The organism is Streptomyces sp. NPDC060049 (assembly GCF_042736715.1).
GTDB lineage: Bacteria > Actinomycetota > Actinomycetes > Streptomycetales > Streptomycetaceae > Streptomyces.
This window is the reverse complement of the sequence record NZ_JBHWVV010000020.1, coordinates 1-55,711: the sequence shown is the minus strand read 5'-3', so window position 1 is coordinate 55,711 and position 55,711 is coordinate 1. Positions and strand designations below refer to the sequence as shown.

General features: G+C 73.4%; 53 protein-coding genes, 1 tRNA gene and 2 pseudogenes (1 of these 56 cut by a window edge). 31 read left to right on the top strand and 25 right to left on the bottom strand.

What is annotated here, in order from left to right; translation table 11 throughout:
• Positions 1-135 carry the 5' end (the start) of a type ISP restriction/modification enzyme gene (locus ACFWBY_RS30395; protein WP_385335480.1) on the bottom strand. Its footprint begins 1,035 nt before the window's first position, so 135 of the gene's 1,170 nt are visible here — the first part of the coding sequence; it begins with the start codon at positions 133-135; the stop codon falls past the left edge of the window.
• A gap of 140 nt (positions 136-275) precedes the next feature.
• Between ACFWBY_RS30395 and ACFWBY_RS30390 the strand changes: the two genes are divergently transcribed.
• Positions 276-458, top strand: coding sequence for a hypothetical protein (locus ACFWBY_RS30390; RefSeq protein WP_385335376.1), 183 nt, complete (start codon positions 276-278; stop codon positions 456-458).
• Between the two features lie 119 nt (positions 459-577).
• Here ACFWBY_RS30390 and ACFWBY_RS30385 read toward each other — a convergent pair whose 3' ends face one another.
• Both ACFWBY_RS30385 and hmgA read right to left on the bottom strand, forming a co-directional pair.
• Positions 578-1,327, bottom strand: coding sequence for a GntR family transcriptional regulator (locus ACFWBY_RS30385; protein ID WP_385335378.1), 750 nt, complete (start codon positions 1,325-1,327; stop codon positions 578-580).
• A 44-nt stretch (positions 1,328-1,371) separates the two neighbouring features.
• Positions 1,372-2,694 carry a homogentisate 1,2-dioxygenase gene (gene hmgA, locus ACFWBY_RS30380; RefSeq protein WP_385335380.1) on the bottom strand — a complete coding sequence of 441 codons (1,323 nt, stop codon included), beginning with the start codon at positions 2,692-2,694 and terminating at the stop codon, positions 1,372-1,374.
• Between the two features lie 1,206 nt (positions 2,695-3,900).
• Between hmgA and ACFWBY_RS30375 the strand changes: the two genes are divergently transcribed.
• From ACFWBY_RS30375 to ACFWBY_RS30340, 8 genes are all read left to right on the top strand, one after another.
• A complete protein-coding gene (locus ACFWBY_RS30375; RefSeq protein WP_385335382.1) occupies positions 3,901-6,072 on the top strand; it encodes a right-handed parallel beta-helix repeat-containing protein in 2,172 nt (723 codons plus the stop codon).
• Entirely contained in the window at positions 6,069-6,968 is a 900-nt protein-coding gene (locus tag ACFWBY_RS30370; protein WP_385335384.1) for a cupredoxin domain-containing protein, read from the top strand. Before ACFWBY_RS30375 ends, ACFWBY_RS30370 begins: the two co-directional genes overlap by 4 nt.
• A gap of 20 nt (positions 6,969-6,988) precedes the next feature.
• A complete protein-coding gene (locus tag ACFWBY_RS30365; protein WP_385335386.1) occupies positions 6,989-8,260 on the top strand; it encodes a hypothetical protein in 1,272 nt (423 codons plus the stop codon).
• 49 nt (positions 8,261-8,309) lie between these two features.
• A complete protein-coding gene (locus tag ACFWBY_RS30360) occupies positions 8,310-8,930 on the top strand; it encodes a TetR family transcriptional regulator (RefSeq protein ID WP_385335482.1) in 621 nt (206 codons plus the stop codon).
• Positions 8,931-9,045: 115 nt separating this feature from the next.
• On the top strand, positions 9,046-11,376 hold the full coding sequence (locus tag ACFWBY_RS30355) for a molybdopterin oxidoreductase family protein (protein ID WP_385335388.1): 2,331 nt from the start codon (positions 9,046-9,048) through the stop codon (positions 11,374-11,376).
• Positions 11,377-11,449: 73 nt separating this feature from the next.
• The gene (locus tag ACFWBY_RS30350) at positions 11,450-12,958 is read left to right on the top strand and encodes a citrate:proton symporter (protein WP_385335390.1); all 1,509 of its coding nucleotides are present in this window, start codon (positions 11,450-11,452) and stop codon (positions 12,956-12,958) included.
• Positions 12,959-13,056: 98 nt separating this feature from the next.
• Complete coding sequence (locus tag ACFWBY_RS30345; protein ID WP_385335392.1) at positions 13,057-14,469, top strand: aldehyde dehydrogenase family protein; 1,413 nt, start codon at positions 13,057-13,059, stop codon at positions 14,467-14,469.
• Between the two features lie 200 nt (positions 14,470-14,669).
• Positions 14,670-15,749: a Zn-dependent alcohol dehydrogenase gene (locus ACFWBY_RS30340; protein WP_385335394.1), complete on the top strand. Its 1,080-nt coding sequence runs from the start codon at positions 14,670-14,672 to the stop codon at positions 15,747-15,749.
• A 769-nt stretch (positions 15,750-16,518) separates the two neighbouring features.
• Here the strand turns inward: ACFWBY_RS30340 and ACFWBY_RS30335 are convergent.
• Positions 16,519-17,289, bottom strand: a pseudogene (locus ACFWBY_RS30335) (TetR/AcrR family transcriptional regulator); the annotation flags it as partial.
• 108 nt (positions 17,290-17,397) lie between these two features.
• Between ACFWBY_RS30335 and ACFWBY_RS30330 the strand changes: the two are divergent.
• The 3 genes from ACFWBY_RS30330 to ACFWBY_RS30320 all read left to right on the top strand — a co-directional run bounded on the left by ACFWBY_RS30330 (position 17,398) and on the right by ACFWBY_RS30320 (position 19,756).
• On the top strand, positions 17,398-18,549 hold the full coding sequence (locus ACFWBY_RS30330; protein ID WP_385335396.1) for an acyl-CoA dehydrogenase family protein: 1,152 nt from the start codon (positions 17,398-17,400) through the stop codon (positions 18,547-18,549).
• Positions 18,550-18,640: 91 nt separating this feature from the next.
• Positions 18,641-18,946 carry a YiaA/YiaB family inner membrane protein gene (locus ACFWBY_RS30325; protein WP_385335398.1) on the top strand — a complete coding sequence of 102 codons (306 nt, stop codon included), beginning with the start codon at positions 18,641-18,643 and terminating at the stop codon, positions 18,944-18,946.
• Positions 18,947-19,093: 147 nt separating this feature from the next.
• Positions 19,094-19,756 (top strand): TetR/AcrR family transcriptional regulator, encoded by a 663-nt coding sequence (locus tag ACFWBY_RS30320; protein WP_385335400.1) that lies wholly within the window; start codon positions 19,094-19,096, stop codon positions 19,754-19,756.
• On the opposite strand, the gene ACFWBY_RS30315 is transcribed toward ACFWBY_RS30320, so the two are convergent.
• Positions 19,747-20,208 (bottom strand): MaoC family dehydratase, encoded by a 462-nt coding sequence (locus ACFWBY_RS30315; RefSeq protein WP_385335402.1) that lies wholly within the window; start codon positions 20,206-20,208, stop codon positions 19,747-19,749. The genes ACFWBY_RS30320 and ACFWBY_RS30315 overlap by 10 nt on opposite strands.
• 145 nt (positions 20,209-20,353) lie before the next feature.
• Here ACFWBY_RS30315 and soxR point away from each other — a divergent pair, with 145 nt between their 5' ends.
• A complete protein-coding gene (gene soxR / locus ACFWBY_RS30310) occupies positions 20,354-20,797 on the top strand; it encodes a redox-sensitive transcriptional activator SoxR (protein WP_385335404.1) in 444 nt (147 codons plus the stop codon).
• On the opposite strand, the gene ACFWBY_RS30305 is transcribed toward soxR, so the two are convergent.
• From ACFWBY_RS30305 to ACFWBY_RS30290, 4 genes are all read right to left on the bottom strand, one after another.
• The gene (locus ACFWBY_RS30305; protein WP_385335406.1) at positions 20,778-21,659 is read right to left on the bottom strand and encodes a 3-keto-5-aminohexanoate cleavage protein; all 882 of its coding nucleotides are present in this window, start codon (positions 21,657-21,659) and stop codon (positions 20,778-20,780) included. The two genes, soxR and ACFWBY_RS30305, sit on opposite strands and share 20 nt — an antisense overlap.
• Complete coding sequence (locus ACFWBY_RS30300; protein ID WP_385335484.1) at positions 21,656-22,243, bottom strand: hypothetical protein; 588 nt, start codon at positions 22,241-22,243, stop codon at positions 21,656-21,658. The genes ACFWBY_RS30305 and ACFWBY_RS30300 overlap by 4 nt, the downstream gene beginning before the upstream one ends.
• Positions 22,244-22,379: 136 nt before the next feature.
• On the bottom strand, positions 22,380-23,789 hold the full coding sequence (locus ACFWBY_RS30295) for a serine-threonine protein kinase (protein ID WP_385335408.1): 1,410 nt from the start codon (positions 23,787-23,789) through the stop codon (positions 22,380-22,382).
• A 252-nt stretch (positions 23,790-24,041) separates the two neighbouring features.
• A complete protein-coding gene (locus ACFWBY_RS30290; protein ID WP_385335410.1) occupies positions 24,042-25,370 on the bottom strand; it encodes an exo-beta-N-acetylmuramidase NamZ domain-containing protein in 1,329 nt (442 codons plus the stop codon).
• A gap of 108 nt (positions 25,371-25,478) precedes the next feature.
• Here ACFWBY_RS30290 and ACFWBY_RS30285 point away from each other — a divergent pair, with 108 nt between their 5' ends.
• From ACFWBY_RS30285 to ACFWBY_RS30275, 3 genes are all read left to right on the top strand, one after another.
• Positions 25,479-26,243 carry an SDR family oxidoreductase gene (locus ACFWBY_RS30285; protein WP_385335412.1) on the top strand — a complete coding sequence of 255 codons (765 nt, stop codon included), beginning with the start codon at positions 25,479-25,481 and terminating at the stop codon, positions 26,241-26,243.
• Positions 26,240-27,916, top strand: coding sequence for a class I adenylate-forming enzyme family protein (locus tag ACFWBY_RS30280; RefSeq protein WP_385335414.1), 1,677 nt, complete (start codon positions 26,240-26,242; stop codon positions 27,914-27,916). The genes ACFWBY_RS30285 and ACFWBY_RS30280 overlap by 4 nt, the downstream gene beginning before the upstream one ends.
• Before the next feature lie 103 nt (positions 27,917-28,019).
• Positions 28,020-28,628: a TetR/AcrR family transcriptional regulator gene (locus ACFWBY_RS30275; protein WP_385335416.1), complete on the top strand. Its 609-nt coding sequence runs from the start codon at positions 28,020-28,022 to the stop codon at positions 28,626-28,628.
• Here the strand turns inward: ACFWBY_RS30275 and ACFWBY_RS30270 are convergent.
• Positions 28,567-29,727 (bottom strand): alkene reductase, encoded by a 1,161-nt coding sequence (locus ACFWBY_RS30270; RefSeq protein WP_385335418.1) that lies wholly within the window; start codon positions 29,725-29,727, stop codon positions 28,567-28,569. The genes ACFWBY_RS30275 and ACFWBY_RS30270 overlap by 62 nt on opposite strands.
• 51 nt (positions 29,728-29,778) lie before the next feature.
• Here ACFWBY_RS30270 and ACFWBY_RS30265 point away from each other — a divergent pair, with 51 nt between their 5' ends.
• Positions 29,779-30,174, top strand: a complete 396-nt coding sequence (locus tag ACFWBY_RS30265; RefSeq protein WP_385335420.1) for a MerR family transcriptional regulator — start codon at positions 29,779-29,781, stop codon at positions 30,172-30,174.
• Here the strand turns inward: ACFWBY_RS30265 and ACFWBY_RS30260 are convergent.
• From ACFWBY_RS30260 to ACFWBY_RS30225, 8 genes are all read right to left on the bottom strand, one after another.
• Complete coding sequence (locus tag ACFWBY_RS30260; protein ID WP_385335422.1) at positions 30,171-30,797, bottom strand: acetate uptake transporter; 627 nt, start codon at positions 30,795-30,797, stop codon at positions 30,171-30,173. The genes ACFWBY_RS30265 and ACFWBY_RS30260 overlap by 4 nt on opposite strands.
• Before the next feature lie 140 nt (positions 30,798-30,937).
• Positions 30,938-32,188, bottom strand: coding sequence for an acyl-CoA dehydrogenase family protein (locus ACFWBY_RS30255; RefSeq protein ID WP_385335424.1), 1,251 nt, complete (start codon positions 32,186-32,188; stop codon positions 30,938-30,940).
• Between the two features lie 9 nt (positions 32,189-32,197).
• Complete coding sequence (locus tag ACFWBY_RS30250; protein WP_385335426.1) at positions 32,198-33,247, bottom strand: phosphotransferase family protein; 1,050 nt, start codon at positions 33,245-33,247, stop codon at positions 32,198-32,200.
• A 188-nt stretch (positions 33,248-33,435) separates the two neighbouring features.
• Positions 33,436-34,347 carry an MBL fold metallo-hydrolase gene (locus ACFWBY_RS30245; protein ID WP_385335428.1) on the bottom strand — a complete coding sequence of 304 codons (912 nt, stop codon included), beginning with the start codon at positions 34,345-34,347 and terminating at the stop codon, positions 33,436-33,438.
• Positions 34,348-34,438: 91 nt separating this feature from the next.
• The gene (locus ACFWBY_RS30240) at positions 34,439-34,741 is read right to left on the bottom strand and encodes a hypothetical protein (protein WP_385335430.1); all 303 of its coding nucleotides are present in this window, start codon (positions 34,739-34,741) and stop codon (positions 34,439-34,441) included.
• Positions 34,742-34,835: 94 nt separating this feature from the next.
• The gene (locus tag ACFWBY_RS30235; RefSeq protein WP_385335432.1) at positions 34,836-35,186 is read right to left on the bottom strand and encodes a DUF202 domain-containing protein; all 351 of its coding nucleotides are present in this window, start codon (positions 35,184-35,186) and stop codon (positions 34,836-34,838) included.
• Positions 35,183-35,581 (bottom strand): YidH family protein, encoded by a 399-nt coding sequence (locus tag ACFWBY_RS30230; protein ID WP_385335434.1) that lies wholly within the window; start codon positions 35,579-35,581, stop codon positions 35,183-35,185. The genes ACFWBY_RS30235 and ACFWBY_RS30230 overlap by 4 nt, the downstream gene beginning before the upstream one ends.
• A 25-nt stretch (positions 35,582-35,606) precedes the next feature.
• Complete coding sequence (locus ACFWBY_RS30225) at positions 35,607-36,128, bottom strand: NUDIX domain-containing protein (protein WP_385335436.1); 522 nt, start codon at positions 36,126-36,128, stop codon at positions 35,607-35,609.
• An 82-nt stretch (positions 36,129-36,210) separates the two neighbouring features.
• Between ACFWBY_RS30225 and ACFWBY_RS30220 the strand changes: the two genes are divergently transcribed.
• From ACFWBY_RS30220 to ACFWBY_RS30210, 3 genes are all read left to right on the top strand, one after another.
• Positions 36,211-37,866 carry an FAD-binding dehydrogenase gene (locus ACFWBY_RS30220; RefSeq protein ID WP_385335438.1) on the top strand — a complete coding sequence of 552 codons (1,656 nt, stop codon included), beginning with the start codon at positions 36,211-36,213 and terminating at the stop codon, positions 37,864-37,866.
• 493 nt (positions 37,867-38,359) lie between these two features.
• Positions 38,360-39,307: a hypothetical protein gene (locus tag ACFWBY_RS30215; RefSeq protein WP_385335440.1), complete on the top strand. Its 948-nt coding sequence runs from the start codon at positions 38,360-38,362 to the stop codon at positions 39,305-39,307.
• A 78-nt stretch (positions 39,308-39,385) separates the two neighbouring features.
• The gene (locus ACFWBY_RS30210) at positions 39,386-40,939 is read left to right on the top strand and encodes an APC family permease (protein WP_385335442.1); all 1,554 of its coding nucleotides are present in this window, start codon (positions 39,386-39,388) and stop codon (positions 40,937-40,939) included.
• A gap of 73 nt (positions 40,940-41,012) precedes the next feature.
• Here ACFWBY_RS30210 and ACFWBY_RS30205 read toward each other — a convergent pair whose 3' ends face one another.
• Positions 41,013-41,372 (bottom strand): zinc ribbon domain-containing protein YjdM, encoded by a 360-nt coding sequence (locus ACFWBY_RS30205; RefSeq protein ID WP_385335444.1) that lies wholly within the window; start codon positions 41,370-41,372, stop codon positions 41,013-41,015.
• An 89-nt stretch (positions 41,373-41,461) separates the two neighbouring features.
• Positions 41,462-41,549: transfer RNA gene (locus ACFWBY_RS30200), tRNA-Leu, on the bottom strand.
• A 168-nt stretch (positions 41,550-41,717) separates the two neighbouring features.
• Here ACFWBY_RS30200 and ACFWBY_RS30195 point away from each other — a divergent pair.
• From ACFWBY_RS30195 to ACFWBY_RS30185, 3 genes and pseudogenes are all read left to right on the top strand, one after another.
• On the top strand, positions 41,718-43,043 hold the full coding sequence (locus tag ACFWBY_RS30195; RefSeq protein ID WP_385335446.1) for a M20/M25/M40 family metallo-hydrolase: 1,326 nt from the start codon (positions 41,718-41,720) through the stop codon (positions 43,041-43,043).
• Positions 43,044-43,212: 169 nt separating this feature from the next.
• On the top strand, positions 43,213-43,446 hold the full coding sequence (chpH, locus tag ACFWBY_RS30190) for a chaplin ChpH (RefSeq protein ID WP_365917942.1): 234 nt from the start codon (positions 43,213-43,215) through the stop codon (positions 43,444-43,446).
• A 168-nt stretch (positions 43,447-43,614) separates the two neighbouring features.
• Positions 43,615-43,803: pseudogene (locus ACFWBY_RS30185) on the top strand (chaplin); the annotation flags it as partial.
• Here ACFWBY_RS30185 and ACFWBY_RS30180 read toward each other — a convergent pair.
• A complete protein-coding gene (locus ACFWBY_RS30180) occupies positions 43,741-44,097 on the bottom strand; it encodes a hypothetical protein (protein WP_385409729.1) in 357 nt (118 codons plus the stop codon). The pseudogene ACFWBY_RS30185 and the gene ACFWBY_RS30180 overlap by 63 nt on opposite strands.
• A 177-nt stretch (positions 44,098-44,274) precedes the next feature.
• Between ACFWBY_RS30180 and ACFWBY_RS30175 the strand changes: the two genes are divergently transcribed.
• Complete coding sequence (locus ACFWBY_RS30175) at positions 44,275-44,445, top strand: hypothetical protein (protein ID WP_385409728.1); 171 nt, start codon at positions 44,275-44,277, stop codon at positions 44,443-44,445.
• A gap of 52 nt (positions 44,446-44,497) precedes the next feature.
• Here the strand turns inward: ACFWBY_RS30175 and ACFWBY_RS30170 are convergent, their stop codons facing one another.
• The gene (locus tag ACFWBY_RS30170) at positions 44,498-44,686 is read right to left on the bottom strand and encodes a DUF5703 family protein (protein WP_190185296.1); all 189 of its coding nucleotides are present in this window, start codon (positions 44,684-44,686) and stop codon (positions 44,498-44,500) included.
• Positions 44,687-44,733: 47 nt separating this feature from the next.
• Here ACFWBY_RS30170 and ACFWBY_RS30165 point away from each other — a divergent pair, with 47 nt between their 5' ends.
• Positions 44,734-45,387 carry a hypothetical protein gene (locus ACFWBY_RS30165; RefSeq protein ID WP_385335452.1) on the top strand — a complete coding sequence of 218 codons (654 nt, stop codon included), beginning with the start codon at positions 44,734-44,736 and terminating at the stop codon, positions 45,385-45,387.
• A 96-nt stretch (positions 45,388-45,483) separates the two neighbouring features.
• On the opposite strand, the gene ACFWBY_RS30160 is transcribed toward ACFWBY_RS30165, so the two are convergent.
• Positions 45,484-47,886, bottom strand: coding sequence for a helix-hairpin-helix domain-containing protein (locus tag ACFWBY_RS30160; RefSeq protein WP_385335454.1), 2,403 nt, complete (start codon positions 47,884-47,886; stop codon positions 45,484-45,486).
• On the bottom strand, positions 47,883-48,875 hold the full coding sequence (locus ACFWBY_RS30155) for an aldo/keto reductase (RefSeq protein ID WP_385335456.1): 993 nt from the start codon (positions 48,873-48,875) through the stop codon (positions 47,883-47,885). The genes ACFWBY_RS30160 and ACFWBY_RS30155 overlap by 4 nt, the downstream gene beginning before the upstream one ends.
• A gap of 100 nt (positions 48,876-48,975) precedes the next feature.
• Between ACFWBY_RS30155 and ACFWBY_RS30150 the strand changes: the two genes are divergently transcribed.
• Entirely contained in the window at positions 48,976-50,025 is a 1,050-nt protein-coding gene (locus tag ACFWBY_RS30150; RefSeq protein WP_385335458.1) for an LLM class F420-dependent oxidoreductase, read from the top strand.
• Between the two features lie 219 nt (positions 50,026-50,244).
• On the top strand, positions 50,245-51,033 hold the full coding sequence (locus tag ACFWBY_RS30145) for a ferritin-like domain-containing protein (RefSeq protein ID WP_385335460.1): 789 nt from the start codon (positions 50,245-50,247) through the stop codon (positions 51,031-51,033).
• Positions 51,034-51,057: 24 nt separating this feature from the next.
• On the opposite strand, the gene corA is transcribed toward ACFWBY_RS30145, so the two are convergent.
• Positions 51,058-52,041, bottom strand: coding sequence for a magnesium/cobalt transporter CorA (gene corA, locus ACFWBY_RS30140; RefSeq protein ID WP_385335462.1), 984 nt, complete (start codon positions 52,039-52,041; stop codon positions 51,058-51,060).
• 62 nt (positions 52,042-52,103) lie between these two features.
• Between corA and ACFWBY_RS30135 the strand changes: the two genes are divergently transcribed.
• The 4 genes from ACFWBY_RS30135 (at position 52,104) to mshC (ending at position 55,619) form a co-directional block, all read left to right on the top strand.
• On the top strand, positions 52,104-52,811 hold the full coding sequence (locus tag ACFWBY_RS30135) for a histidine phosphatase family protein (RefSeq protein WP_385335464.1): 708 nt from the start codon (positions 52,104-52,106) through the stop codon (positions 52,809-52,811).
• Positions 52,812-52,888: 77 nt separating this feature from the next.
• A complete protein-coding gene (locus tag ACFWBY_RS30130) occupies positions 52,889-53,479 on the top strand; it encodes a DUF3090 domain-containing protein (protein ID WP_385335466.1) in 591 nt (196 codons plus the stop codon).
• The gene (locus ACFWBY_RS30125) at positions 53,443-54,279 is read left to right on the top strand and encodes an SCO1664 family protein (RefSeq protein ID WP_385335486.1); all 837 of its coding nucleotides are present in this window, start codon (positions 53,443-53,445) and stop codon (positions 54,277-54,279) included. Before ACFWBY_RS30130 ends, ACFWBY_RS30125 begins: the two co-directional genes overlap by 37 nt.
• Positions 54,280-54,389: 110 nt before the next feature.
• Positions 54,390-55,619 (top strand): cysteine--1-D-myo-inosityl 2-amino-2-deoxy-alpha-D-glucopyranoside ligase, encoded by a 1,230-nt coding sequence (gene mshC / locus ACFWBY_RS30120; RefSeq protein WP_385335468.1) that lies wholly within the window; start codon positions 54,390-54,392, stop codon positions 55,617-55,619.
• The last annotated feature ends 92 nt before the right edge of the window (positions 55,620-55,711 follow it).

Sequence of the window (55,711 nt, the reverse complement as noted above, 5' to 3'; positions counted from 1 at the left end):
GGTCGGGCGGAACAGACGCTCCTGCTCGGGGCCCCCGGCGGCCGTCAGGGCCGCCCAGCGGGCCCGCAGGGTCCCCGGATCGGGGGCCGCCACCCAGGCCCGGCCAAGCCGCAGGGGGCCCACGGACCAGGGCATCAGCTCGTCCAGCAGCGGTACGTCAGCGCTCACCCGGCCGATGGTAGCGACGCCGCCGGGTAGCCGGGCCCCGTCCAGGCCGGAGGGTTAGGCTCCTTGTATAGGGATCCGCACCGACCCAGGTCATCCGGGAGGCGGTCATGAGCCAGTACGACGAGTACTCGACCCCGTCGCAAGCCGAGGGGGAGCGGCTCGACGAGGACATGGACGAGGCGCAGAAGAAGCAGCGCCACGCCCAGACGATGCGGACCACTCCGTCCCAGGCGGAGGGCGAGCGCGGGACGGAGGACGCGGAGAAGAAGGCGGCGGGCGAGGAGAAGTAGCCCCTCGTCGTTCGGTCCCGCCGGTGGCGGCTGGTGAGTGGTTTCCGGTGGCCGGTGGCCCCTGCCCTCCTGCCCCTGCCTCCTTGGCCCCGGAACCTGTGGCCCGACCGGGCGGGTGGTCAGTGGGCGTCGACCGTCACCGTGAAGGAGAAGCGGTCCCCGCGGTAGCGGATCCGCGCCACGTCGACCACCCGGCCGCTCTTGTCGTACGTCACGCCCGTGTAGTGCAAGATCGGGCTCAGCAGCGGCACTTGGAGCAACTCCGCCGTGGCCGGGTCCGCGAGACGGGCCTCCACGGTGTCGGTGATCCGACTGATGTCGACCTTCACGATGTCGCGCAGCACCTTCGTCATCGGCCAACGCTCCAGATCGGCGAGGTCGATCGCCTCCGCCAGCTCCGGACGCACCGCGTTCTCCGCCCAGTTGGTCGGCTCGCCGCTCTCCCTGTCGTGGCGCAGCCGGCGGTACGTGACCACCTCGGGCGTGTCCGGGAAGTGCTCCACCAGCTCCCCGGGCACGGCCGTCCGCTCCTGACCGAGGACCGTCGTACGGTCACCCGACTGCTGCGCCACGATCGCGTCGACCGACCCCAGCAGCTGCACCGGGGCCCCGCGCATCGCCGCCGGTTCGATGAAGGTCCCGCGCCGCCGGTGGCGGCTGATGAGGCCCTCGGTCTCCAGCTCCTTGAGCGCCTGCCGCATGGTCAGCACGCTCACCCCGTAGTGCTCCGCCAGCCGCTCCTCGGTGGGCAGGCGCAGCGAGGCGTCCGCCGTGCGCCCCAGTATCGAGGCGCGCAGCGACTGGGAGACCTGGTACCAGAGCGGGAGCTTCCGGTTCAGTACCAGCGAGTCGGGGGCGAAGGCGGTCACGGGTGGTTCTCCGTAGGACGGGCGGCACGCGCCGCTTGGTGATACTAGGCGCGGAAGTGGCGCTGGAGGCCCTGCCAGACGTCGTCGTATCCGCTCTGGAGGTGCTCCGCACCGGCCGCCTGGGCCGTGGCGGTGATCGGCCAGCGGGTCTCGAACATGAAGGCAAGACCGTCGTCGATCTTCTGCGGCTTCAGCTCGGCGGCGCTCGCCCTGTCGAACGTCTCCCGGTCGGGGCCGTGCGCGGACATCATGTTGTGGAGCGAGCCGCCACCGGGCACGAAGCCCTCGGCCTTCGCGTCGTAGGCGCCCTCGATGAGGCCCATGTACTCGCTCATCACGTTCCGGTGGAAGTACGGCGGGCGGAAGGTGTCCTCGCCGACCAGCCAGCGCGGGGCGAAGACCACGAAGTCCACACCCGCGAGGCCCGGGGTGTCGGAGGGCGAGGTCAGCACGGTGAAGATCGACGGGTCGGGGTGGTCGTAGCTGATGGAGCCGAGGACGTTGAACCGGCGCATGTCGTAGACGTACGGGACGTGCGTGCCGTGCCAGGCGACGACGTCGAGCGGCGAGTGGTCGTAGGTCGCGGTCCAGAGGTTGCCGCAGAACTTGTTGACCACCTCCGTCGGGCGCTCGCTGTCCTCGTACGAGGCCAGGGGCGCCTGGAAATCGCGCGCGGCGGCCAGGCCGTTGGCGCCGATCGGGCCCAGGTCGGGCAGCTCGAAGGGGCGGCCGTAGTTCTCGCAGACGTAACCACGGGCGGTCTCGTCCTGCAGCTCGACGCGGAAGCGGACCCCGCGCGGGATCAGGGCCATCTCCCCGGGGCGGGCGCTGAGCAGGCCGAACTCCGTGCGCAGCAGCAGGCCGCCGCGCTCGGGGACGATCAGGAGCTCGCCGTCGGAGTCGCTGAACACCCGGTCGGTCATCGGGGAGTTGGCGGAGTACAGATGGATGGCCATGCCGGCGCGCTGCGCGGCGTCGCCGTTGCCGCCGAGGGTCCACAGGCCGGCCAGGAAGTCGGTTCCGGGAGCCGGGTCGGGCAGCGGGTTCCAGCGGAGCCGGTTGGGGTCCGCGGGAACCTCGGTGAAGGGCGCGGTGCGCAGGGCGCCGTTGTCCGTCCGGGTGAAGGGCGGGTGCGCGGCCGAGGGGCGGATCCGGTAGAGCCAGGAGCGGCGGTTGTGGGAGCGCGGCTCGGTGAACGCGCTGCCGCTGAGCTGCTCCGCGTAGAGCCCGAGGGGGGAGCGCTGGGGGGAGTTGCGGCCGATCGGGAGCGCACCGGGCACCGCCTCCGAGCTGTGCTCGTTGCCGAAGCCGGTGAGGTAGTCCAGCGCCTCCGCCGTCTTCCTGGCCTGCTCGCTGCCGCCGCTCATTGCACGCTCCCGCTCTGCCGATGGAATCCTATGCCTGACAGTAGGATTCCATCCCCTCCACGTCAACGCCACCTTTCCGGCCACGCCCCCCGACCACCCGCGCCGCCCGGCCGGGGCGGGAGGTGCGGGCCGGGGTGGCTGGGGGGCGTGCCCGTGGGGCGCGGGGACGGCGGGCTGACCGGCCTGCCCGTCGGCCGTGGGCGGCCCACCGACCCGGGTCGGTCGCGGTGCGGTGAGTCGGCCTGCGGGCCCTGCCCCCAGTCCCGGCGCGTCGCGGGCGGTCAGCCCGGCACCGGATGCCCGCCGGGGGCGCGCCACCCGCCGTCGCCCCGGGTTTGAGCCGGTGGACAGCCGGCACCGTATGTCCGCCGGGCGCGGGTCCCGCTCCCCGCCGCCGGGGCGGTGCGCCTGAAGCCGGTCCGGCGGCCCGGTCCCCGCCACCTGCCACCCCCAGGCTCGCCTCCCGGGGCGGCCAACCGGCCCGCCTATCCGCCGGGCGCGGCCGGATGCGGGTAGGCCGCTCGCGGGGCCGGCCCCGGCTCGTTGCGACCGCGCGGCGTGGGTCGGCTTGCCTGTGTCGGGCCGGGTCACCGAGAGGCCGGTACGACCAGGTTGGTCCGTCCTGCGGACCGCTCGTGCGGCGCGGTCGGCGCCGCGCGACCGGGGTACCCGGCGGTCGCCCCCGGACCGGCCCGTGCGACGGCGGCCGCCGAGCACAGCGGTCGCGGTCAGGGCCGGCTGCCGACCAGCCGCGTACCGCCCAACCGCGCACCACCCGGCGCGGAGGCGGAGTCCCGGCCGGCCGAGGACTGCCGGCAGCGACCCACGCAGTCCATGGGCCCAGGCGGGCAGGTCCGCCATCCGCCGCGCGTGGCGGTGGTGTGGCCTGCACCAGGTTCGTCCGCGGTCCGCCAACCGCCGTCCGCCGTCCGCCCGGCGCCGCGTAGCGGCCCGTGCCAGGCCTGCCATCCCCGCGAGGCGACGGCGGAGTGGCCGCGCCCGTCCCCACCCGCCGCAGCGCGACGGCGTGCGAACTCGCGCCCCGCGGGACGGCCCGACGGGCGTGGCCCGCGACCCGCGCGGCCGCTCGCGCCACTGGGGCGGAGGCGGTCGGAGGGTGGGTTCCAGGTCACGACTCGGGGTGCCGGAGGGCTATTCGCGCAAGGGGGGATCCCAAAAGGTGAACATTGCTCTACTCTCACGCGCATGTCGTGGACCCGCAGGTTCCCTGCCGTACCGGCGGCGCTCCTCGCCGCCCTCCTAGCCGTCCTGTCCCTCTTCGTCGCCGCGTCCCCGGCGAGCGCGCACGAGGAGCGCCCCGTCGAACTCCCCGACGGCACCGGCTCCGTACCCCGGTACCGCGCCGGTGAGCCGGACCTGATCGTCTGCAAGACCGATCGGCCGGCCTTCGAACGCCGGATATCCGCCTTCCCCGATGACCTCAAGCAGCGCAACCTCGCCCTCTACGAGCGCTGCGAGAAGAACGGCTACCGCCACCTCCAGGAAGCCGTGGACGCCGTGGACCGCCCGGGCGTGAACATCGCGATCCTTCCGGGCCTCTACGAGGAGGAGCCCTCGCTCCCCACGCCGGCGGGGGAGTGCGCCGCGCTCACGGCGCCCAACTCCTCACTCGGCTACCAGATCCTGACCTACGAGCAGCAGGTGGCCTGCCGCCACAACCAGAACCTCGTCGCCATCCTCGGCAAGAAGGACCTCCAGATCGAGGGCACCGGAGCGTCCCGGCAGGACGTCGTCATCGACGCCAAGTACCACAAGCTGAACGCGATCCGCGCCGACAAGTCCGACGGCGTCTACTTCCGCAACTTCACCGCACAGCGCACCACCTTCAACTCGCTGTACGTGCTGGCTGCCGACGGCTTCGTCATCGACGACGTCCTGACCCGCTGGAACGACGAATACGGCTTCCTGACCTTCGCCAGCGACCACGGCCTGTACAAGAACTGCGAGTCGTACGGCAACGGCGACTCCGGCGTCTACCCGGGCAGTGCCTCCAACATCAACGACGGCCGCGGCTACGACGTCCCCCGCTACTCCATCGAGATCACCGGCTGCCGCAGCCACCACAACATGGTCGGCTACTCCGGCACGGCGGGCGACTCCGTGTGGGTGCACGACAACGAGTTCGACCAGAACATGGGCGGCGCCTCGATGGACAGCGCCTTCCCCGGCCACCCCGGACTGCCGCAGAACCACGCCCGCTTCGAGCGCAACCTGATCCACGACAACAACGCCGACTACTACCACTACGTCGCCGACGGCACCTGTGCCAAGCCCCCGGCCGAGCGCGGCTACGAGCAGGGCGTGGTCTGCCCGCAGATCTCCATGCCCCCGGGCACCGGCATCATCACCGCGGGCGGCAACTGGAACCTGTACGAGAACAACTGGGTGTACGGCCACCAGCGCGCGGGCTTCTTCCTCTCGGCCGTGCCCGCCTTCATCCGGGGCGAGGAGAAGCTGTCCAAGCAGGCGGACACCTCGCACCACAACCGCTACGCCGCCAACATCCTCGGCAAGGACAAGTCCGGCGCCTCCCGCCCCAACGGCATGGACGTGTGGTGGGACGGCCAGGGACGGGGCAACTGCTGGCAGTCCGGACCGGACGGCTCCACCCCGGGCACGCTCCCGGAGTGCGGTGAGCGCCGTGGCGCGGTCTCCGGAGGCTCGGCCCGCCTGGCAGGCGAGCCCGTGAAGCTGGCCCAACTCCTCGTCTGCGCCGATTACAGCGTCCAGGCGCGCAAGCTCCCGGCCGGCTGCGACTGGTACGGAGCGCGCGGCCTCCAGCGGGTCGAGACCCAGATCGCCCTGGCCGTCGCGGCGGTCCTGCTCCTGGTCGGCGGCCTCCTGTGGTGGCGCCGGCTGCGCTCCTCCCGGCTGGGCACGGCGGCCACCCTCCTCGGCCTCGTGGGCCTGGTCCTGGACGTGGCGGGCTCCACCATGGGGCTGGTCGCGGGCTTCGTCCCCGCCCTGGCGCTGCTCTGCCTCGGTCTGTGGTGGACGGGCATCGGCGTCGCCCTGCGCCCCGCCCGCCCGTGGCTGGCCCGCCTGACCCTGCTCCTGGCCGCGCTCACCCTCCTCGACGCCTTCGACAAGGCCGTCCTGATGATTCCGTGGATCCCGCTCAGCCCCGCCTGGATACGGACCCTCGTCGCGGTGGTGTGGACCCTGTGGGCCGTCATCGCCGCAGCCCGACCCGGCGGGAACCCGGCCACCCCGGCGGGCCCGGACGGCGGCGACCCTGCCGACGACCGCGTACCCGTCCCGGCGGGCCCGGCCCCGGCCCTGGACACCGAGGCGGAGGCCCCGACGGGGGCCGGGACCACGGCGGAGCCCCGCGCGGCCGAGGGGGACCCGCGGTGAGCGACCGCTCCGAAAGCCGGGTCCGGTGCGACGTCTGCGGTACGCCGCCGCGCCGGACCCGGGGCGCGGGCCGCACCGCCACCCTTCTCGCCCTCGCGCTGCTCCTGGCCGGCGGCGCGGCGACGGGCTGCGGCGGACGGGCCACCACCCACCACAAACCCGGCACCAGCCACGAGCAGGCCTCCGGTGACGTCGGCACCCTGCTCACCGCCGACGACGGCGCCGGCCACCGGCTCCGCGAGGTGCCGGCCGAGGGCGCGCCGGAGGTCCAGGTCACCGCCCGGCCCGACTCCGAGGACGGCTGGAACCTCCAACTGGCCGTGAAGAACTTCCACTTCACGCCCGACAGTGCCGGCGGCGCCGCCCTCCCGGGCGCCGGCCACGCGCACCTGGAGCTGGACGGCCGCAAACTGGCCCGCCTGTACGGCCCTTGGTTCCACCTGCCCGCCGCGCAAGTGCCCGAGGGCGCGCACACTCTGACCGTCCGCCTCTACGCGGACGACCACACCGCCTGGGCCGTCGCCGGCAAGCCGGTCGAGGGCACGCTCCCGCTCACCGCCACCGGCCAGGCCGGGCACGGCCACACCCAGCCCGCACCCTCGGCCTCCGCTCCGCCTCCGTCCCCGGAGGCGGCCGACCGTACGGTCACCATCACCGTCCGGGACGGCAAGGTCACCCCCGCCACGGGCCGCGTCGAGGTGACGCGCGGCGAACGCGTAGCCCTGCGCGTCACCAGCGACCGCGCGGACACCCTGCACGTCCACGGCTTCGACAAGGAACTCGCCCTGCCGGCAGGCCAGGAGGCCACCCTGATCCTGACGGCCGACCGAACGGGTCTCTTCGAAGTCGAGACCCACGAGTCCCACCTGGTCCTGACCCAGCTCCTCGTCCGGTGAGGCACCCGACGCTGCCGGCCATGCCACCGCTCGCGCACGGCATCGGATCCCAGCACGATCTGCCCATCTCCCCCTTCTACGCGTTCGCCGGCGCCTTCGCCGCGCTCTTCGTCTCCTTCCTCGCACTCGGCCTCCTCTGGTCCGCCTCCCGCTTCCACGGAGACCGCTCCGGCATCGCCCTGCCCGCCGGGCTCCAGCGGGTGGCCGACGCGCCGGCCACCCGCACCGCCCTGCGCGGGCTCGGCCTGGCCGCCGCGCTCGCCGTACTCCTGCACCTCCTCCTCGGTCCCGACGACCCCGCCCGCAACCCCGCTCCGGGAGCCGTCTACGTACTCCTCTGGGTGGGCCTCGTGCCCGCCTCCCTCCTCCTCGGTCCCGTCTGGCGCCTCCTCAATCCGCTCCGTGCCCTGCACCACGCGCTCTCCCGGCTGCGGCCCCCGCGGGTCCGCCCGATCCCCGCCCGGATCGGGCAGTGGCCCGCCGCCGCCGGACTGTTCGCCTTCACCTGGCTCGAGCTCGTCTCTCCCGATCCCGCCTCCACCACCACCCTCCTGTCGGTCCTGGCCGGCTACGCCACCCTCCAACTCCTGCTCGCCGCCCGCTTCGGCGAGCGCTGGTTCGCCGAGGGAGACGCCTTCGAGGCCTACTCCGCCCTCCTCGCCCGGCTCTCGCCCCTCGGCCGCCGCGGCGACGGCCGCCTGGTCCTCCGCAACCCCTTCCACGGACTCGACGCGACGCCCGAGCGGCCCGGACTCGTCGCCACCGTCTGCGTCCTACTCGGATCCACCGCTTACGACGGCTTCTCCGACAACCCCTCGTGGATCAACGCGATCCAGACCTCCCCCCTCGGCCGCACCGCCGCGGCCACCCTCGGACTCCTCGGCTCCATCGCCCTCGTCGCCGCCCTCTACTGCCTCTGCGCGGCGGCCACCCGCCTCGTCTGCGGCCCGCACCCCGGCCCGCTGACCGCCTTCGCGCACTCACTCGTGCCGATCGCGCTCGGCTATCTCGTCGCCCATTACTTCTCCCTCCTGGTAATCGAAGGACCACGCACAGTAAGCATGGCACTCGGCACTGACAACGCCCCGGAACCCTTGCCGCCACTGGGCCCCGGCGGCCTCGCCGCCCTCCAGGTCGTCGCCGTCGTCACCGGCCACGTCCTCGGAGTGATCGCCGCGCACGACCGCTCCGTACGGCTCTTCCCGCCCGCGAAAGCCGTCGCCGGGCAACTGCCGCTGTTCGCGCTGATGATCACGTACACGGTCGGCGGCCTCAGCCTGCTGCTGAACTGACGCCGCCGATCCGGTACCGCCGCCCACCCGTGAACCGAGGAGCGGCATGATGGACCCCGTGTCCCCAGCCCACCCCCTGCGCCGCACGCCCATCCAGCAGCGCAGCGCCGACCGGCTCGCCCGGATCCTCGACGCCTGCGCCGAACTCCTGGACGAGACCGGGTACGAGAGCCTCAGCACCCGGGCCGTCGCCCAGCGCGCCGGCGTCCCCATCGGCTCGGTCTACCGGTTCTTCGGCAACAAACGGGCCATGGCCGTCGCCCTCGCCCACCGCAACCTCGACAGCTACGCCGACGCCATCGAGGAGCGGCTCGCCGGACTTCCGGCCACCGACTGGCGGCCGGTCGTGGACGTGGTGCTCGACGAGTACCTCGTCATGAAGCGCAACGTCCCCGGTTTCGCCCTCGTCGACTTCGGGGTGCCCGCGCCGCCTCCCGAGGGGCCGGCCTCCGACCCCAACCACCTCGTCGCCGTCCGCCTCACCGAGCTCCTCAGCGGCCACCTGGGCCTCACCCCTGACGCCGCTCTGGAACGGGCCGTCCTGGTCGCCGTCGAGGCCACCGACGCCCTGACGAAGCTCGCCTTCCGCAACGACCCGACCGGCGACGTCGACATCGTCGCCGAAACCCGCGCGATGATGCAGGCCTACCTCGCCCGCGTCCTGGACTGACGGACGGTTGGCGCAGACCCCTCCCCAGCGTCCCTACCGGTCGGTATGCTCGATCCCGCCCGCGCGGCCGTACCGCCCGCGCCCCGTGCCGCAGCCTGCCGCCCCTGGAGGGCCCATGCCCCGCACCGCCCTGCGCATCTGCCCCCTCTGCGAAGCCACCTGCGGCCTCACCCTCACCATCGAAGGCGCCACGGTCACCGGCGCGCGAGGTGACCGCGACGACGTGTTCAGCCGCGGCTTCATCTGCCCCAAGGGTGCGGCCTTCGGCGCCCTCGACTCGGATCCGGACCGGCTGCGCAGCCCTCTCGTCCGGCGCGGGGGACGGCTCCAGGAGGCCACCTGGGAGGAGGCCTTCGAGGCCATCGCCGCCGCCGTCCCCGCCCTCGCACGGGAGCACGGAGCCCAGTCGGTCGGTGTGGTCCTCGGCAACCCGAACGCCCACACCATGGCGGGCCACCTGTACCCGCCGCTGCTCCTCAAGGCCCTCGGCACCCGCAACCTCTTCACCGCCAGCACCCTCGACCAGATGCCCAAGCACGTCTCGAGCGGGCTGCTCTTCGGCGACCCCTTCGCCATCCCGGTCCCGGACCTCGACCGCACCGACTTCCTGTTGCTCCTCGGCGCCAACCCGGTCGAGTCCAACGGTTCCCTGTGCACCGCCCCCGACTTCCCCGGCCGGCTCAAGGCGCTGCGCGCCCGCGGCGGGACCCTCGTCGTGGTCGACCCCCGCCGCACCCGCACCGCCAAACTCGCCGACCTCCACCTCGCTCCGCGCCCCGGCAGCGACGCGCTGCTGCTCGCGGCACTCGCCCACACGCTGCTCGCCGAGAAGCAGACGGCCCTCGGGGCGCTCACGGAACTCACCGAAGGGATCGGGGAACTCGCCGAAGCGCTCGGTAGTTTCACTCCTGAGGCCGTCGCCCCCGCCTGCGACCTCCCGGCCGAAGAGATCCGCGACCTCGCCCGCGCTCTCGCGGCCGCGCCGACAGCCGCCGTCTACGGGCGGATCGGCAGCAGCACGACGCAGTACGGCACGCTCGCCAACTGGCTGGTCGACGTGCTGAACATCCTGACCGGCAATCTCGACCGGCCGGGCGGGGCCCTGTTCCCGCTGTCCGCGACCGACCGCGCACCCCGGCCGGCCGGGCCCGGAAAGGGCTTCGGCCTCGGCCGCTGGCACAGCCGGGTCAGCGGCCACCCCGAGGCCAAGGCCGAACTCCCCATGGCCGCCCTGGCGGAGGAGATCGAGACCCCGGGGGAGGGGCGGATCCGCGCCCTCGTCTCCATCGCGGCGAACCCGGTGCTGTCCGCCCCCGACGGCCGGCGGCTCGACGCGGCCCTGGCCGGGCTCGACTTCATGGTCAGCGTCGACCCGTACTTGAACGAGACCTCGCGCCACGCGCACGTGGTCCTGCCTCCGCCGCCGCCCTCACAGAGCGCCCACTTCGATTTCTCCTTCAACACCTTCGCCATCCGCAACCAGGTCCGGTACTCACCGCCCGCCGTCCCGCTCGAAGAGGGCCGCATGGACGAGTGTGAGATCCACGCGCGCCTCGTCCTGGCCGTCTCCGGCATGCACGGAGCCGGACCGGAGGCCGTGGACGACCTGGCGATCCAGGCGACCCTCGCCAGGGAGACCGCCGACCCGCTGTCCCCGCTGCACGGGGAGGACCCGGTGGCCCTCGCCGGCCGGCTCGCCGGAGCCCACGGGCCCGAGCGCCGCCTCGACCTGATGCTCCGGCTCGGCCCGTACGGGGACCGCTTCCGTGCGCAGTCAGCCATGCCCGCGAACGCCGATCCCGCGACGCCCGCGAACGCCCGGCCGGGCGCCGACGCCACGGAGCCCCGCGCGGGTGACGCCGCCGGCGCGTCGGGACTCGCCCCCGGTCTCTGCCTGGAGCGGCTGCGCGCGTACCCGCACGGCATCGACCTCGGCCCGCTGCGGCCCCGGCTCCCGGGCCTGCTGAAGACGCGCAGCGGCAGGATCGAGCTGCTGCCGGCCCCGATCGCGGCCGAACTGCCCAGGCTGCGCGCGACGCTCGCCGCCCACCCCGACGCCCTGGTGCTCGTGGGCCGCCGCCACCTGAGGTCGAACAACAGCTGGTTGCACAACGTCCCGGCCCTCGTGGGAGGTTCCAACCGCTGCACCCTCCAGGTCCATCCGGACGACGCCGCGCGGCTCGGCCTCACCGACGGTGCGCCGGCCGAGATCAGTTCGGACGGCGGCAGCCTGGTGGTCCCGGTCGAGGTCACCGACTCCGTTCGCCCCGGCGTCGTCAGCCTTCCGCACGGCTGGGGCCACGACCGCCCCGGCACCCGGCTCTCGGTGGCCTCGGCCGTGCCCGGAGTGAACGTCAACCAGCTCCTCGACGGCACCCGCCTCGACCCGCTCTCCGGTACGGCGGTGCTCAACGGTTTCCCCGTCGAACTGACACCCATCCCCTGAGCTGGGGTTTTGCTCGTATTGCTCACGCGTGGACGTCTTGTTGGGCCCGGAAGGAGGCGCCTAGGTTCCCCCCATGCTGACCTTCCTCGGCTTCGCCATGATCGCGACCTTCCTGGTCCTGATCATGCTGAAGAAAATGTCGCCCATCGCGGCGCTCGTCCTCATCCCCGCGCTGTTCTGCGTGTTCGCCGGACAGGGCGCGCAGCTCGGCGGCTACGTCATCGACGGGGTCGGCAAGCTCGCGCCGACCGCCGCCATGCTGATGTTCGCCATCGTCTACTTCGGCGTGATGATCGACGTCGGCCTCTTCGACCCCGTCGTGCGCGGCATCTTGCGCTTCTGCAAGGCCGACCCGATGCGCGTCGTGGTCGGCACGGCCGTCCTCGCCGCCATCGTCTCGCTCGACGGGGACGGCTCGACCACCTTCATGATCACCGTCTCGGCCATGTACCCGCTGTACAAGCGGCTCGGCATGAGCCTGGTGGTGATGACGGGAGTCGCGGCCACCGCCAACGGCGTCATGAACACCCTGCCCTGGGGCGGCCCCACGGCCCGTGCCGCCACCGCCCTCAAGCTGGACGCCGCCGACATCTTCGTCCCGATGATCCCCGCCCTCGCGGCGGGACTCCTCTTCGTCTTCGTCCTCGCCTACGTCCTCGGCGTCAAGGAGCGCCGCCGCCTCGGGCGGCTGACGCTCCCCGGCGACGTGGAGCCGGCCGAGGAGCTCCTGGTCGCCGCCGGTACGGGCTCGGCCGAAGCGGGCAGTACGCGCGCACCGGCGGCCGCGCCCACCGGTTCCGCCGCGCCCACGGAATCCGCCGCGCCCACCGGACCGGCCGGATCCCCCGCACCCGGGAGTTCCACCCCGTCCGCCGGAACCGTAGCCGTCGACCCGGACGCCCGCACCGCGGGCGGCGCCGGCGCCCCCGAGGAGGACGGCTTCCAGGGCCTCGACCCGCGGCGCGCGACCTTGCGGCCCCGCCTCTACTGGTTCAACGCGGGCCTCACCGTCGCGCTCCTCACCGCCATGATCATGGAGCTGCTCCCCATCCCGGTGCTCTTCCTCCTCGGCGCCGCCCTCGCCCTGACGGTGAACTTCCCGCACATGCCGGACCAGAAGGCCCGGATCGCCGCCCACGCGGACAACGTCCTGAACGTCGCCGGCATGGTCTTCGCCGCCGCCGTCTTCACCGGGGTCCTCACCGGCACCGGCATGGTCAAGCACATGGCCGACTGGCTCGTCGGCGCCATCCCCGAGGGCATGGGTCCGCACATGGCCCTCGTCACCGGGCTGCTGAGCCTCCCCCTCACCTACTTCATGTCCAACGACGGCTTCTACTTCGGTGTCCTGCCCGTCCTCGCCGAGGCGGGCGCCGCCCACGGGGTGTCCCCGCTCGAGATCGCCCGCGCCTCCCTCGTCGGGCAGGCGCTGCACATGTCGAGCCCGCTGGTTCCGGCCGTATACGTCCTCGTCGGGATGGCGAAGGTCGAGTTCGGCGATCACACCCGTTTCACCGTGAAATGGGCGGCTCTGACCTCTCTGGTGGTCCTGGGGGCAGGGATGCTTTTCGGCATCATCTGACGCCCTCCGCCCCTGGCGCCCACAAAACTACCGGCGCTAGTTTGTAGGGTGTTGGCGACGTCAGGTCTACGCGCTCGTGCGTGCTCGGGAGGAATGCCATGAAGGCCCATGACGGTATGTACATCGGCGGCGAGTGGCGGGCCGCCTTCGGCGGTGACCGCATAGAGGTCCTCAACCCGGCGGACGAGCGGCCCATCGCCTCGGTCCCGGCCGGTACGGCGCAAGACGTGGACGCGGCCGTACGCGCGGCCCGCGCGGCCTTCCCGTCCTGGGCGGCCACGCCTCCGGCCGAGCGGGCCGCCCTGATCGGGGCCCTGCGCGACGTGCTGATCGCCCGCAAGGGCGAGCTGGCCGAGACCATCACCGCCGAGCTGGGTTCCCCGCTGGGCTTCTCCGAGATGGTCCACGTCGGGGCGCCGGTCGCGGTGGCCTCCTCCTTCGCCGAGCTCGGTGCCTCGTACGCCTTCGAGGAGAGGATCGGGAACTCGACCGTGCTGATGGAGCCGGTCGGTGTGGTCGGGGCGATCACGCCCTGGAACTACCCGCTGCACCAGATCGTTGCCAAGGTGGCGCCCGCTCTCGCCGCAGGCTGCACCGTCGTCCTCAAGCCCGCCGAGGACACCCCGCTGACCGCACAGCTCTTCGCCGAAGCCGTGCACGAGGCGGGGATCCCGGCCGGGGTCTTCAACCTGGTGACCGGCACCGGCCCGGTCGCCGGCCAGGCCCTGGCCGCGCACGAGGGAGTCGACCTCGTCTCCTTCACCGGATCCACCGCCGTCGGCAAGCTGATCGGCGCCACGGCCGGCGCCGCCGTCAAGCGGGTCGCCCTCGAACTGGGCGGCAAATCGGCCAATGTCATCCTGCCCGGCGCCGACCTGGCCAAGGCCGTCGCGGCAGGCGTGGGCCACGTCATGAACAACGCCGGCCAGAGCTGCAACGCGCTCACCCGCATGCTCGTCCACCGCGACCAGTACGAGGAGGCGGTCTCCCTCGCCGCCACGGCCGCCGCCAAGTACTCCTCCGGCGACCCCCTCGACCCGGGCACCCGCCTGGGCCCGGTCGTCAGCGCGAAGCAGCGCGACCGTGTGCGCGGCTTCATCACCAAGGGCGTGGAGGAGGGTGCGCGCCTCGTCGCGGGCGGGCCCGAGGCCCCGCACGAACAGGGGTACTTCATCGCCCCGACCGTGTTCGCCGACGTCACGCCCGAGATGACCATCGCCCAGGAGGAGATCTTCGGCCCGGTGCTGTCGATCCTTCCGTACGAGGACCAGGACGAGGCCCTGGCCATCGCGAACGGCACCGACTACGGGCTGGGCGGGGCGGTCTGGGCGGGGGACGAGGAGACGGCCGTGGCCTTCGCCCGGCGGATGGACACCGGCCAGGTGGACATCAACGGCGGCCGCTTCAACCCGCTCGCACCCTTCGGCGGGTACAAGAAGTCGGGCGTGGGCCGTGAGCTGGGCCCGCACGGCCTCGCCGAGTACCTCCAGACCAAGTCCCTGCAGTTCTAGTCCGCCCCACCGCCCACCGCCCCACCGCCCACCGCCCCACCGCCCACCGCCCCACCGCCCACCGCCCACCGCCCACCGCCTCACCGCCCACCGCCTCACCGCCCACCGCCTCACCGCCTCACCGCCCCACCCCTGCCGTCCCACCCCTGCCGTCCCACCCAGCCCCGCCCGCCCACCCCGCACACACGGAGACGACGACCATGGTCCGCGCCGCCATCCTGCCCGCCGTCGGAGCCCCGCTGGAGATACGGGACATCGTGCTGCCCGAGCCCGGCCCGGGGCAGGTCCGGGTGCGGCTCGCCGCGGCCGGGGTCTGCCACTCCGACCTCTCCCTCAGCAACGGCACCATGCGGATCCCCGTACCCGCCGTCCTCGGCCACGAGGGCGCGGGTACGGTCCTCGCCGTCGGGGAAGGGGTCACCCATGTCGCGCCCGGCGACGGGGTGGTGCTCAACTGGGCCCCGTCCTGCGGGAAGTGCCACCACTGCTCGATCGGCGAGGTCTGGCTCTGCGTCAAGGCCCTCGCCGGGGCCGGGGACGTCTACGCGCACGACGCCCGGGGAACCGAGCTGCACCCCGGGCTGAACGTGGCCGCCTTCGCCGAGGAGACGGTCGTCGCGGCCCACTGCGTCCTGCCCGCCCCCGCCGGGATCCCGCTCACCGAGGCCGCGCTGCTCGGCTGCGCGGTCCTCACCGGCTACGGAGCCGTCCACCACAGCGCCCAGGTACGGCCCGGCGAATCGGTGGCCGTCTTCGGAGTCGGCGGCGTCGGTCTCGCGGCCCTCCAGGCGGCGCGCATCGCCATGGCCGGCCCGATCGTGGCCGTGGACGTCTCCCCGGCCAAGGAGGCGCTGGCCCGGGCGGCGGGGGCCACGGAGTTCGTGCTCGCCTCCGAGACCACGGCCAAGGACATCCGAGCCCTGACCGGCGGGCACGGCGCGGACGTCGCCATCGAGTGCGTCGGGCGGGCCGAGACCATCCGCGGGGCCTGGGAGTCCACCCGCCGCGGCGGCCGGACGACCGTCGTCGGCATCGGCGGCAAGGAGCAGCAGGTCACCTTCCACGCGCTGGAGATCTTCCACTTCGCCCGCACCCTCACCGGTTGCGTCTACGGCAACAGCGACCCCGCCCGCGACCTCCCGGTGATCGCCGCCCACGTCCGCGCGGGCCGCCTCGACCTCGGAGCCCTCGTCACCGACCGCATCACGCTCGACGGCATCCCGGCAGCCTTCGAGGCGATGCTGGCGGGGAAGGGCGGCCGCTCGCTGGTGGTCTTCTAAGCCGTCTCCTTCGATCTGTGTGACCGGGCTCTTCGAGGACTCGACGCGCGTCAGGACTCGATGGCCGGGCCCGGGTCCCCGTCCGGACCCCGGTCCAGGTCCGGACCCGCGCACCGCCCAGCCGCAGCAGGCCGGTGGAGCAGTAGTGCGCCTCCTCGACGCGCGACAGCTCCGCAGGCCCCGCGGCTTCCGTCCGGCGGCGCAGCTCGTTCTCCGCGCCCGTTTCGTGCCGGTGCCGGGCGAGTTCGATGGCGGTGAGGCCTTCCGGAGTCGGCGCGTCCATGGGGGCGCCGCCGTCGAAGAGCTCGGAGACCACGCCGTAGGACCCGGCGTCGACGGCGCGCAGCAGCGGAGTCCCACCGTCGGGAGCCCGGTGTCCCGCCGGACGAGGCGCGCCGCCACTTCGGTCAGGCCCCCGGTGGCGACGAGGTCCAGCAGGGACGGCCCGTCCGCACCGACGGTGTCCGGATCCGCTCCGGAGTCCAGCAGCGCCAGTACGCGATCCGCGCCGCCCGCCTGGGTCGCCAGGATGATCGGGGGCGGCCTTCCGTCACGCCGTCTCCCGCGCTTCCCCCGGTTCGACTGCTTCCCCCGGTTCCGCTGATCTTTGCGCTCGCACGGCTTCCCGCGGTTCGACTGGTTCTCCCGTGCGCACGGCTTCCCGCGGTTCGACCGCCTCCCCCGTGCGCACGGCTTCCCGCGGTTCGACCGCCTCCCCCGTCCGCGCGGCTTCCCCCGGTTCACCCGGCTCCACCGGCTTCCGCAGCGCCTCGTACTGGATGGCCAGGCCGTCGAGCAGCGCCGTCAGGCCCGTCTCGAAGGCCCCTTCGTCCACCTCGCGTTGCCGCTGCGCCAGCCGGTGGGCCTGGCCCAGGTGCGGGTAGTCGGCGGGGTCGTATGCCGTTTCGTCGTCCACGAAACCCCGGGCGAAGGACGCCACGGCAGATCCGAGGATGAAGTACCGCATCAGCGCGCCGATCCGGGTCGCCTGCGCCGGCGGCCAGCCGGCGGCGGTCATCGCGCCGTAGACGGCGTCCGCGAGCCGCAGCCCCGCCGGCCTGCGGCCCGGCCCGCGCGCCAGGACCGGCACGATGTTCGGATGGTCGGACAGCGCGGCCCGGTACGAGTGCGCCCAGGCGAGCAGCGGGCCCCGCCACTCCCGGGCGCCACCCGCAGCGCCGGCGCCGCCGGCACTCCCGTAGACGTCGCCCTCGCCATCGCCGGGTCGACCGCCTCCGCCGCCTCCGTCGTCGTCGCCGCAGCCTCCGCCTCCGTCGTCGCCGCCACCGTCCCTACCGGTTCCGGTCCCGCCGTGCGACTCGAACATCGACAAGTCGACCCGCGCGCTCACCGCGTCCGCGACCGCGTCCAGGATCTCGTCCTTCGTGCGGAAGTGGTTGTACAGCGACGGCCCGCTGACTCCGAGCGCGGCCGCCAGCCGCCGCGTGGAGACGGCCTCCAGTCCTTCCGCGTCCACCAGCGCGCCGGCCGCCTCGATGATGCGGTCTCTGCTGAGGAGGGGCTTGCGCGGTCTGGCCATGCGCCACATAGTAGGGCCTGCCCCACTTAAACTAGCAGTGCTAATTAACGGGCCCGGGCATGCCCCCGCACGGCCCGGTCCGATCCCGTCCCGCCCCGGAGGTGCCCGGTGAATCTGGAGCTCAGCGAGGAACAGACCGCCGTACGCGATCTCGCCCGCGCGTTCACCGAGCGCGAGATCGCTCCGTACGCCGCCGCGTGGGACCGTGCCGAGAGCGTGGACCGGGCCATCGTGAAGAAGCTCGGGGCAGTGGGCTTCCTGGGTCTGACCGTCCCCGAGCAGTACGGCGGCTCCGGCGGAGACCACCTCTCCTACGTCCTGGTCACCGAGGAGCTCGGCCGAGGCGACTCCGCCGTGCGCGGCATCGTCTCCGTCTCCCTCGGGCTGGTCGCCAAAACCATCGCCGCCTGGGGGACCGAGGAGCAGAAGCGCGCCTGGCTGCCCCGCCTGTGCTCCGGAGACGCGCTCGGCTGCTTCGGACTCACCGAGCCCGGCACCGGCTCCGACGCCGCCGCCCTCACCACCCGCGCCAGGCGCGAGGGGGACTCGTACGTCGTCAGCGGCAGCAAGATGTTCATCACCAACGGGACGTGGGCCGATGTCGTGCTCCTCTTCGCCCGGACCGGCGACGATCCCGGCCACCGCGGGATCTCCGCCTTCCTCGTCCCCACCGACTCCCCGGGCCTGACCCGCCGCGAGATCCACGGCAAGCTCGGCCTGCGCGGCCAAGCCACCGCCGAACTCGTACTCGACGGCGTGCGCGTGCCCGCCTCCGCCATGCTCGGCCCCGAGGGCAAGGGCTTCTCGGTCGCCATGTCGGCCCTCGCGAAGGGCCGCATGTCGGTCGCCGCGGGCTGCGTCGGCATCGCCCAAGCGGCGCTCGACGCGGCCGTCTCCTACGCCGCCCAGCGCGAGCAGTTCGGCAAGCCCATCGCCCACCACCAGCTGGTCCAGGAGCTGATCGCCGACATCTCCGTGGACGTGGACGCGGCCCGCCTGCTGACCTGGCGGGTGGCCGATCTCATCGACCGCGGACGGCCGTTCGCCACCGAGTCCTCCACGGCCAAGCTCTTCGCCTCCGAGGCCGCCGTCCGCGCCGCGGGCAACGCCCTCCAGGTGCACGGCGGTTACGGCTACATCGACGAGTACCCGGCCGGCAAACTGCTGCGCGACGCCCGCGTGATGACCCTGTACGAGGGCACCAGCCAGATCCAGAAGCTGCTGATCGGCCGCGCCCGTACGGGAGTTTCCGCCTTCTGAGGCGCACCGCGCCCGACCGGGACCGCGGCTGAGTACGTGCGTGAGTACGAGCGCGGATGTGCCGCGCCCCGGCCCGCCCGAAGCTGGACCCATGAACGAGACACCGGTCAAGCAGCAGAACACGGGGGCGTACTACGGCCAGGCCGTCGCCTCCTTCGGCGTCGCCATGGCCGCCGTGGCCCTGGGGATCTACAACCTGGACGCCAACGGCTGGGTGCGCGCCTTCCTCGGCATCGCGGTGCTGTACCTGACCACCTCGGCCTTCACCCTCGCCAAGGTGATCCGTGACCGGCAGGAGGTCACGCAGATCGTCACCCGCGTCGACCAGGCCCGCATGGAGAAGATGATGGTGGACTACGACCCCTTCGCGCCGAAGCAGCACGCGCAGGGCAGCTGAGCGCCCGCGTCCGGGAGCCGTCCATCCGGGAGCCGGCCGTCCGGGAACCGGACATCCGGACGACAACAGCTAAGCGCTTGCTCACCCTCCGGTAGGCTGTTCCTCCCACCAGGAACCACAGGGCAGCGCGAAGAGGGTGAGCCGGCGATGGAGAGCGCGCAGGAGACGGTCGGCGGTTACCGGCCGTGGTCGGAGGTCACTCCGGACGCGGCGCGGCGGCTGCTCGTCGCGGCCGTCGAGGCCTTCGCGGAGCGCGGGTACCACGCCACCACCACGCGTGACATCGCGGGCCGGGCCGGGATGAGCCCGGCCGCGCTCTACATCCACTACAAGACCAAGGAAGAGCTGCTCCACCGGATCAGCCGGATCGGCCACGACAAGGCCCTCGAGATCCTGGACACCGCCGCCGTCGGGACCGGCACCGCCGCCGAGCGGCTCGACGAGGCCGTGCGCTCCTTCGTGCGGTGGCACGCGGCCCACCACACCACCGCGCGCGTGGTCCAGTACGAGCTCGATGCTCTCGCTCCGGAGCACCGCTCCGAAATCGTGGCACTGCGCCGGCAGAGCGACGCCGCCGTCCGCCGCATCCTCGCCGAGGGCGTCGCGGCGGGGGAGTTCTACGTCCCGGACGTGCCCGGCACCACCCTCGCGGTCCTGTCGCTCTGCATCGACGTCGCCCGCTGGTTCAGCACGGACGGCCGCCGCACGCCGGACGAGGTCGGCGCGCTCTACGCCGACCTCGTGCTCAGGATGGTGGGGGCCCGCCCCGACGGCGCGGCCGCCGCGGCGGCCGACGCCGCTCAGAAGTAGTAGCGGGACACCGACTCCGCGACGCACACCGGCTTCTCGCCGCCCTCCCGCTCGACCGTGACGGTAGCCGAGACCTGTACGCCGCCGCCCGCGTCCACGACCTCCGTGATCAGCGCGGTCGCGCGCAGCCGCGAGCCGACCGGCACCGGCGCCGGGAAACGCACCTTGTTCACGCCGTAGTTGATGCCCATCTTCATGCCCTCGACCCGCATGACCTGCGGCACCAGGCTCGGCAGCAGGGACAGCGTGAGGTATCCGTGCGCGATGGTGGAGCCGAAGGGTCCGCCGGCCGCTCGCTCCGGGTCCACGTGGATCCACTGGTGGTCGCCCGTGGCGTCGGCGAAGAGGTCGATCCGCTTCTGGTCCACCTCCAGCCAGCCGCTGGGGCCGAGCGGCTCGCCGACCCCGGCGGTCAGCTCCTCGGCGGACGTGAAGATCCTCGGCTCGGCCATCCTCGTACCCCTGCCTCTCCCTGACGAATAAGCGCTTGCTCAGCATGCTGGGGGCCCCGTGTATCTGTCAACGACACATCGCTCGACGGAGGTCGGCCCGGCCCGACACCAACCGATGTCGGTCCGGCCCACTACCCTCGGCTGTGTGCCGCAGATTCCCGAGAAGGTCCACGAGCTCACCGTCGGCCAGCTGTCCGCCCGCAGCGGCGCGGCCGTCTCCGCGCTGCACTTCTACGAGACCAAGGGCCTGATCACCAGCCGCCGCACCTCCGGCAACCAGCGCCGCTACACGCGTGACGCGCTGCGCCGCGTGGCCTTCGTGCGCGCCGCCCAGCGCGTGGGAATCCCGCTCGCCAGCATCCGCGACGCACTCGCCCAGCTCCCCGAGGGCCGCACCCCCACCCGTGCGGACTGGGCCCGCCTCTCCGAGAGCTGGCGGGCCGAGCTCGACCACCGCATCGCCCGACTCGGCCGCCTGCGCGACCACTTGACGGACTGCATCGGCTGCGGCTGCCTCTCGCTGGAGAACTGCGCCCTGTCCAACCCTGACGACGTCTTCGGCGAACGCCTCACCGGCTCCCGGCTCTAGGCCGTCTCGCCCGACGGTCCCGGGCCTCCCGACGGTCCCGGGCCTCCCGACGGTCCCGGGCCTCCCGACCGTCCGGGCCGTCCCCTAACCCAACCGCCGCCTCGACCAGTTCCGCGTTCGACCTCGCCGGCCTTCCGTCCGGGAGGCGCAGCACGTCCCCGACGCCGGTCCGGGTGCCCGCGCCGCACCGCAAGGCCAGGCGCAGGACGGGCCAGGCTGCGGCGTCCCGCCCGAACAGCACCACCGGCACGGGCGGCAGCCCGCGCAGTGCCCGCGCGACCGACGCCGGGTCGGCGCCCGGGAGTTCGGCCACGAGCCGGACGCGCGCGGGGTCCCGTACCGGCCAGGCCAGGAACTGCGCCAACGGCTCGGGCGGCCCGCCCACCGGCACCTCCGCGTCCACCGCCACGCCGCGCTCCAGCAGTGCCTCGGCCAGCTCCCGGGCCCCGGGTTCCGCGAACCGCACCACCGCCCGGTCCGGCAGCACCGTCCAGGCCCGCACCCGCGCGAGCCGCCCCGCCGGATCGGGCTCGGCGCCGACGCTCGCGAGGACGGACAGCGGTACGCCGCTCCCGCCGCCCCGGTCCCGGCCCCCCGCACCCTCGCGCCCGGATCCAGCGCCAACCCCGAGGCCAGCCCCCCGCAAGGCCTCCAGCAGCGGCCCCACCACCCGGGGCGAGAGGCTCTCCCGCCCGCACGGGGTGCGCGCACACACCAGCACCTCCCCGCCCCCGGCCGCCACCGCCGCCAGGGCGGACTCCACGACGTCCCCGGGGGACACCGGCACGGCCGCCCCGTCGGCGGCGCTCCGCGAGCCGTTGAGCGAGACCAGCGGCGCGGGCCCCGGCGGCGGGTGTCTCACGCCGCCCCCGCCAGGCCGCCCCCGGCCAGTGCCGAGTCCGCGAGCGCCGGTCTGGGCACCACGATCCCGCAGCCCGCGCACACCGGCCCGTCCCACGCCCACGCGGCGCCGGCGGACGCCGCCGCCGGCCAGTGCAGCTCCGGCGCCCCGCACACCGGGCACACCGTCCCCGGCGGCGACTCCAGCGCCGCCACCAGCCGCCGCAGCACCTCGTCCAGCGCTCCCTGCGGCCGCACCCCCGGATCGGCGCACCGCACCACCGCGTCCCCGCTGCCGCCCCACGCCCACTCCGGCCGGCGCAGCCCGTCGTGCTTCTCGCGCCGGCGCCGCGCCGCGAACTGGCGCTCGTACTCCAGCCAGACCGCCCGCGCGTCCTCCAGCTCCTCCAGCGCGGCCACCAGCCGCAGGGGGTCGGCCGCCCGGTCCTCGGGGCCGATCCCGTGCCGGTCGCACAAGTGCCACCAGGTCGCGCGGTGCCCGTACGGGGCGAACCGCTCCAGGCAGCGGCGCAGCGAATGGCGCCTCAGGGCCCGGTCGTTGCGCGCGTCGCGCACCTGGTAGGCCAGACTCCGGAATCCCGCCATCATGCCTTCACCTCCGTCGAGCGCCCAGCGCCGAGCGCTGCGCCCGCCGCGCACCGCGCTGTGAGCCCAACATGCCCTGCCCGGTGGTGGCGCATGCGGGGGCGGTGGAGGCGTGCGGGTGGCACATGGCCGGAACTCAGCGCCCCATGCGCCCCGCCATGACCACCAGCCGGGCCAGTTCCTCGTGGCAGATGTCGCTGTGCGCCCCCGAGGGGGCACCCCCACGCCGGACCACGGAACCGGCGTCCACGCTGACGCAGCCCGCTGCCGGCAGGCCGTCGCGCAGGGCCGCGTCGAGGGTCAGCCGGGGCGTGCCGGGCACCGCCCGCACCCCGTCGTGCCCGATGGCGCCCCACCGTTCGTCCAAACCCCGAAGACCGGCCGAATCGCCCGCCATGCGGGAGGCCAGCGGATAGAACACCTTGAGGGAGGAGTCGTAGGAGGAATGGCAAGCCGTCACGGGGCCGTCGACCCGGCTCTGCAGCCCGCGCAGGGCGCCGCCGCGGTCCGGATCGTGCGGCAGGCGCTCGGCGAACGCGTAGTGGGAGAAGGCACCTTGGAGGAGGGTCAGGGACTTCACGTTCCGCGCTCCGGCGGGCAGCGCGCGCAGGGTGAAGGACACCACGCGGCCGCCGAAGCTGTGGCCGATCAGGTGGACCCGCAGGGCCGGCCGCCGGTGGGCGAGCTCCGCCAGCACCGGCCCGAGGCCGTACTGGCCGACCACCCCGGCCCGTGCCTTCATCTGGTAGTACGTGGCCTGCCGCAGCACCTCCTTGGCGCCGTTCCACAGCGTCCGCATCCCCCCGCCGACGGAGAAGCCGGTTCGGCCGGGGGAGCCGGGACGGCGAAGGTCCTCGGGGAAGGTGGCGCCCGCCTCGGCCAGGGCTTCGGTGAACTCCCGGCACACCCGCAGGACGTCCTCGGTGAGGAAGGCGGGGACCTCGCGCGTGGTGAAGGCCGCGGCAAGATCGTCGCCCGCGCCCACCCCGTCCACCCCGGCGAGCTCCCGCACCAGCGCGCCGAACTCGGTGAAGGCCCCCTCCCGGTCCGGCCGTTCCTCCAGCAGTTCGGCGATCCGGTCCAGCTCCGCGGCCCGGCCCGGCCAGAACGCGCCGAGCGCCCGCCGGGTGTCCGGCGCCAGTGCCGTCCCGTAGCCCGGACCGGTGGGCCCGCCGCCGGCCCCCGCGCCGTCCGCCGCTCCGTCTCCTGCGCGGGCTCCCGCCCCGCCCCGCGCGCCATGGGCGTCGAAGTCGGGGATCGGCTCGTCGGAGAACCGGATGGACGGCCACACGACCCCCACGTACCCCAGCCGCACCCCGGTTCCCACCAGATCCGCGAAGGGGGCGTAGAACCGGTCGAAGAGCCGGGTGGCGGTCGACCGGTCGGAATTCCACCCGTGTGCGAAGACCAGCAGGTCGGTGGCCTCGATCCCGAAGACCGCCTCCCGCGCGCCGGGGGCCGCGTCGCCCTCCGCGTCGAAAGTCAGCTCCACGTACGGCCCGGCCCCGATCCCCGCAGCAGCCGCCGTCGCCCCGATGTGCACCATGACGTCCCCCTCCACGCCGTGTCCCTGGCGACAGCATCCTGCGGCCGCCCCCACCCGACCAGCCCTCTCGGGGATGTCTCTCGGATCCGCCGCCCGACCGGATCCGCCGCCCGACCGGATCCGCCGCCCGGCCGGCTCCGGAGGGCGGGCCCCGTCGTGTGCGGACCGGTACCTCCCGGGGACGTCTCCCGGATCCGCCCACCGGACCACCCCTCCCGGGGAGCGTCTGCGGGACCCGTCCGCGCCACCGGCTCACGGATAGAGCAAGTACGCCTCCCGCACCGCGGCGAACCGCGCCAGCCCCGCCGCCCAGTCGCCCGCGATCTCCTCGACGCCCGCCCCCGCGTCGACCATCAGCCGGACCCGGTCCGAGCCCGTCAGCCGGTCGATCCAGTGGTCCGCGCGCCACGCGAAACCGCTCCACGTCCGCCGCGCGGTGACCAGCAGCCCGATGCCGGCCCGTACCGGGTCGAAGGCCTCCCGGTCGTGGACGATCAGCCGGACCCCGCCGCACTGCTTCCCCGAGTGCTTGGAGAAGGAAGGCGTGAAATACGCCTCCCGGAACCACACCCCCGGCAGCTCCAGGGCGTTCGCGGCCTCCGCCCAGCGCCGGTCGACGCCCTCCGCCCCGACCACCTCGAAGGGGGTGGTCGTGCCGCGCCCCTCGGACAGGTTCGTCCCCTCGAACAGGCAGGTGCCGGCGTACGCGAGGGCCGTGCCGGGGGTCGGCATGTTCGGGCTCGGCGGCACCCAGGGCAGGCCCGTGGCGTCGAAGAAGGACTCCCTGCGCCACCCGTCCATCCGCACGACCCGCAGCCGGACGGCCCCCGGGGCCTGGCCGCCCCCCTGGAGGAACTCGCCCGCGAAGAGCCCGGCCAGCTCGCCCGCCGTCATCCCGTGCGCGAGGGCGATCGGCTCCCGGCCCACGAAGCTCGCGTACGGGCGCTGCAGGACGGGCCCGGCGGCCCGCCGGCCGCCGACCGGATTGGGCCGGTCCAGCACCACCACCGCCTTGCCGGCGAGCGCGGCGGCGCGCATGCAGTCGTAGAGGGTCCAGACGTAGGTGTAGAAGCGGGCGCCGACGTCCTGGATGTCGAAGACGACGGTGTCGACGCCGGCCGCCGTGAAGACGTCCGCGAGGCGCTGCCCGCTCTTGTCGTACGTGTCGTACACGGGCAGGCCGGTCGCCGGATCGCGCCCGGTCCCCTCCGAGCCGCCGGCCTGGGCCGTGCCCCGGAAGCCGTGCTCGGGGCCGAACACCGCGACGAGGTCGACGCGTTCGTCGGCGTGCAGCACGTCGACCAGGTGGCGCGCGTCCGCGGTGATCCCGGTGGGGTTGGTGACCACGCCGACCCGCTGCCCGGCCAGTACGTCGTACCCGTCCGCCGCGAGCCGCTCGAACCCGGTCCGTACCCGGTCGCCGGCGGCCGGGGCGAGGCGCGGGGCGGGCGCCGGCGCCGCAGGGGGGACGGACCCCGGGGCGGCCGCGGCCGCCGCCTCCGCACGGGCCCCCGCCCCCCAGCTACCAGCGGCCCCCGCCGCCCCGGCCAGACCCAGCAACCCGCGTCGCGACAGCGTCATCGCGCCAAAGTAGGGCGCCGCACCCTTCCGTCCGAACATACCGACTGGTTAGTCTGCCGAGTGAGCCGAGGATCCGGCACTCGGCAGCAGGCCACGAAGGGTGGACCAGTGAACGCGTTCCAGGACCAGCGAGTCGTCGTCACCGGCGCGGGCGGCGGCATCGGCGCCGCCCTCGCCCACCGCTTCGCCGCCGAGGGGGCCACGGTGGTGGTCAACGACCTCGACCCCGCCAAGGCCGTCTGCGTCGCGGACGCGATCGGCGCCCGCGCCATCGCGGTGCCCGGCGACGCCTCCTCCGTCGTCGAGGAGGCCCGCGAGGCCCTCGGCGGCGCCGTCGACGTCTACTGCGCCAACGCCGGTCTCGCCTCCGGCGGTGACGCCTTCGCCGAGGAGGCCGTCTGGGAGGCCGCCTGGGACACCAACGTCATGGCCCACGTCCGGGCGGCCCGACTGCTGCTGCCCGACTGGCTGGAACGCGAGAGCGGCCGCTTCGTGTCCACGGTCTCGGCCGCCGGGCTGCTCACCATGATCGGGGCCGCCCCGTACAGTGTCACCAAGCACGGCGCGCTCGCCTTCGCGGAATGGCTCTCGCTGACCTACCGCCACCGCGGGCTCCAGGTCCACGCCATCTGTCCGCAAGGGGTCCGGACCGACATGCTCACCGCCGCCGGATCGGCGGGCGAGCTGGTCCTCGCGCCGACCGCGATCGAGCCGGAAGCGGTCGTGGACGCCACGTTCGACGGCATGGAGAAGGGCCGGTTCTTGATCCTCCCGCACCCCGAGGTCGCGGACTTCTACGCGGCCCGCGCCACCGAACCGGACCGCTGGCTCAGCGGCATGAACCGGCTCCAGCGCGCCTGGGAGGCCCGATGACCGCGTTCGCCGCCGGCGCCCCCGCCTCCGCCTACGGGACGAAGCCCTGGCTCGCCCGGCTCAGCCCCGCGCAGCGGGCGCCCGTCGCGCCCCCGCCCACCGTGCTGCACGCCTTCCGGGCCGCCGTCGCCCGCGCCCCCGGGCGCACCGCCCTCGCCTACTTCGACGGCCGCGTCGGCTACGCCGGGGCCGACGCGCTCTCGGACTCCCTGGCCGGCCACCTCGCCGAGCGGGGCACGGGCCGCGGGGACCGGGTCGCCGTCATGCTCCAGAACACCCCGCACTTCGTGCTCGCCGTCCTGGCCGCCTGGAAGGCCGGGGCGGTCGTGGTCCCGCTCAACCCGATGTACAAGTCCGCCGAGGCCGCCCACATCCTGCGCGACTCCGGGGCCACGGCCCTCGTGTGCGACGCCCGGGCGTGGCCGGCCCACCTGCGCGAGGCCGCGCACGGGACCGCTGTGCGCACCGTCCTGACGGCGTCCGACCTCGACTTCCAGACCCGCGACGACGTACGGGTCCTCGCACCGGGGCGCCCCGAGCAGGCGGCCGGCACCGACGACCTCGCCACCGTCGCCCGACGCGGCCTCCCCGCCCCGCCCGACCCGGGCCTGACCGCCACCGACACCGCGCTCATCAGCTACACCTCCGGCACCAGCGGCACCCCCAAGGGCGCCATGAACCCGCACGGCGCGCTCACCCACAACGCCGTGCGCCAGGTCACCGGCCACCCCCTCCCGGAGGGCGCCGCGTACTTCGCCCTCGCCCCGCTCTTCCACATCACCGGCATGGTCTGTGAGCTCGCCGCCTGCTTCACCAACGCGGGCACGCTCGTCCTCGCGAACCGCTTCGACGCCGGCGTGGTCCTCGACGCCTTCCTCGAACACCGCCCCGCCTACACCGTCGGCCCGGCCACCGCCTTCATGGCGCTGGCCGCCCACCCCGGCGCCACACCGGACCACTTCGCCTCGTTCCAGGTGGTCTCCTCCGGCGGCGCCCCGCTCCCGCCCGCCCTCGTGGAACGCCTCCGCGCCGCCTTCGGCTTCTACCTGCGCAACGGCTACGGCCTCACCGAGTGCACCGCCCCCTGCGCCTCGGTCCCCGTGCACCTCGAAGCCCCCGTCGACCCCGCCTCCGGCACCCTCTCGGTGGGCCTGCCCGGCGCCGACACCCTCGTACGGATCCTCGACGAGAGCGGATCCGAGGTGCCCTTCGGCGAGACCGGCGAGATAGCCGTGCGCGGACCGCAGGTGGTCCCCGGCTACTGGGGCCTGCCCGACGAGACCGGCAAGGCCTTTCCGGACGGCGAACTGCGCACCGGCGACGTCGGGTTCATGGACGAGGACGGCTGGCTCTACGTCGTCGACCGCAAGAAGGACATGATCTGCGCGTCCGGCTTCAAGGTCTGGCCGCGCGAGGTCGAGGACGTGCTCTACACCCATCCCGCCGTACGCGAGGCGGCCGTCGTCGGCGTCCCGGACCCCTACCGGGGCGAGAGCGTGAAGGCCTACGTCAGCCTGCGCCCCGGGGCCGTGGCCGACCCCGGAGAACTCTCCGCGTACTGCGCCGCGCGCATCGCCGCGTACAAATACCCGCGCCAGGTGGAGATCCTGCCTGTTCTTCCGAAGACGACCAGTGGCAAGATCCTGCGACGGGAACTGCGCGACCGCGGCTGAAAACAGCCGGACGCCGCAGGGCCGCACGGCCGGACCGCCGGACGGCCCCGCGGAGCCGCACGGACGAGGACCGGTCGAGGATCAGGAAAGGAAGGCGAGCGCCATGGCCGCCAAGACCACGACGGAGCCCGTCGCCACCCACGAGGCTCCGGTACCGCAGCGGCTGCTGGCCGTCGCGACCAGGCTGTTCGCCGAGCGCGGCTACGACCGGACCTCGGTCCAGGAGATCGTCGAGGCGGCCGGGGTGACCAAGGGTGCGCTCTACCACTACTTCGGTTCCAAGGACGACCTCCTGCACGAGGTGTACGCGCGCATGCTGCGCCTTCAGCAGCAGAGGCTCGACGCGGTGGCCGGTTCCGACGCGCCCGTCGAGGAGCGGCTGCGCGCCGCCGCCGCCGACGTCGTAGTCACCACCATCGAGAACCTCGACGACGCGGCGATCTTCTTCCGGTCGATGCACCAGCTGAGCCCGGAGAAGTTCAAGCAGGTCCGGGCGGAGCGCCGGCGCTACCACGAGCGGTTCCGGGCGCTGGTCGAGGAGGGCCAGCGCGCCGGGGTCTTCTCCACCGCGACCCCGGCCGACCTGGTGGTGGACTACCACTTCGGCTCCGTCCACCACCTGTCGACCTGGTACCGCGAGGACGGCCCGCTCACCCCCCAGCAGGTCGCCGACCACCTCGCGGACCTCCTGATGCGCGCCCTGCGCCCGTAGGCAATGCGGGGTAGTCGGTGTACCCCTGCGGCCCCCGCACGTGCATCAGGAACTCCGGCCGGACCTCGTTGAGCCGCGCGCCGGTGCGCAGCCGCTCCACGAAGTCGGGGTTGGCGAGGAACCCCCGGCCGAGGGCGACCAGATCGGCGCCCCCGGCCAGCAGGCGCTCGGCCCGCCGCTTGCCGCCGTCGGACGCGACCTCCTCGCGGGAGAGCCGCGGGTTGGCGATGAGCGTGCCGGGCCAGGCGGCGCGGATCTCCTGGGAGAGGGCCTGGTCCGGGTCGGCGTAGACCTGGTGCAGATAGACCGGTCCGATGTCCGCCAGGGCTTTGACCAGCGCCGGGTAGATCTCCGCGGTGTCGCCCTCCTCGATGCCGTTGACCTCCACCCCGGGCGAGATCCGTACGCCGACCCGGTCCGGTCCGATGGCCTCGGCGACGGCTCGGACCACCTCGACGGTGAACCGGATCCGGCCCTCCACGGAGCCGCCCCACCCGTCGGTGCGCAGGTTCGTGTTCCGCGCCAGGAACTGGTGGAGCAGGTGACCGTTGGCGGAGTGCACCTCCACACCGGCGAACCCCGCCTCCACGGCGCTCCGGGCGGCGGCCCGGAAGTCGGCGATGGTGGAACGGATGTCCTCGGGAGTCATCTCCAGGGGTGTGACGGCGTCCTGGAGTCCGCCAGGGGTCTGCAGCGGCTCCGGGAACCGCACCGCCGACGGGGCGAGCGGCACGTGCCCGCTGGTGTCGGGATGGCCGACCCGGCCGCCGTGCTGCAACTGGAGGAACATCCGCCCGCCGGCGGCGCGTACGGCGTCGGTGACGCGCCGCCACCCGGCGATCTGCTCCGGAGTGTGGATGCCGGGGATGTGGGGGTAGGTCCGGCCGACGGCGTTCGGTGTGGTGGCCTCGGCGATGATCAGACCGGCCGAGGCGCGCTGCGCGTAGTAGGTGGCCATGAGGGCGCCGGGGACACCGTCGGCCCCCGCGCGATTGCGGGTCAGCGGCGCCATGACCAGGCGGCTGGGGAGCTCCAGGCCGCCGAGGCGGGCGGATTCGAAGAGACGGGATGCGGCGGAGACCTGCTGTGTGTGCGTCATGCCGGTACCGTAAAACCTGACACTGATGTCAGATTCAAGCCGAGGTGGGGCATGCGGATCGGTGAACTGGCGGCGCGCACCGGGGTCAGCGAGCGTTCGCTGCGCTACTACGAGACCCAGGGACTGCTCGTCTCGGACCGGACGCCCGGCGGGCACCGCGATTTCGCGGAGCGGGCGGTGGACCGGGTCATCCGGATCCAGGAGCTCTACGCGGCGGGCCTGCACAGCTCGAAGATCCGCCGGATCCTGCCCTGCATGCGCGATGCGGACGGCGGGCCGAACGTGCGGGCCACCCCCGCGCTCGTCGCCGAGCTGAAGACGGAACGGGACCGGATCGACCGGCTGATCGCCGACCTGCTCCGGTCCCGCGAGGTGCTGGACGAGGTCATCGACACGGCGGCGGGTCGTACCACCGCCGCCGGACCGACGGCCGTCGGAACGTCCTAGCCGAGCGGGGCCACGTCGCGGCCCCAGGTCTCCTTGGCCACCACGGCGAAGGAGATGTACCAGGCGACGCCCGCGGTGAAGAGGCCGAGGAAGCCGCCGGTGTGGCCGAGCGCCGTGCTCTGCGCCAGGTCGCCGAGCGCCAGGAAGAGGAAGGTCAGCGCCAGCGAGACGAAGAGCACCCGGTGCGCGACGTCCAGCTTCATGGCGGCGATCGACATGTACGCGGTGAAGATGAACCAGGCCACGAGGAACCAGCCGGTCGCCACGTGGGCCTGGTCGGCCGGCAGCGTCGGGACGACGAACTTCACGTACGCCGCGAAGGACATCCAGAACGCGCCGTACGACACGAATGCCGTGGTCCCGAAGGTGTTGCCGCGGCGGAACTCCAGCACGCCCGCGACGAACTGCGCGAGGCCGCCGTAGAACAGCGCCAGCGGCAGCACGACGGCGCTGAGGGCGGCGTTCGAGATCAGGCCCGAGTTGAACAGGCTGAGCACGAAGGTCGTGAGGGCGAACGCCGCGAGGCCGAGCGGGCCGGGATCGGCGACCTTCGCAGCCGGCGCGGCCTGCGCGGTGGGGGCGACCGCGGCGGGCGCGGGCGGGGCCAGGGTGGAGCTGGGCATGACGATATGCACTTTCGGTGGGGGACAAGTCGAATATATCGGACCTCGCCATGTGGTCCAGACCATTCGGCGGGTCCCATGCTCGTGGCCTCCCCCCCCCGAACCGCCCGACCCGCCCCACCCGCCCCACCCGCCGGAGGCTAGTCGCGGTACCTCTTCAGCTCCCGGTGCGCCAGCGAGCGCTGGTGCACCTCGTCCGGGCCGTCCGCCAGCCGCAGCGTCCGCGCCGCGGCCCACAGCTCGGCGAGGGGGAAGTCCTGGCTCACCCCGCCGGCGCCGTGCAGCTGAACCGCGTCGTCCAGGATCCGCAGGACCGCCCGCGGGGTCGCGATCTTGATGGCCTGGATCTCGGTGTGCGCCCCACGGTTGCCGACCGTGTCCATCAGCCAGGCCGTCTTCAGCACCAGCAGCCGCAGCTGTTCCACCGTGACCCGGGCGTCCGCGATCCAGTTCTGTACGACGCCCTGCGCGGCCAGCTCCTTGCCGAAGGCGGTACGCCCCACCGCGCGCCGGCACATCAGCTCGATGGCCCGCTCCGCCATGCCGATGAGCCGCATGCAGTGGTGGATCCGGCCCGGCCCGAGCCGGGCCTGGGCGATGGCGAAGCCGCCGCCCTCCTCGCCGATCAGGTTCGCCGCGGGGACCCGGACCCCGTCGAAGACGACCTCGGCGTGGCCGCCGTGGTCGTGGTCCTCGTACCCGTACACCGTCATCGCGCGCCGGACCTCGACGCCCGGGGTGTCCCGGGGGACCAGGATCATGGACTGCTGGCGGCGCGGGTCGGCTCCGTCGGGGTCGGTCTTGCCCATGACGATGAAGATCTTGCAGTCCGGGTTCATGGCGCCGGAGATGAACCACTTGCGGCCGGTCACCGTGTATTCGGCGGCCCCGTCGCGGCCGGCCGAGCGCTCGATCCGGGTCTCGATGTTCGTCGCGTCCGAGGAGGCCACGTCGGGCTCCGTCATCGCGAAGGCCGACCGGATCTCCCCGGCCAGCAGCGGCTCGAGCCACTGCTTCTTCTGCTCCTCGTCGCCGAACTGCGCGAGCAGCTCCATGTTCCCGGTGTCCGGCGCGGCGCAGTTCGTCGCCATCGGCGCCAGGTGCGGGCTGCGGCCGGTGATCTCGGCGAGCGGGGCGTACTGGAGGTTGGTCAGCCCGGCGCCGTACCCGCCGCCGTGCGCGCCGTGCCCGTCGACGAAGAAGAGGTTCCACAGCCCCTGCCGGCGCGCCTCGGCCTTCAGTTCACCGAAGACGGCCGGGGTGTCCCAGGGCGAGGCCAGCCGTGCGCGCTGCCCGACGGCGACGGGTTCCGCCGGGTACACGTACTCGTCCATGAACGCGAGCAGCCGCCCGCGCAGTTCCTCGGTCCGGGCGTCGAATGCGAAGTCCATCGTGGCTCCTCAGCCTTCCTGGAGGGTGGTCAGACCGTGCTCGATGAAGACCGGTACCAGCTCGCCGATCCGGTCGAAGCCCGCGCCGACGGTCTGCCCGAGCGTGAAGCGGTAGTGGATGCCCTCGAGGATCACCGCGAGCTTGAACCAGGCGAACGCCGTGTACCAGGCGACCTGCGAGGTGTCCCGGCCCGAGCGGACGGCGTACCGCTCGATCAGCTCGGCGGGCGCCGGATGGCCCGGGGCGCTACTGGTCGTGCTCACCGGGGAATCCGTCAGGCCCAGGTCGGAGCTGTACATCACGAGCAGCCCGAGATCGGTCAGCGGATCGCCGAGCGTGGACATCTCCCAGTCCAGCACCGCCCGGATCGTGTCGTCGGGGCCGCCGATCAGCACGTTGTCGAGCCGGAAGTCCCCGTGCACCACGGTGGGCGCGGGGGAGCCGGGCAGGGCCCGGCCCAGCGCGCCGTGCAGTGCGTCGATCCCGGCGAGCTCCCGGCCCCGGGACGCCGCGAGCTGCTTGCCCCACCGGCGCAGCTGCCGGTCCAGGAAGCCCTCGGGACGGCCGAAGTCGCCCAGGCCCACCGATCCGGGGTCCACCGCGTGCAGGTCGACCAGGGTGTCCACGAGGCCCAGTACCGCCCGACGGGTCCGCTCGGGGCCGAGTGCGGCCAGCTGCCCGGCCGTGCGGAACGGCACACCCTCCACGAACTCCATCACGTAGAACGGCGCGCCCAGCACCGCCTCGTCCTCGCACAGCAGCACCGGCTCGGGCACCGGAACCGCCGTGCCGTGCAGCGCGGCGATGACCCGGTGCTCGCGCCGCATGTCGTGCGCGGTGGCCAGTACGTGCCCCAGCGGCGGGCGGCGCACCACCCATCGGGAGTGCCCGTCGCCGACCTCGTACGTGAGGTTCGAGCGGCCGCCCTCGATCAGCCGGCCGGTCAGCGGCCCGGCCACGAGCCCCGGCCGCGCCCGGTCGAGATGACCGCGCAGCCGCTCCAGATCGAGTCCTCGGGGGCCGGACGGGTCCGGGCCTGGGGCTGGGGCTGAGGTCATGGTGCACGCCTCCGTACGGAGTTGACGACGACGGATCGGACCCACCCATCATGCCGACCAGTCGGTATGTCGTCCAGTAGGCCGGAGGAAGAGGAAGGGAAAGAATGCGGCAGCGGATGCGGAAGCGGAAGCTGAGGCGGAAGCGGAGATGGGGAGCGGGCCGCGGGAACCCCCGCGGCCCGTCGGCGTCAGGCGTGGCAGAGGATCGGCGTCCCGCCGTTCATCACCGTCATGTCCCGCAGCACCGCCAGGATGTCCAGGGGGACCCCCTCGGGCTCCCCCGCCAGCTCCGCGTACGCCCGGTGCAGGTTCGCCACCAGCCGCTCGCTCTCCCGCCAGGCCGCGAACTCGCCGAGATCGGCCTGCCGGGCCGCCTCCAGCGGGGTCAGCCCCTTCTCCCTGCCCTCCCGGGCCAGTTCTTCGACGTAGCGCAGATAGCGCTCGGTGGCCTCGTACGCGTCGGGCCCGGTCAGGGGCCCGTGTCCCGGTACGACCGTCTCCGCGCCCAGCGAGCGCAGCAGTTCCATCGCCCGCAGCGAACCGGCCAGGGACCCCATCGCCAGGAACGGCGTGCCCTCCGCGAAGACCAGGTCCCCGGTGAACACGACCCGCTGCCGGGGCAGCCACACGATCGAGTCGCCCGTGGTGTGCGCGACACCCGGGTGGATGACCTGCACCTCGTCCTCGCCGACGTGCAGCGTCATCCGGTCGCTGTACGTCAGGTCGGGCGCGGTGATGTCTATCGCGCCGAAGTCGGTCGCCGGCCAGATCATCTCCAGCTGGTGCCCGGCGGCGAGCTGCTCGGACCGCGCGTTGTCGTGGCCCAGGATCAGGGCCTCCGGCGCGAACACGCCGTTGCCGTAGGTGTGGTCCCCGTGGTGGTGGGTGTTGACCACCGTGCGCGGGAGCGGCGCCCCGGCGGCCAGCACGGCCGCGCGCAGGGCCAGCGTCCGCCGCTCGGTGGCGGCCGTGTCGACGAGCAGGGTCCGTCCGCCGCCGGTGACGAAGCCGGCGTTGTTCAGGCACCAGCCGCCGTCGGGCTGCACGTAGGCGTACACCCCGTCGGCGGGCTGGACGAGGTACGGCTCTTCTGCGGGCATCCGCGTTCTCCCCGGGTCGCTGTGACGGGCTGTCGGCATCCTGCCAGCCGCGGCGTCCCGGGGGGAGTGCGGGGTTCGTCGGCCGAACCGCTCAGTGGTCGTCGTAGTGCCCGTCGTGAGCGGCGTGGCGGTGTCCGTCGTGCAGGTAGTCGAGGTGGTCGCCGTGCCGGACGGAGTCGTGCCCGCAGTCCGCACCGTGCGCGTGCTCGTGGGCCTCGTGCGCGGTGTGCGCCGAGGGCTCGCATTCGTCCCAGTGTCCGGAGTGCTCCCGGTGCAGATGGCCGTCGTGCGCGTAGTCGAGGTGGTCGCCGTGATCGACCGCCGTGTGCCCGCAGGCGGGGCCGTGGGCGTGTGCGTGCTCGTGCGCGGGGTGCTCTCGGTGCAGGGTCGTCATGGCGCCGAGGCTAGTGCGGATCGACCATGGATGACCCGTTGTGTCCGGATGCGCGCCGCAGTGGCACGGGAAGGCGGACGATCGGATCGTCGGATCAGAAGATGAGCGCCATCGCGAAGACGGCCAGGGCCACCGTGCACGCCGTCGCCGCGAGCGCGGCGCGCGGTGCCAGCCCGGCCGGCCGGGCCGCCGCCAGCTCTCCCGTCCGCCGGTGCGCCACCCCCAGGAACGCCAGCCAGACCAGCGCGATCACCGCGATCCCGACGACCTCGACCAGGGATCCGGCCCCGTGCAACGTCTGGCGCAGCGCGAGTACGGCCGTCACCGAACACGTCAGCGTCGTACGCCGCCACGCGAGCCGGGTCCGCTCCGGCTGCAGGCCCGCGTCACGAAGGGCGTCGGGGTCGCGGCCCAGGCCGTCGCCGCCTGCTCCCCGGGCGCTCACCGCCCCTTCGTCCAGCCCAGCAGCACGACCACGACCATCGCCACCGCGACCAGGCCCACACCCAGACTCAGCACCACCGGGAACCGGGACACCGGCAGGTCCTCGCCGCGCCGCATCGCCCGCTCGCACTGCACCCAGTGGTTCACCGCGCGCAACGCGCAGGCCGCGCCCACCGTGAGCAGCGCGAAAGCCATCCCGACCCGCACCCCCCACCGCAGGTCGGGCAGGAACTGGTCCACGGCGAAACCGCCGCCGACCAGGGCGAGCGCGGTCCGGATCCAGGCCAGGAAGGTCCGTTCGTTGGCCAGCGAGAAGCGGTAGTCGGGGGTCTCGCCCTCGTCCCGCACCCGCGCCGGTGCGAACCACAGCCGTACGTCCTTGACGAAGTCGATCACCCGCCCAATCTACTGGCGGTCCGGCCTACCGGCCCTGCGACCGGAACTCCCGCAGCCGCCGGTACGCCTCCAGGCCGTCCGGTACCCAGGGCCAGGAGCCGTCCGCGACCCGCCGCGCCACCTCCTCCTCCGGGAGCCACGCGTGCCAGGCCACCTCCGAGGCCTGCGGCCGGACCGGGAGTTCGCAGCGGACCTCGTGCACGAAGGACCACCAGGCCCCGCCCGGACCCTCGTACAGGAATTTGAACAGGGGCTCGGGCGCCGCCAGTCCGGCCACGCCCAGCTCCTCCTGCGCTTCCCGCAGGGCGGCCTGCCCGTAGCCCTCGCCGGCGCCGACCACCCCGCCCACGAACATGTCGTAGTGCGAGGGGAAGACCAGCTTCGACGCGGTGCGCCGATGGACGAAGACCCGCCCCCGGTCGTCCCTGGCCAGCACGAACACGCACCGGTGGACGAGCCCCGCCGCGTACACGTCCCCGCGCCGCGCCCGCCCCGTCACCCGGTCGTCCCGGTCCACCACGTCCAGTACCTCGTCGGCCGCGCTCATGCCTGGTCCCTCCGCTCCTGTTGACTGGTTACCGCTCCGTAGCAAAGGATCGCCTCCACCACCGACGGAGGACGGGTTTCGCATGACGTACGACGCAGACGTGATCGTGATCGGGGCGGGCCTCGCGGGCCTCGTGGCCACCGCGGAGCTCGTCGACGCCGGCCGCAAGGTCATCCTGCTCGACCAGGAGCCCGAGCAGTCCATAGGAGGCCAGGCCCACTGGTCCTTCGGCGGCCTGTTCTTCGTCGACTCGCCCGAGCAGCGCCGCATGAGGATCAAGGACACGCGCGAACTGGCCCTCCAGGACTGGTTCGGCACCGCGGGCTTCGACCGCGAGGAGGACGCCTGGCCGCGCCGCTGGGCCGAGGCCTACGTGGACTTCGCCGCCGGCGAGAAGCGCCCCTGGCTGCACGCCCAGGGCGTCCGCTTCTTCCCCGTCGTCGGCTGGGCGGAGCGCGGCGGCTACGACGCGAACGGCCACGGCAACTCCGTCCCGCGCTTCCACATCACCTGGGGCACCGGCCCCGGCCTGGTGGAGCCCTTCGAGCGCCGCGTCCGGGCCGGCGTGGCCCGGGGGCTGGTCCAGCTGAGGTTCCGCCACCGGGTCACCGGGCTGACCCGTACCGCGGGCACGCTCGACACCGTCACCGGCGAGGTGCTGGCCCCCAGCGACGCCGTGCGGGGCACGGCGAGCGGCCGCGAGGCCACCGGGGAGTTCTCCCTGCGGGCCCAAGCCGTGATCGTGACCAGCGGCGGCATCGGCGGCAACCACGATCTCGTGCGCGCGCAGTGGCCGGCCCGGCTCGGCACCCCGCCGGAGCGGATGCTCTCCGGGGTCCCGGCGCACGTGGACGGCCTCATGCTCGGCATCGCGGAGGGGGCGGGCGCGAGCCACATCAACAAGGACCGGATGTGGCACTACACCGAGGGCATCGAGAACTGGAACCCGATCTGGGCCCGACACGGCATCCGCATCCTGCCCGGCCCCTCCTCGCTCTGGCTGGACGCGACCGGCAAGCGCCTGCCGGTCCCGCTCTTCCCCGGCTTCGACACCCTCGGCACGCTCGACCACATCATGCGGACCGGCCACGACCACACGTGGTTCGTGCTCAACCAGCGCATCATCGGCAAGGAGTTCGGCCTCTCGGGCTCCGAGCAGAACCCGGACCTGACGGGCAAGTCGGTCCGGGGCGTCATCGACCGGGCGCGGCAGGCCGTCCCCGGCCCGGTGCGGGCCTTCATGGACAAGGGCGTCGACTTCGTGGTCGAGAAGGACCTGTCCTCGCTCGTGCGCGGCATGAACGCGATCACGAAGGATGGGCTGCTGGACGAGGAGACGGTCCGCCGGGAGGTAGTCGCCAGGGACCGGGAGATCGCCAACCCCTTCACCAAGGACCTCCAGGTCATGTCGATCCACGGGGCGCGCAAGTACCTCGGCGACAAACTGATCCGCACCGCCGCCCCGCACCGGATCCTCGACCCCGCGGCGGGCCCGCTGGTGGCCGTCCGGCTCTCGATCCTCACCCGCAAGTCCCTCGGCGGCCTGGAGACCGACCTCTCCTCCCGCGTGCTCACCGCCGAGGGTGAACCCCTTCCGGGCCTCTACGCGGCGGGCGAGGCGGCCGGCTTCGGCGGCGGCGGCGTCCACGGCTACCGGGCCCTGGAAGGCACCTTCCTCGGCGGCTGCGTCTTCTCGGGCCGCGCCGCGGGCCGCGCCGCAGCCGCAGCGATCGGCTAGGGCCGTCGGGCCGGGCAGCCGGGCCGTCGGCCGGGGACGCGCGCCGCTCCCGTCGATGGTGCCGATCGTGCGGAGGGGCCCGTTTCCGACCCCGGCAAAAGACGGGGCGAGCAGGGGCGAGATCCGGCCAGTGGACGCACGCACCGCCCCCGCAGGGGACTCCGCGCGGGCTCCTGGCCGCCGGCCGGGACGCCCGTACGGCCGTCCGGGGCGCCGTCCGGGACCGCGGTCCGGCGCGGCCGCTCAGTGGCGCCCCGTCCGCGGACGCCCGGCGGATCCTGGCCGGTACCCCGCCCCCGCAAGCCCCCGGGGACCGCCGCCGCGGACCGGGCCGCGAAGCGGAGGTACCAGCCCAACTCGGCAATTTTCCGCACCAGTTGAAACACGCCACCCAGTGGACTGGACCTTGACGCGGAGCTGTGCGTACCGCTTTGCTGTGTGTGATCATCCGGCAACACAGCCCGACCGCCCGCGTCTTGGAGGGAAACCGCGGATGTCTCCGCCTCCGCCGCCCCTCGGCCGCGCCCGCAAGCGGGACGCCCAGCTCTTCGACTCCGCCCTCTGCGACCTGGAACTCGTCGACGTACGCTCCCAGTTCACCCAGGGCCGCTGGGCCAAGGCGCGTTCCCTCCTGGTCGCCACGGGCGACGACTGGGACCGCCGCGGCCACCGCCTCGTCGTCCTCGCCGAAACCCCCGCCGCGACCGCCTGGACCCGCGAATGGCTCCTCGCCGAACCGGAGAGCGCCGACGCCGTCACCCTCCTCGCCTGCGCGGCCGTCTTCACCGCCCTGCGCCGCAAAGGCACCCCCGAGGCGGCCGAGGAAGCCTGCCGGCGCGCCGCCGCCCTCCTGCCGGCCGACCCCACCCCCTGGCTCGGCCTGCTCCTCCTGACCCGCGCCTTCGGCACCGAAGAGGATTTCAGCCGCCACTTCGACCAGGTCCGGGCACGCCACCGGGAACACCACCACGCCCACCACCTGATGGTCTCCCGGCTGGCCGAGCGCGCCCCCGCCTCCGGCCACGACCCGCTGCACGAGGTCTACGACTTCGCGGCCTGGGCCGCCGAGGAGTCCCCGGCCGACTCCCCGCTCGCCGTGCTCCCCGTCATCGCCCACGCCGAGCGCTACCGGGTCCTCGCCGCCGCCCACGGCCACAGCCGCCAGGCCATGACCGAGCACTGGTCCGGCCGCCGCGCCCGCCAAGTGCTGCGCTCCGCCTTCGACTGGTGGCTGGAGTGGGAGCGCGAGGACCACCCCCGCAACCGTGTGGACCTCAACTTCCTCGCCCACGCCAAACTCTGCGAAGGCCGGCCCGCCGAGGCCGCCGCCCTCTTCCAGCGCATCGGCAGCCACGCCACGCGCGCCCCCTGGTCCTACCCGGACCTCGACCCGCACAAGGCCTTCCTCGCAGCGCGCAGCGCAGCCCTCGGCACGGCCTGACCTCCGCACGGCCCGACCCCAGCACCGCCCGCTCAGTCCCCGCACCGCTCCGTTCCCGCCTCGAAAGGACACCCCGCCATGCCGACGGGCAGATCCAACACGCTCACCGAGCCGGCCGGACCGGCCGAGATCCGTACGTACAAGGGCCAGGACCGCGCGCTGCGCGCCGACCGCCTCGGCACCGCCGGCCTGCTGCTCTCCGTCCTCGCCGCGAGCGCCCCCCTGATGGTCGTCGCCGGCGTCATGCCCACCACCTTCGGCGTCATGGGCATCGTCGGCCAGCCGCTGCTGTTCGTCATCCTCGGCGCCGTCCTCGCGCTCTTCGGCATCGGCTACGCCGAGATGAGCCGGCACGTCCACAACGCCGGAGCCTTCTACGCCTACATCGCGCGCGGGCTCGGCCCCACCGCCGGCGCGGGCGCCTCGCTCGTCGCCCTCGTCGCGTACAGCGCCATGCAGGTCGGCGTCTACGGCATCCTCGGCTTCGAGATGTCCGGCCTCTTCGCCACCTACCTCGACACCGAACTCGCCTGGTGGATACCGGCCCTGGCCGCCGTCGCCCTCACCGGCGCACTCGGCTGGCTGAAGATCGACCTCAACGCCAAGGTCCTCGGCGTCCTGCTGGTCATCGAGGTGCTCCTCGTCGTGGTCTTCGACCTCGCCGCCCTCGGCAAGCCCGGCCCCGAAGGCCTCTCGCTGCACGCCTTCAACCCCGAGACCCTCACCGGCGCCGGCCTCGGCACCGCCCTGTGCTTCTGCATCGCCGCCTTCGTCGGCTTCGAGCAGTCCCCTGTGTACGCCGAGGAGACCAGCAAGCCGCACATCGTCGTCTCCCGGGTGATGTTCCTCGCCGTCGGCTTCGTCGCCCTCTTCTTCGCCTTCAGCGCCTGGGCCCTCACCGTCGCCACCGGCCCCGGCGAGGTGGTCGAAGCCTCCGCCGAGGCCGGCCCCGGCTTGCTCTTCCAGCTCACCGAGAGCCGCCTGGGCGCCACCTTCACCGACGTCCTGCACATCCTGTTCGTGTCCGGCATGTTCGCGGCGATGCTCAGCTTCCACAACGTCGTGTCCCGCTACGCCTTCGCCATGGGCCGCGAGGGCCTGCTCCCGGCCGCCTTCGGCCGCACCAACGCCGGCACGGGCGCCCCCGCCACCGGCTCGCTCCTGCAGACCGTCGTCTCCGTCGTCGTCGTCCTGGCCTTCGCGCTCACCGACGACATGCCGACCGGCGACCCCACCGCACCCGTCCTGCACCTGTTCACCTGGATGGGCAGCGTCGGCGCCCTGGGCGTCACCCTCCTGATGGCCACCGCCTCCTTCGCGGTCATCGCCTTCTTCGTCCGCCGGGGCACCGCGGGCGCCCAGATCTGGCGCCTCGTCGCGTCCGGCCTCGCCGGGGTCGCGCTGCTCGCCATCGCCGTCTACACCGTCAGGGACTTCGGCGTCCTGGTCGGCGCCGAGGAGGGCTCCGCGCTCAGCTGGGCACTGCCCGGCATCATCGCCGCCGCCGTGGTCGTCGGCCTCGTGTACGGACTGGTCCTGCGCTCGACCCGACCCGAGGTCCACGCGCGGATCGGCCTGGGCAACGAGGCCTTCCGCCTCGACCAGGCGGCCGATTCCACCCCGGGCGACTGACCGGAAGCGGATACGACGAGAGGGACCCCGCCGCGGCGGGGTCCCTCTCGTCGTATCCGGCGGGGCCCGGCGGTCAGGCCTTCTTGACCACGCCGGACTTCAGCTGCATGGCTCCGAAGCCGTCGATCTTGCAGTCGATGTCGTGCCCGTCGACGCCGTCGACGAGCCGGATGTTGCGCACCTTGGTGCCGGCCTTGATCCCCGAGGGGCTGCCCTTGACCTTGAGCGCCTTGGTGACCGTCACGGTGTCGCCGTCGCTCAGCACGTTGCCCACGGCGTCCTTCACGACGCGCTCCCCGGTGTTCTCGCTGCCGTCCGCGGCCGCCTCGGCGGGCACCCACTCGTGACCGCACTCGGGGCACACCACGAGCGCGTTCATCTCGTAGGTGTACGCGCAGGAGCATTTCGGACAAGGGGGAAGGTTCTCGTTCACCGGCCCAGAATATCCCGGCCCCACCGCGCGCGACCCGCTCCGGAGTTGTCCCACAACGCAGAAAACCCCACGTGAAGTGGGGTTCTCGCTGGTGTCCGAGGGGGGACTTGAACCCCCACGCCCGATAAAGGGCACTAGCACCTCAAGCTAGCGCGTCTGCCATTCCGCCACCCGGACAAGGTGTCTGTCTCGCGTCCCTCGCGGGCCGTTCCGACGTGGAAAACATTACCAAACATTCCGGGGTCCTCGATCACACCCCCCGGCGGCCGGGGATCGCCCTTGGGCGAAGCGGCCCCGAGCGGGAGGATGGAGGCAGTTCGGTACTGATCAGTGGGAGGAAGCAGCGTGAGCGAATCGGGCGCGGGCAGGACCGTCTCGGGCGAGGACGAGGTCGTCGACCTCTGCCGGGACCTCATCCGGATCGACACCAGCAACTACGGGGACCACTCGGGGCCGGGCGAGCGCAAGGCGGCCGAGTGGGTCGCCGAGCAGCTCGCCGAGGTCGGGCTGGAGCCGCAGATCTTCGAATCGCACAAGGGGCGCGCCTCGACCGTGGCGCGGATCGAGGGCGAGGACCCCTCGCGGCCCGCGCTGCTGATCCACGGGCACACCGACGTGGTCCCGGCCAACGCCGCCGACTGGACGTACGACCCCTTCGCCGGCGAGATCGCCGACGGCTGCGTGTGGGGCCGCGGCGCGGTCGACATGAAGGACATGGACGCGATGACGCTGGCCGTCGTACGCGACCGCATGCGCAGCGGCCGCAAGCCCCCGCGCGACATCGTGCTCGCCTTCCTCGCCGACGAGGAAGCCGGCGGCGTCTACGGGGCCCGCCACCTCGTCGACAAGCACCCCGGGCTCTTCGAGGGCGTCACCGAGGCGATCGGCGAGGTCGGCGGCTTCTCCTTCACCGTCAACGAGAACCTGCGGCTGTACCTGGTGGAGACCGCGCAGAAGGGCATGCACTGGATGCGGCTCACGGTCGACGGCACCGCCGGCCACGGGTCCATGACCAACAACGACAACGCCATCACGGAGCTCTGCGAGGCCGTGGGGCGCCTGGGCCGCCACAAGTGGCCGGTGCGGGTCACCAAGACCGTGCGGAGCTTCCTGGACGAGCTGTCGGACGCGCTGGGCACCCCGCTCGACCCGGACGACATGGACGCCACGCTCGCCAAGCTCGGCGGCATCGCCAAGATGGTCGGAGCGACGCTGCGCAACTCCGCCGCCCCGACCATGCTCGGCGCCGGCTACAAGGTCAACGTCATCCCCGGCCAGGCCACCGCCCACGTGGACGGCCGTTTCCTGCCGGGCTACGAGGACGAGTTCTTCGCCGATCTCGACCGGATCCTCGGCCCGCGCGTGAAGCGGGAGGACGTCCACGCGGACAAGGCGCTCGAAACGGACTTCGACGGGAAGCTCGTCGACGCCATGCAGACCGCCCTCAAGGCCCACGACCCGATCGCGCACGCGGTCCCGTACATGCTCTCCGGCGGTACGGACGCCAAGTCCTTCGACGACCTGGGCATCCGCTGCTTCGGCTTCGCGCCGCTGCGGCTGCCGCCGGAGCTGGACTTCGCCGGGATGTTCCACGGCGTGGACGAGCGGGTGCCGGTGGAGGGTCTGAAGTTCGGCGTGCGCGTGCTCGACCGGTTCATCGACGAGTCCTGAGGCGGGCCGCGAGAAGAGCGGGGCGAAGCTAACGCCCGCAATTCGGGAAGGTGTGCGGATTCCACTGAGAAGAGTGAATGCGCTCATACGCTCGTAGCCCCGGTGATCCCTCCTCGTTACAGGTGGTGCGGTCCGCGGCTGGGACCGCACTTGCCTACTAGGAGGAACAATGCTCAAGAAGGTTGTCGCCGCTGCGGCTGCCACCGGTGGTCTGGTTCTCGCGGGAGCGGGCCTGGCTGTCGCCGACGCTGGTGCACAGGGTGCGGCCATCGGTTCGCCCGGTGTCGCGTCCGGCAACGTCATCCAGGTTCCCGTTCACATCCCCGTGAACGTCTGCGGCAACACGGTCTCCGTGATCGGCCTGCTGAACCCGGCTTTCGGCAACACCTGCGTCAACGCCTGACGCTTCTGACAGTTCTGGGGCCCCGGAGCGCTTTCGAGCGCTCCGGGGCCGCTGGGCTTTGCGGCCCGATATTGATCCTTTCGGCGCGCCAGGCGGGGGAGCCTGTGCGACCAGCGCGCCGACCGAGCGTGCACGCGCACCAAGCACACATCAGGGGACGAAGTACAGATGCGACGACAGGTACCGGTCACCGGCAGGAAGACCTTGATCACCATGGCGGCGGCAGGTGGTCTGATCGCGCTCGGAGGGGGTTACGCACACGCGGACTCCGGCGCCTCGGGCCAAGCCGCGCACTCACCGGGCCTGCTGTCCGGGAACACCCTCCAGGCACCCGTGGACGCACCCGTCAACGCCTGCGGGAACACGGTGACGGTGGTGGGGGCCCTCAACCCGGCCTTCGGCAACCGCTGCGCCAACCTCTCGGCCCGACCCGGACACCAGCAGCAACACCCGGGCCATCCCCAGCACCCGCACCACCCGGACAACCCGGGCCACCCGGACGAGCCGTGCGACGACGACGAGCCGAACCACCCCGAACACCCGGGTGGTCCGGGCGATCACGGGAATCCCGGTGGTCCGGGCGATCACGGGAATCCGGGTGGTCCGGGTGACCACGGGAATCCGGGTGGTCCGGGTGGTCCGGGTGATCACGGGAATCCGGGTGGTCCGGGTGACCACGGGAATCCCGGTGGTCCGGGCGATCACGGGAACCCCGGTGGTCCGGGTGACCACGGCAATCCGGGTGGTCCGGGTGACCACGGGAACCCGGGGAATCCCGGCACGCCCACCGGTCCGGGCACGGGGCCCGGCACCGGATCGGTGACCCCGGTGACGCACCCCGCCCCGGGGACCGGCTCGGGCAACGGGTCGACCCCCGGCGAGGGGCCCGGCCTCGCCGCCACCGGCGCCGGTGGAACCCTCACCGCCGGGATCCCCCTGGCCGCGGGCATGCTCCTGGCCGGCGCCGTTCTCTACCGCCGGGCGCGCAAGGCCGCCTGACGGACGTTCACGCATACGTCCTGCTTGGGGCGGCCCCCTCCCGGGAGCCGCCTCACCAGGTCGCGCGGACCTGACGGATGATCCGGCGGCGCAGCCGCACGCGGCGGCTGCCGTCCCGGAGCAGGGTCAGCCGGTCGAGCTCCCAATGCCCGTACTCGGCGTGATCGGTCAACATGCGGGTCGTTTCCTGACGTGGAACCCCGCGGGGCACGTACAAGTCGACAAATTCGTATTCCGGCATCGCATCTATTGTGCGGGCAGAGCCCTGCTACGGATAGCGTCTGCACTATGTCTGATGCCGCTCTGCCCACTGTTGCCGAGGTACGCGCCGCCGCCGAGGCGGTCAAGGCCGCGCTCGACCGTCACCTCGCCGCGGTCGAGAGCAGGATCGGGGACGATGATCCTGACGTCTACGCGGCGTTCAACGAACTCGCCGCCGCCGCCGAGGTCTACGACGAGTTCCTCTACGACCGCTACGACGAGGTCACCCCCTTCGAGATCCCCAGCCCCGAGGACGGGCTCCCGTACACCGGGCCCGCCGAGCCCGCCGCCTTCAGCGTGCTCATCCGCCGCGACTACGCGGTCGTCGAACCGGCCCGCCTCATCGCCCAGGCCGAGCGCGTCGTCGCGCACGACCGCGAAGCCGAAGTCGGACACGACGGCGGCACCGCCGGCGCGCTCGGCGTGCTCTTCGGCGAGTACGAGCCCGACGAGATCGCGTCCCGCGCCAAGGACTTCGGGCTGGAGGAGGGCGACTCCACGCTCTGGATCGCGGCCTCGGAGGACGTCGCCGAACCGGGGGAGTGGCTGGGTTCGCCCTTCGCCCACATCGATCCGCAGGACGTGATGCACCGGTTCGACGTCAGCTCGGTCTTCGACGAGGACCTCGACGAGGACGCCGACGACGAAGAGGCGGCGGAGCCGGGCCTGGCCCCGGCCTGACCCCCGGGCCGGCCGCGGTCGGCCGTCTCCCGCATGAGAGCGCCGCGGCCCCGTCCCACCCGGGACGGGGCCGCGCGCTCGTGTCACAGGCAGCCGTCAGGCCTGCTCCGGTCCCCGCGCCGGCTCCACGAGCGCCCGCAGCAGGGCCGCCAGCCGGGTCGTACGGGGCTTCGCGGGGACCTCCGCGACCGCGCGCGGCAACGCCTGGTCCACGCCGTGCACCACCGAGAGGTGCCGCTCGGCCCGGCCGAACGCCGTGTACACCCAGTCCCGCGACAGGGCCTGCGCCGCGTCCCCCGGCAGTACGACGACCACCGCGGGCCAGCGCGCCCCGACGGCCTGGTGCGCCGTCACGGCCCAGCCGTGCCGCACCTGTGACTCCACCCGCTCCCTGGCTACGACGATCCGCGCCCCTCCGGCCGCGGCCAGGTGCAGCCCCTGCGCGTCGGCCGACACCACCCGGGCCGGCAGGGCCCGCCCGGGGGAGGGCACATGGACCACGCGGTCACCGGGGTCGAAGCCGCCGAAGCGGCCGGGGCCCGGGTTCAGCCGCTCCTTGAGGGCCGCGTTGAGCGCGCGGGTACCCGCCGAACCGCCGTGACCCGGGGTGATCACCTGGACCGCGTCCGCCGGGATCCCGAAGGCGCGGGGCACGGACTCCGCCACCAGCTGCACCGTCCGGTGCACGGCTTCCCCGGCGTCGCGGACCGGGACGATGACGACCTCCTTGGCGGGGGCGTCGACCTGGATCAGCTCCCCGACGCCGACCCCGGAGACCAGCTCGCCGATCGGACCGGGGTCCGGGACGCGCGAGACGAGCCGGGGGCAGGCACGGGCCGCGAGCACATCGGCGAAGACCCGGCCGGGCCCGGCGGACCCCAGCACGGCGGGGTCGCCGGACAGCACCAGCCGGGCGCCGTCGGGGACGGACTCCACCAGCGCGGCGGCCGTCTCCACGTCGAGCTGCGGGGCGTCGAGGACGATGAGCAGGTCCAGCGCGAAGTGACCGTCCGCGTCCCGGCCCGGCCCCTCGGTGCCGTTGAGCAGCCCGGCCACGGTGACGGCGCCCTCGGCCGGGGCGTGCGCGGCCAGGCAGGCCCGCAGGCCGAACTCCCGGGCCGCCGCGAGGAGTGCGCGCGGTTCGGCGCGGGCGGCCTCGCCGCCGGTGTGGGCGACCAGGCCGTGGCCGGCGACGGCACGGATCAGCTCGGCGCCGGGGCCGGTAGCGGCCTTGTCCCAGTCGGCGGGGTCCGTGAAGGTGCCGGCGAGGCGGGCCAGGCCCTCGGCGAGGCTCTCCTCGGCCATGGCGCAGCCCTCCAGCCCCACGAGGATCCGCACGAGGGGCTCCTCGTCCTCACCGGCGGGCGGACCGACCGGCTCCTCGAAAGCCAGCGCGGCTCCGTCGCCGACGGCGGCCTCCAGGGCCTCGGCCGGGTCCGGTACGCCGTACTGGGCGAGCGCGGCCTCCAGGGTCGGGGCTTCGAGCACCGTGTGCCCCTTGGCGGCGGCCTGGGCGAGCAGCCAGCCCACCAGGGCGGCGGCCCTTCGCTCGTCCCCGGGGCCGGTCTGCCCGGCGCCGAGCAGGGCGCGGGCGAAACCGTCGGCCTGGGCCGGACGGACCCCGGCGACGGCCAGCAGCCGCCAAGGGGAGCGCGCCAGCTCCTCGGCGGCGCCGTCGCCGAGGACGGCGGCGGCCTGCGGGGCGAGGGCCTCGGGCGCACCGCCCCGGGCGAGCACGTCGCGGACGGCCCGGACGGCGGCGTCGGAGGGGGCGGCCGGGGTCGCGGTCACGGGTGCGGGCATGGGCGCGGCCGGCGGCGGCGCCGACGGGGCGGGTGCGGACGCGGTCTCCGGGTCCGCCCCGGGGGTGCGCTCCGGCGCGGGCGCCGGGACGGTCCTGCGCGGCGCCGGGGGCGCGTCGAACTCGGCGGGGGGTTTGCCCCCGCCCTCGACGGCCCGTACGGCGGCCAGCAGATCGGCGGCCTTCCCGCTGAGCTTGGCCCCGGCCTCGACGGGTCCCTCGCGCTCGGCCTTGCGGCGCGCGATGCGCTCCCGCTCGATCTTCTGCGCGGCCAGCTCCGCGGCGGCCTCGCTGAGCGCGGGCTTGGCCTCGGCGGCCCCTTCCGCGACCGCGTCGGCGGCGGCCGGCGCCGGGTCGGCCTCCGCGTCAGAGTCGTCGGCGGCGGGCCCTGCGGGGCCTTCCCCCACCCCGCCCCTTCCCGAAACCGCAGGCTCCGCCCCCGGCCCCCCGTCCCCGGCTGCGTCGGACGGCGCGGCGTCCGCCTCCGGGTTCCCGTCTCCGGCTTCGCCGGTCAGCGCGGCGTCCGCCTCCGGACCCCCGGCCCCGGTCCCGGCTCCGCCGTCGTCGTCCCCCGCCTCGCGGGAGGGGGCCGCGGCTTCGCCGGAGGCTTCGTCGCCGGTGGGGGCCGGTGCCGTGCCGGCACCGGGGGCGGCCGGGTCCTCCGCGGCAGCGGCGTCGGCGGCAGCGGTGTCGCTCACAGAGTGCTCCAGTCCTGATCGGGATAGCGGTGGACGGGCGCCGAAACGTCGTCCAGCGCCCGGCGGATCTCCTCCGGAAGACTAAGCGTCTCCACCGACAGAGCCGCCCCGAGCTGCGCCGACGTGCGCGCGCCGAGGATCGGGGCGGCCACCGCCGGGCGGTCCCGGACCCATGCCAGGGCCACCTGGAGCGGGGTCACCGCCAGGCCGTGGGCGGCCGTCGCCACCGCGTCCACGATCCGCCTCGCCGCCTCGTCGAGGTACGGGTCCACGAAGGCGGCCAGGGTCTGCGAGGCGCCCCGCGAGTCCGCCGGGGTACCGGACCGGTACTTGCCCGTCAGGACGCCCCGGCCCAGGGGGGAGGAGGGCAGCAGGGCCACGCCGAGGTCCAGCGCCGCCGGCAGCACCTCCCGCTCCACGCCGCGCTGGAGCAGCGAGTACTCCATCTGCGTCGATGCCAGCCGGGTCCGTACCCCCGGCGCCGCGAGCTGCCAGGTCGCGGCCTTCGCGAGCTGCCAACCGCTGAAGTTGGACACGCCCGCGTACCGCGCCCGACCGCTGCTCACAGCGATGTCCAGCGCCTGGAGGGTCTCCTCCATCGGGGTCCAGGGATCGAAGGCGTGGACTTGCCAGAGGTCGACGTAGTCCGTGTCGAGGCGGGCCAGCGAGTCGTCGAGCGCTGCCAGCAGATGGCCGCGCGAACCGTCGAAGCGGCGGTCCGGGTCCGCGACCCCGCCGGCCTTGGTGGCGATCACCAGGTCCCGCCGAGGTACGACGGAACCGATCAACTGCCCGAGGAGGTACTCCGCCTCACCGCCGCCGTACACGTCGGCCGTGTCGACGAGCGTGCCGCCCGCGTTCCAGAACGTCTTCAACTGCGCGGCCGCTTCCGCCTCGTCCGGTCCGTCCGCCGACCGGCCCCAGGTCAGTGTGCCGAGGCCGAGCCGGGAGACGCGCAGTCCGGTGCGACCGAGATGCCTCTGCTCCATGAGGGCTGAGACTACTGCGGCACTGACGCGGGGCACCCGGGCGCGCTACAGTCCCCGCAGACCAACGTTACTGATCGGTAAACCGGTAAGGGGACGACACATGCGGCTCGGCATCAATCTCGGCTACTGGGGCGCTGGCATGGACGCCGACAACCTCGCCGTCGCGCAGGAGGCCGACCGTCTCGGCTACGACGTCTGCTGGGCCGCGGAAGCCTACGGCTCGGACGCCCCGACCGTGCTGGCCTGGGTCGCCGCCCAGACCGAGCGGATCGACGTCGGCTCGGCGATCCTGCAGATCCCGGCCCGCCAGCCGGCGATGACGGCCATGACGGCCGCCACCCTCGACTCCCTGACCAAGGGCCGCTTCCGGCTCGGCCTCGGCGTCTCGGGACCGCAGGTCTCCGAGGGCTGGTACGGCGTCAAGTTCGACAAGCCGCTCGCCCGGACCCGCGAGTACGTGGAGATCGTCCGCAAGGCGATGAGCCGCGAGCGGCTGTCCTACGAGGGCGAGCACTGGACCCTGCCGCTGCCCGACGGCCCCGGCAAGCCCCTGAAGCTGACCGTGCACCCCGAGCGCGAGCACATCCCGCTCTACATCGCCGCCATCGGGCCCAAGAACCTGGAGCAGACCGGCGAGATCGCGGACGGCGCGCTGCTGATCTTCCCCGCCGCCGAGCACCTGGAGGCCACCGCGCTCACGCACATCCGGGCGGGCCGCGAGAAGGCCGGCCTGACGATGGACGGCTTCGACGTCTGCCCGACCGTGCCGCTGGCCCTCGGCGACGACGTGAACGCGCTCGCGGACGTGTTCCGCCCGTACACCGCCCTGTACGTGGGCGGCATGGGCAGCCGCAAGCAGAACTTCTACAACCAGCTCGCCCAGCGCATGGGCTACGAGAAGGAAGCGGTCGAGGTCCAGGACAAGTACCTGGCGGGCGACAAGCAGGGCGCGGCCGCCGCGGTCCCGCACTCGCTGATCGACTCCACCACCCTGCTGGGAAGCGTGGAGCGCATCGCGGACGGGATGCGGGCCTACGCGGAGGCCGGAGTCACCACACTGACGCTCGCCCCCGCCGGCTTCACCCTGGACGAGCGGATCGCCGCCCTGCGGGCCGGCACCGAGGCCATGGAGCTCGCGGGCCTCGCCTGACCGGCCCCGCGTCGCACTCCCGCGGCTCACTGCCCGGGTTCACGCTCTGCGGCCGTGGTGGGGGCTCGGGGGGTCTTCCCCGCCACGGCCGACACAGCCAACAACGCGTCCGGTGCCCGCGGGGTTACGCCCCCGGGCCCACCGGTCGCCGTCGTTCATTCGGCCGAGTCGCGGACCCACCCGGTTGCCCGGCCCGCGAATCGGCTTTTGACTCGACACATGCTCTCTGCACACAGCCTGTTCCGGGAGATCGTCGACCACGACGACTCCTTCCAGCTGTTCTGCTCCATCGCCGCCGGCGGCGAGGCCCAGGGCGGCTGGGAGAACGCCCGCATCGCGGCCCTCGTTCCCGACTCCATGCGCGATCTCGCGCCCAAGATCACCCGGCACGGCGCCGACGAGGACAAACACGGCCGGATCTTCAACGCGCTGCTCCGCAAGCGCGGCCTGCCCCCGGTGCCCGTACCGCCCGAGACCGACTACACGATGCTGCTGGAGCGGCGCGGCATCGGCCTGAGCCACGGCAAGCTGCGCGGCGAGCGGTCCCTGAACGAGGAGGACATCGTCGTCTACCTCGCCCACAGCCGGGTCACCGAACAACGTGCCGCCGACCAGATGGACATGCTGGTCCGGTACTTCGGAGACGATCCCGAGCTCGGCAACGCCATCCGCATGATCGGTGCGGACGAGGCCAACCACCTGGCCTACTGCCACGAGGAACTGCTCCGCCTCGCCCGCGCCGGCCACGGCCGCACCATCCACCGCGTGCTGCGCGAGTGCGCGCTCGCCGAGATCGCCGTCTACCGCGACGTGAGCCTCGCCGTCATGGGCCACATGGGACGGCTGCTGCATTGGCCCGCACCGAAGGCGGCCGCGCTCGCGGCCGGGATCCGCGGGATGTACGCGTACGAGCGGTTCAGCGGCTGGCACCGGATGGTGGACCTGCGCCGGCCGGAGCGCAGCGACCCGCTGGGCGCGTCCGCGACGACGGCACCGGAGTTCGCCTGAGCCCTTGCCGGGCCGCCGCCCGGATCAGAGCCAGCCGCGCCGCTTGAACATCCGGTACAGGCCCGCGCACAGGGCCGCCATCACGACGAGCACCGCCGGATAGCCCCAGCGGTGGGTGAGCTCGGGCATGTGCTCGAAGTTCATGCCGTAGATCCCCGCCACCATGGTCGGGACCGCCGCCATGGCCGCCCAGGCCGAGATCTTGCGCATGTCGTCGTTCTGCCGGACGCCCATCTGCGCCAGGTGCGCGGCCAGGGCGTCCGAGAGCAGCCGGTCCAGGCCCTCGATGTACTCGTTCGCCTTGGTCAGGTGGTCGGCGACGTCGCGGAAGAACGGCCGGGCGTGCTCGTGCACGAAGGGCACGGTCCCGAAGGCGAGCCGGTCCATCGGCTGCAGCAGCGGACTCGTGGACCGGCGGAACTCCAGGACCTGCCGCTTGAAGGCGTAGATCCGGGCGGCGGTGTTCTTGGTGTCCGCCGAGCTCGGCGAGAACACCTCGGCCTCCAACTCCTCCAGGTCCGCCTGGAGCTCGGCGGCCACCTCGATGTAGTGGTCCACCACCGCGTCCGAGACCGCGTACAGCACCGCCGTCGGGCCGTGCCGGAGCACCTCGGGGTCCTGCTCGAGGCGCCGGCGCACGGCGGTCAGCGCGGCCCCCTCGCCGTGCCGGACCGTGACCACGAAGGAGTCGCCGATGAACACCATCAGCTCGCCCGTGGTCACCCGGTCCGCGTCGTCGTCGTACATGACCGGCTTGAGGACCACGAAGAGCGAATCGTCGTAGACCTCCAGCTTGGGCCGCTGGTGCGCGGTCAGCGCGTCCTCCACCGCCAGCGGATGCAGCCCGAACTCCTGGCTGACGTGCTCGAATTCCTTCTCCGTCGGCTCGTGCATGCCGACCCAGAGGAAGGCGTCGCCGGTGGCCCGCGCCTCGTCCAGGGCGTCCGAGAAGTCCTCGGGCGCCTGGGAGCGGCGGCCGTTCCGGTACATCGCGCAGTCCACTATCACGCGGGCATTGTTCCCTGCCCGGGCCCCGCCCGCACACCGGCGCGACCGCTTAGGCTGACCGCATGGCCACGCTGATCCTCGTACGACACGGGCGGTCCACCGCCAACACCGCAGGGCTGCTCGCCGGCTGGACCCCGGGAGTGACCCTCGACGAGCACGGTGCCGGGCAGGCCGCGGCGCTGCCCGGGCGTCTCGCCGGGGTCCCGCTCGCGGCCGCCGTCACCAGCCCGCTGCAGCGGTGCGCCGAGACCCTGGCCCCGCTGCTGGCCGAACGGCCCGGGCTCCCCCTGCACACCGACGAGCGGATCGGCGAGTGCCACTACGGCGACTGGTCGGGCCGCAAACTCTCCGAGCTGTCCGAAGAACCGCTGATGCGCGTCGTCCAGCAGCACCCGTCCGCCGCCGCCTTCCCCGGAGGGGAGTCCATGCGGGCCATGCAGGCCCGCGCCGTGGACTGCGTACGCGACTGGAACGCGCGGATCGAGGAGGAGCACGGCAGCGACGCCGTCTTCCTGATGTGCTCGCACGGGGACATCATCAAGTCCGTCGTCGCGGACGCCCTCGGCATGCACCTGGACCTCTTCCAGCGGATCCACGTGGACCCCTGCTCGGTCACCGCGATCCGCTACACGCCGACCCGGCCGTTCCTGCTCCGGCTCGGCGACACCGGGGACTTCGCCTCGTTCGTGCCCCGCGCAAGGCCCGCCGAGGACAAAGCGGCCGAAGACGGCGGCAACGCGGTCGTGGGGGGCGGCGCGGGCGCGGTGTGATCGAACGGCGCAGTAGGGTGGACGGGCCAACACATGGGCGCAGCCCTGCCCCTGCCGCAGACACTTGGAGACTGGACGTGCCCCGTCAGGTGTTCCTCTACGACCCGCCGGACCGCTTCGTGGCCGGCACGGTCGGTCTGCCTGGCCGCCGTACGTTCTTCCTGCAGGCCTCCACCGGCCCCCGGGTCACCAGCGTCTCCCTGGAGAAGACCCAGGTCGCGGCCCTCGCCGAGCGCATGGACGAACTGCTGGACGAGGTCGTACGGCGCACCGGCGGCAATGCCCCGGTCCCGGCCGTCGCCCCCGCCGAGGCGACCGACACCGCACCCCTGGACGTCCCCGTCGACGAGGAGTTCCGCGTCGGCACCATGGCCCTGGCCTGGGACGGCGAGGACCAGCGGATGATCGTCGAAGCGCAGGCCCTGGTGGAACTGGAGGCCGAGTCCGAAGAGGACCTCGCCGAGGCGGAGGAGCGGCTCCTCCAGGACGAGGAGAACGGCCCGCCGATGCTGCGCGTGCGCCTCACCGGCGCCCAGGCCCGGGCCTTCGCCAAGCGGGCCCTGGACGTGGTCAACGCCGGCCGCCCGCCGTGCCCGCTGTGCAGCCTGCCGCTGGACCCCGAGGGTCACGTCTGCCCGCGCCAGAACGGCTACCGGCGCCAGGCGTGAACGCCACGGGGGAGCTCGAACAGCTGCTGGCACACGGGGAGCTCACGGTCGTCGGCCGGATCCGCGAGGCGTCCAACGCCGTCCTGCGGTGCACGGTCGCGCACGAGGGCGTCAGCGTCGACTGCGTGTACAAGCCCGTCAAGGGAGAGCGCCCGCTCTGGGACTTCCCCGACGGGAACCTCGCCCAGCGCGAGGTCGCCGCCTACCTCGTCTCCGAGGCCACCGGCTGGGGGCTGGTGCCCCCGACCGTGCTGCGCGAGGGACCCTACGGCGAGGGCATGGTCCAGCAGTGGATCGAGGCGGGGGATTCGCCCGAGGACGGACTGCTCGCGCTCGTGGAGGGCGAGGAGGCCGGTGAGGGCTGGCGGCCCGTCGCCTTCGCCGAGGTCGGGGAGGGCCGCACCGCGCTCCTCGTCCACGCCGACGACGAGCGGCTGCGCCGGCTCTCCGTCCTCGACGCGGTGATCAACAACGGGGACCGCAAGGGCGGCCACCTGCTGCCCGCACCCGACGGGCGGATCTACGGCATCGACCACGGAGTGAGCTTCCACACCGAGGACAAGCTGCGCACCCTGCTCTGGGGCTGGGCGGGGGAGCCGCTGACCGAGGAGGCGAGCTCCGTGCTGGCCGCCCTGGACGCCGCACTGGCCGCGGGAGAACCCCTCGCCACCCGACTGGGCGAACTGGTCACCGCCGCCGAGCTCGCCGCCGTACGGGCCCGGGTGGCCGTGCTGCTGCGCACCGGGACGCATCCGCTGCCGTCGGGGCAGTGGCCCGCGATCCCCTGGCCGCCCGTCTGAGACGGCACGGCCCCGCAGGCATAGATCCGGCCATGGCGCAAGAGTGCCGATCAAGACAACAGTGCAGGTCCGGTTCGTTTTCGGAACACCCGTCCGGTTACGCTCGACGCATGCATGCCTGGCCCGCTTCTGAGGTCCCCGCCCTGCCTGGCAAGGGCCGCGACCTCCAGATCCACGACACCGCGACCCAGGGGACGATCACCCTCGCCCCCGGTCCCGTCGCCCGAATCTACGTGTGCGGGATCACCCCGTACGACGCGACCCACATCGGTCACGCGGCGACCTACAACGCGTTCGACCTCGTGCAGCGCGTGTGGCTCGACACCAAGCGGCAGGTTGTGTACGTCCAGAACGTCACGGACGTGGACGATCCGCTGCTGGAGCGGGCGCTGCGCGACAACCAGGACTGGACCGAGCTCGCCGAGCGCGAGACGGCGCTCTTCCGCGAGGACATGACCGCCCTGCGGATGCTGCCGCCGCAGCACTACATCGGCGCCGTCGAGGCCATACCCGGCATCGTGCCGCTGGTCGAGCGGCTGCGGGACGTCGGCGCCGCCTACGAGCTCGAAGGCGACGTCTACTTCTCGGTCGAGTCCGACCCGAACTTCGGCAAGGTCTCCCGCCTCGACGCCGAGGCCATGCGGCTGCTCTCCGCCGAGCGGGGCGGCGACCCCGACCGCGCGGGCAAGAAGAACCCCCTCGACCCGATGCTGTGGATGGCCGCGCGTCCGGGCGAGCCCAGCTGGGACGGCGCCTCGCTGGGCCGCGGCCGGCCCGGCTGGCACATCGAGTGCGTCGCCATCGCCCTCGACCACCTGGGCATGACCTTCGACATCCAGGGCGGCGGCTCCGACCTCGTCTTCCCGCACCACGAGATGGGCGCCTCGCACGCCCAGGTCCTGACGGGCGAGTTCCCGATGGCCAAGGCGTACGTACACGCCGGCATGGTCGCTCTGCACGGCGAGAAGATGTCGAAGTCCAAGGGCAACCTGGTCTTCGTGTCCGCCCTGCGGCGTGCCGGGGTGGACCCCGCGGCGATCCGCCTGGCCCTGCTCTCCCACCACTACCGTGCCGACTGGGAGTGGACGGACGACGTCCTCGCCGAGGCCGTGGCCCGCCTGGAGCGCTGGCGCGCGGCCGTCTCCCGCCCGGACGGCATCGCGGCCGACGCCCTGGTCGAAGAGGTCCGGGAAGCCCTCTCCAACGACCTGGACGCCCCCGCCGCCCTGGCGGCCGTAGACCGCTGGGTCGAGCTCCAGATCGCCACCGACGGCGACGACGAGTCGGCCCCCGGCCTCGTCTCCCGCACGGTCGACGCCCTCCTGGGCGTGGCCCTGTAACCCGGCGGGCCGCTCGCCCCGGGGCCCTGCGGCCCCGGCCCTGCAGTCCGCCACCCGCGTACGGCGACGCCCCCCGGCCCTCGGCCGGGGGG

Coding starts and splice junctions, on each gene's coding strand:
- ACFWBY_RS30245 (WP_385335428.1), bottom strand. CDS start 34,347: ATGCCCGCAGAAGAGCCGTACCTCGTCCAGCCCGCCGACGGGGTGTAC.
- ACFWBY_RS30215 (WP_385335440.1), top strand. CDS start 38,360: ATGTCTCCGCCTCCGCCGCCCCTCGGCCGCGCCCGCAAGCGGGACGCC.
- ACFWBY_RS30320 (WP_385335400.1), top strand. CDS start 19,094: ATGGAGAGCGCGCAGGAGACGGTCGGCGGTTACCGGCCGTGGTCGGAG.
- ACFWBY_RS30270 (WP_385335418.1), bottom strand. CDS start 29,727: ATGACGCACACACAGCAGGTCTCCGCCGCATCCCGTCTCTTCGAATCC.
- ACFWBY_RS30360 (WP_385335482.1), top strand. CDS start 8,310: ATGGACCCCGTGTCCCCAGCCCACCCCCTGCGCCGCACGCCCATCCAG.
- ACFWBY_RS30295 (WP_385335408.1), bottom strand. CDS start 23,789: ATGGTGCACATCGGGGCGACGGCGGCTGCTGCGGGGATCGGGGCCGGG.
- ACFWBY_RS30340 (WP_385335394.1), top strand. CDS start 14,670: ATGGTCCGCGCCGCCATCCTGCCCGCCGTCGGAGCCCCGCTGGAGATA.
- ACFWBY_RS30165 (WP_385335452.1), top strand. CDS start 44,734: ATGTCTGATGCCGCTCTGCCCACTGTTGCCGAGGTACGCGCCGCCGCC.
- ACFWBY_RS30350 (WP_385335390.1), top strand. CDS start 11,450: ATGCTGACCTTCCTCGGCTTCGCCATGATCGCGACCTTCCTGGTCCTG.
- ACFWBY_RS30240 (WP_385335430.1), bottom strand. CDS start 34,741: ATGACGACCCTGCACCGAGAGCACCCCGCGCACGAGCACGCACACGCC.
- ACFWBY_RS30250 (WP_385335426.1), bottom strand. CDS start 33,247: ATGACCTCAGCCCCAGCCCCAGGCCCGGACCCGTCCGGCCCCCGAGGA.
- hmgA (WP_385335380.1), bottom strand. CDS start 2,694: ATGAGCGGCGGCAGCGAGCAGGCCAGGAAGACGGCGGAGGCGCTGGAC.
- ACFWBY_RS30365 (WP_385335386.1), top strand. CDS start 6,989: ATGCCACCGCTCGCGCACGGCATCGGATCCCAGCACGATCTGCCCATC.
- ACFWBY_RS30155 (WP_385335456.1), bottom strand. CDS start 48,875: ATGGAGCAGAGGCATCTCGGTCGCACCGGACTGCGCGTCTCCCGGCTC.
- ACFWBY_RS30325 (WP_385335398.1), top strand. CDS start 18,641: ATGAACGAGACACCGGTCAAGCAGCAGAACACGGGGGCGTACTACGGC.
- ACFWBY_RS30290 (WP_385335410.1), bottom strand. CDS start 25,370: ATGACGCTGTCGCGACGCGGGTTGCTGGGTCTGGCCGGGGCGGCGGGG.
- chpH (WP_365917942.1), top strand. CDS start 43,213: ATGCTCAAGAAGGTTGTCGCCGCTGCGGCTGCCACCGGTGGTCTGGTT.
- ACFWBY_RS30275 (WP_385335416.1), top strand. CDS start 28,020: ATGGCCGCCAAGACCACGACGGAGCCCGTCGCCACCCACGAGGCTCCG.
- ACFWBY_RS30225 (WP_385335436.1), bottom strand. CDS start 36,128: ATGAGCGCGGCCGACGAGGTACTGGACGTGGTGGACCGGGACGACCGG.
- ACFWBY_RS30135 (WP_385335464.1), top strand. CDS start 52,104: ATGGCCACGCTGATCCTCGTACGACACGGGCGGTCCACCGCCAACACC.
- ACFWBY_RS30300 (WP_385335484.1), bottom strand. CDS start 22,243: ATGGCGGGATTCCGGAGTCTGGCCTACCAGGTGCGCGACGCGCGCAAC.
- ACFWBY_RS30315 (WP_385335402.1), bottom strand. CDS start 20,208: ATGGCCGAGCCGAGGATCTTCACGTCCGCCGAGGAGCTGACCGCCGGG.
- ACFWBY_RS30260 (WP_385335422.1), bottom strand. CDS start 30,797: ATGCCCAGCTCCACCCTGGCCCCGCCCGCGCCCGCCGCGGTCGCCCCC.
- ACFWBY_RS30255 (WP_385335424.1), bottom strand. CDS start 32,188: ATGGACTTCGCATTCGACGCCCGGACCGAGGAACTGCGCGGGCGGCTG.
- ACFWBY_RS30145 (WP_385335460.1), top strand. CDS start 50,245: ATGCTCTCTGCACACAGCCTGTTCCGGGAGATCGTCGACCACGACGAC.
- ACFWBY_RS30265 (WP_385335420.1), top strand. CDS start 29,779: ATGCGGATCGGTGAACTGGCGGCGCGCACCGGGGTCAGCGAGCGTTCG.
- ACFWBY_RS30170 (WP_190185296.1), bottom strand. CDS start 44,686: ATGCCGGAATACGAATTTGTCGACTTGTACGTGCCCCGCGGGGTTCCA.
- ACFWBY_RS30210 (WP_385335442.1), top strand. CDS start 39,386: ATGCCGACGGGCAGATCCAACACGCTCACCGAGCCGGCCGGACCGGCC.
- ACFWBY_RS30220 (WP_385335438.1), top strand. CDS start 36,211: ATGACGTACGACGCAGACGTGATCGTGATCGGGGCGGGCCTCGCGGGC.
- ACFWBY_RS30390 (WP_385335376.1), top strand. CDS start 276: ATGAGCCAGTACGACGAGTACTCGACCCCGTCGCAAGCCGAGGGGGAG.
- mshC (WP_385335468.1), top strand. CDS start 54,390: ATGCATGCCTGGCCCGCTTCTGAGGTCCCCGCCCTGCCTGGCAAGGGC.
- ACFWBY_RS30280 (WP_385335414.1), top strand. CDS start 26,240: ATGACCGCGTTCGCCGCCGGCGCCCCCGCCTCCGCCTACGGGACGAAG.
- ACFWBY_RS30355 (WP_385335388.1), top strand. CDS start 9,046: ATGCCCCGCACCGCCCTGCGCATCTGCCCCCTCTGCGAAGCCACCTGC.
- ACFWBY_RS30150 (WP_385335458.1), top strand. CDS start 48,976: ATGCGGCTCGGCATCAATCTCGGCTACTGGGGCGCTGGCATGGACGCC.
- ACFWBY_RS30345 (WP_385335392.1), top strand. CDS start 13,057: ATGAAGGCCCATGACGGTATGTACATCGGCGGCGAGTGGCGGGCCGCC.
- ACFWBY_RS30375 (WP_385335382.1), top strand. CDS start 3,901: ATGTCGTGGACCCGCAGGTTCCCTGCCGTACCGGCGGCGCTCCTCGCC.